The organism is Bowdeniella massiliensis (assembly GCF_023634005.1).
Lineage (GTDB): Bacteria > Actinomycetota > Actinomycetes > Actinomycetales > Actinomycetaceae > Bowdeniella > Bowdeniella massiliensis.
Genome location: NZ_JALIQR010000018.1, coordinates 1 through 55,538 on the forward strand (window position 1 = coordinate 1; position 55,538 = coordinate 55,538).

The 55,538-nt window shown below is 66.0% G+C and carries 50 protein-coding genes and 1 tRNA gene; 15 read left to right on the forward strand and 36 right to left on the reverse strand.

Features of this window, described 5'->3' with window-relative positions; genetic code table 11:
- On the reverse strand, nt 1-782 hold a 782-nt coding region (locus MUN85_RS11420), incomplete at its 3' end, for an IS256 family transposase (protein WP_250506853.1).
- 4 nt (nt 783-786) lie between these two features.
- On the opposite strand from MUN85_RS11420, the gene MUN85_RS11425 reads away from it, so the two are divergent.
- Nucleotides 787-1,836, forward strand: coding sequence for an HNH endonuclease signature motif containing protein (locus tag MUN85_RS11425; RefSeq protein WP_250506809.1), 1,050 nt, complete (start codon nt 787-789; stop codon nt 1,834-1,836).
- A gap of 411 nt (nt 1,837-2,247) precedes the next feature.
- Here the strand turns inward: MUN85_RS11425 and MUN85_RS11430 are convergent, their stop codons facing one another.
- From MUN85_RS11430 to MUN85_RS11485, 12 genes are all read right to left on the reverse strand, one after another.
- Nucleotides 2,248-3,228 carry a Ppx/GppA phosphatase family protein gene (locus MUN85_RS11430; RefSeq protein ID WP_250506810.1) on the reverse strand — a complete coding sequence of 327 codons (981 nt, stop codon included), beginning with the start codon at nt 3,226-3,228 and terminating at the stop codon, nt 2,248-2,250.
- Entirely contained in the window at nt 3,225-3,737 is a 513-nt protein-coding gene (locus MUN85_RS11435) for a DUF501 domain-containing protein (RefSeq protein WP_250506811.1), read from the reverse strand. Before MUN85_RS11435 ends, MUN85_RS11430 begins: the two co-directional genes overlap by 4 nt.
- Complete coding sequence (locus tag MUN85_RS12970; RefSeq protein WP_250506812.1) at nt 3,724-4,362, reverse strand: FtsB family cell division protein; 639 nt, start codon at nt 4,360-4,362, stop codon at nt 3,724-3,726. The genes MUN85_RS11435 and MUN85_RS12970 overlap by 14 nt, the downstream gene beginning before the upstream one ends.
- Before the next feature lie 180 nt (nt 4,363-4,542).
- Entirely contained in the window at nt 4,543-5,823 is a 1,281-nt protein-coding gene (eno, locus tag MUN85_RS11445) for a phosphopyruvate hydratase (protein ID WP_092563988.1), read from the reverse strand.
- A gap of 75 nt (nt 5,824-5,898) precedes the next feature.
- The gene (locus MUN85_RS11450) at nt 5,899-6,399 is read right to left on the reverse strand and encodes a hypothetical protein (protein WP_250506813.1); all 501 of its coding nucleotides are present in this window, start codon (nt 6,397-6,399) and stop codon (nt 5,899-5,901) included.
- 182 nt (nt 6,400-6,581) lie between these two features.
- A complete protein-coding gene (mfd, locus tag MUN85_RS11455; RefSeq protein WP_250506814.1) occupies nt 6,582-10,097 on the reverse strand; it encodes a transcription-repair coupling factor in 3,516 nt (1,171 codons plus the stop codon).
- Between the two features lie 9 nt (nt 10,098-10,106).
- A complete protein-coding gene (locus MUN85_RS11460; protein WP_250506815.1) occupies nt 10,107-12,014 on the reverse strand; it encodes an ABC transporter ATP-binding protein in 1,908 nt (635 codons plus the stop codon).
- A 20-nt stretch (nt 12,015-12,034) separates the two neighbouring features.
- On the reverse strand, nt 12,035-12,667 hold the full coding sequence (pth, locus tag MUN85_RS11465; RefSeq protein WP_250506816.1) for an aminoacyl-tRNA hydrolase: 633 nt from the start codon (nt 12,665-12,667) through the stop codon (nt 12,035-12,037).
- Nucleotides 12,668-12,754: 87 nt separating this feature from the next.
- The gene (locus tag MUN85_RS11470) at nt 12,755-13,408 is read right to left on the reverse strand and encodes a 50S ribosomal protein L25/general stress protein Ctc (protein WP_250506817.1); all 654 of its coding nucleotides are present in this window, start codon (nt 13,406-13,408) and stop codon (nt 12,755-12,757) included.
- A 214-nt stretch (nt 13,409-13,622) separates the two neighbouring features.
- Nucleotides 13,623-14,603 carry a ribose-phosphate diphosphokinase gene (locus MUN85_RS11475; RefSeq protein WP_250506818.1) on the reverse strand — a complete coding sequence of 327 codons (981 nt, stop codon included), beginning with the start codon at nt 14,601-14,603 and terminating at the stop codon, nt 13,623-13,625.
- A gap of 12 nt (nt 14,604-14,615) precedes the next feature.
- Nucleotides 14,616-15,731, reverse strand: a complete 1,116-nt coding sequence (locus MUN85_RS12975; RefSeq protein ID WP_250506819.1) for a bifunctional UDP-N-acetylglucosamine diphosphorylase/glucosamine-1-phosphate N-acetyltransferase GlmU — start codon at nt 15,729-15,731, stop codon at nt 14,616-14,618.
- A 92-nt stretch (nt 15,732-15,823) separates the two neighbouring features.
- Nucleotides 15,824-15,895: transfer RNA gene (locus tag MUN85_RS11485), tRNA-Gln, on the reverse strand.
- A gap of 74 nt (nt 15,896-15,969) precedes the next feature.
- Here MUN85_RS11485 and MUN85_RS11490 point away from each other — a divergent pair.
- The 6 genes from MUN85_RS11490 to MUN85_RS11515 all read left to right on the forward strand — a co-directional run bounded on the left by MUN85_RS11490 (nt 15,970) and on the right by MUN85_RS11515 (nt 21,144).
- Nucleotides 15,970-16,569 carry a TetR/AcrR family transcriptional regulator gene (locus MUN85_RS11490; RefSeq protein WP_250506854.1) on the forward strand — a complete coding sequence of 200 codons (600 nt, stop codon included), beginning with the start codon at nt 15,970-15,972 and terminating at the stop codon, nt 16,567-16,569.
- A gap of 107 nt (nt 16,570-16,676) precedes the next feature.
- Complete coding sequence (locus MUN85_RS11495) at nt 16,677-17,630, forward strand: ABC transporter ATP-binding protein (RefSeq protein WP_250506820.1); 954 nt, start codon at nt 16,677-16,679, stop codon at nt 17,628-17,630.
- Nucleotides 17,627-18,835 (forward strand): ABC transporter permease, encoded by a 1,209-nt coding sequence (locus tag MUN85_RS11500; protein WP_250506821.1) that lies wholly within the window; start codon nt 17,627-17,629, stop codon nt 18,833-18,835. The genes MUN85_RS11495 and MUN85_RS11500 overlap by 4 nt, the downstream gene beginning before the upstream one ends.
- A 118-nt stretch (nt 18,836-18,953) precedes the next feature.
- Complete coding sequence (locus MUN85_RS11505; RefSeq protein ID WP_250506822.1) at nt 18,954-19,496, forward strand: MarR family winged helix-turn-helix transcriptional regulator; 543 nt, start codon at nt 18,954-18,956, stop codon at nt 19,494-19,496.
- Nucleotides 19,497-19,556: 60 nt separating this feature from the next.
- Complete coding sequence (locus MUN85_RS11510; protein WP_250506823.1) at nt 19,557-20,246, forward strand: DUF6318 family protein; 690 nt, start codon at nt 19,557-19,559, stop codon at nt 20,244-20,246.
- A gap of 388 nt (nt 20,247-20,634) precedes the next feature.
- Nucleotides 20,635-21,144, forward strand: a complete 510-nt coding sequence (locus MUN85_RS11515) for a hypothetical protein (protein ID WP_250506824.1) — start codon at nt 20,635-20,637, stop codon at nt 21,142-21,144.
- Here the strand turns inward: MUN85_RS11515 and MUN85_RS11520 are convergent.
- The 9 genes from MUN85_RS11520 to rsmI form a co-directional block, all read right to left on the reverse strand.
- On the reverse strand, nt 21,141-23,021 hold the full coding sequence (locus MUN85_RS11520; RefSeq protein ID WP_250506825.1) for an ABC-F family ATP-binding cassette domain-containing protein: 1,881 nt from the start codon (nt 23,019-23,021) through the stop codon (nt 21,141-21,143). The two genes, MUN85_RS11515 and MUN85_RS11520, sit on opposite strands and share 4 nt — an antisense overlap.
- Before the next feature lie 19 nt (nt 23,022-23,040).
- Nucleotides 23,041-24,324: a 4-(cytidine 5'-diphospho)-2-C-methyl-D-erythritol kinase gene (locus tag MUN85_RS11525; RefSeq protein ID WP_250506826.1), complete on the reverse strand. Its 1,284-nt coding sequence runs from the start codon at nt 24,322-24,324 to the stop codon at nt 23,041-23,043.
- Between the two features lie 3 nt (nt 24,325-24,327).
- The gene (gene rsmA / locus MUN85_RS11530; RefSeq protein WP_250506827.1) at nt 24,328-25,428 is read right to left on the reverse strand and encodes a 16S rRNA (adenine(1518)-N(6)/adenine(1519)-N(6))-dimethyltransferase RsmA; all 1,101 of its coding nucleotides are present in this window, start codon (nt 25,426-25,428) and stop codon (nt 24,328-24,330) included.
- A 153-nt stretch (nt 25,429-25,581) separates the two neighbouring features.
- On the reverse strand, nt 25,582-26,850 hold the full coding sequence (locus MUN85_RS11535; protein ID WP_250506828.1) for a resuscitation-promoting factor: 1,269 nt from the start codon (nt 26,848-26,850) through the stop codon (nt 25,582-25,584).
- A 101-nt stretch (nt 26,851-26,951) separates the two neighbouring features.
- Entirely contained in the window at nt 26,952-28,061 is a 1,110-nt protein-coding gene (locus tag MUN85_RS11540; protein ID WP_250506829.1) for an aggregation-promoting factor C-terminal-like domain-containing protein, read from the reverse strand.
- A gap of 130 nt (nt 28,062-28,191) precedes the next feature.
- A complete protein-coding gene (locus MUN85_RS11545; protein WP_250506830.1) occupies nt 28,192-29,232 on the reverse strand; it encodes a TatD family hydrolase in 1,041 nt (346 codons plus the stop codon).
- Between the two features lie 96 nt (nt 29,233-29,328).
- Nucleotides 29,329-31,116, reverse strand: coding sequence for a methionine--tRNA ligase (gene metG, locus MUN85_RS11550; protein ID WP_250506831.1), 1,788 nt, complete (start codon nt 31,114-31,116; stop codon nt 29,329-29,331).
- 64 nt (nt 31,117-31,180) lie between these two features.
- The gene (locus tag MUN85_RS11555; protein WP_348647981.1) at nt 31,181-33,169 is read right to left on the reverse strand and encodes an acyltransferase family protein; all 1,989 of its coding nucleotides are present in this window, start codon (nt 33,167-33,169) and stop codon (nt 31,181-31,183) included.
- Between the two features lie 126 nt (nt 33,170-33,295).
- On the reverse strand, nt 33,296-34,192 hold the full coding sequence (gene rsmI, locus MUN85_RS11560; RefSeq protein ID WP_250506833.1) for a 16S rRNA (cytidine(1402)-2'-O)-methyltransferase: 897 nt from the start codon (nt 34,190-34,192) through the stop codon (nt 33,296-33,298).
- 65 nt (nt 34,193-34,257) lie between these two features.
- Between rsmI and MUN85_RS11565 the strand changes: the two genes are divergently transcribed.
- A complete protein-coding gene (locus MUN85_RS11565) occupies nt 34,258-36,174 on the forward strand; it encodes a dolichyl-phosphate-mannose--protein mannosyltransferase (protein ID WP_250506834.1) in 1,917 nt (638 codons plus the stop codon).
- A 27-nt stretch (nt 36,175-36,201) separates the two neighbouring features.
- On the opposite strand, the gene MUN85_RS11570 is transcribed toward MUN85_RS11565, so the two are convergent.
- Nucleotides 36,202-37,470, reverse strand: a complete 1,269-nt coding sequence (locus MUN85_RS11570) for an MFS transporter (RefSeq protein WP_250506835.1) — start codon at nt 37,468-37,470, stop codon at nt 36,202-36,204.
- Between the two features lie 403 nt (nt 37,471-37,873).
- On the opposite strand from MUN85_RS11570, the gene MUN85_RS11575 reads away from it, so the two are divergent.
- Entirely contained in the window at nt 37,874-38,980 is a 1,107-nt protein-coding gene (locus MUN85_RS11575; RefSeq protein WP_250506836.1) for a DUF6882 domain-containing protein, read from the forward strand.
- A gap of 75 nt (nt 38,981-39,055) precedes the next feature.
- Here the strand turns inward: MUN85_RS11575 and MUN85_RS11580 are convergent, their stop codons facing one another.
- Nucleotides 39,056-39,208, reverse strand: a complete 153-nt coding sequence (locus tag MUN85_RS11580) for a hypothetical protein (RefSeq protein ID WP_250506837.1) — start codon at nt 39,206-39,208, stop codon at nt 39,056-39,058.
- Nucleotides 39,209-39,360: 152 nt separating this feature from the next.
- Between MUN85_RS11580 and MUN85_RS11585 the strand changes: the two genes are divergently transcribed.
- The gene (locus MUN85_RS11585) at nt 39,361-40,317 is read left to right on the forward strand and encodes a DNA topoisomerase IB (RefSeq protein WP_250506838.1); all 957 of its coding nucleotides are present in this window, start codon (nt 39,361-39,363) and stop codon (nt 40,315-40,317) included.
- Here the strand turns inward: MUN85_RS11585 and MUN85_RS11590 are convergent.
- Nucleotides 40,314-40,832 carry a DMT family transporter gene (locus MUN85_RS11590; protein WP_250506839.1) on the reverse strand — a complete coding sequence of 173 codons (519 nt, stop codon included), beginning with the start codon at nt 40,830-40,832 and terminating at the stop codon, nt 40,314-40,316. The two genes, MUN85_RS11585 and MUN85_RS11590, sit on opposite strands and share 4 nt — an antisense overlap.
- Nucleotides 40,833-40,914: 82 nt before the next feature.
- On the opposite strand from MUN85_RS11590, the gene MUN85_RS11595 reads away from it, so the two are divergent.
- Nucleotides 40,915-42,111, forward strand: a complete 1,197-nt coding sequence (locus MUN85_RS11595) for a hypothetical protein (RefSeq protein ID WP_250506840.1) — start codon at nt 40,915-40,917, stop codon at nt 42,109-42,111.
- Between the two features lie 131 nt (nt 42,112-42,242).
- Here the strand turns inward: MUN85_RS11595 and MUN85_RS13085 are convergent, their stop codons facing one another.
- Both MUN85_RS13085 and MUN85_RS11600 read right to left on the reverse strand, forming a co-directional pair.
- Nucleotides 42,243-42,473, reverse strand: coding sequence for a GNAT family N-acetyltransferase (locus tag MUN85_RS13085; protein WP_431603562.1), 231 nt, complete (start codon nt 42,471-42,473; stop codon nt 42,243-42,245).
- Between the two features lie 270 nt (nt 42,474-42,743).
- Nucleotides 42,744-43,688, reverse strand: a complete 945-nt coding sequence (locus MUN85_RS11600; protein WP_250506841.1) for a cation diffusion facilitator family transporter — start codon at nt 43,686-43,688, stop codon at nt 42,744-42,746.
- Nucleotides 43,689-43,766: 78 nt separating this feature from the next.
- Here MUN85_RS11600 and MUN85_RS11605 point away from each other — a divergent pair, with 78 nt between their 5' ends.
- Nucleotides 43,767-44,171: an arsenate reductase ArsC gene (locus MUN85_RS11605; RefSeq protein WP_250506842.1), complete on the forward strand. Its 405-nt coding sequence runs from the start codon at nt 43,767-43,769 to the stop codon at nt 44,169-44,171.
- 15 nt (nt 44,172-44,186) lie between these two features.
- Here MUN85_RS11605 and MUN85_RS11610 read toward each other — a convergent pair whose 3' ends face one another.
- Together MUN85_RS11610 and MUN85_RS11615 are read right to left on the reverse strand one after the other, a co-directional pair.
- A complete protein-coding gene (locus MUN85_RS11610; protein WP_250506843.1) occupies nt 44,187-44,846 on the reverse strand; it encodes a GntR family transcriptional regulator in 660 nt (219 codons plus the stop codon).
- Between the two features lie 94 nt (nt 44,847-44,940).
- Nucleotides 44,941-45,456, reverse strand: coding sequence for a TIGR00366 family protein (locus MUN85_RS11615; protein ID WP_250506855.1), 516 nt, complete (start codon nt 45,454-45,456; stop codon nt 44,941-44,943).
- On the opposite strand from MUN85_RS11615, the gene MUN85_RS11620 reads away from it, so the two are divergent.
- Together MUN85_RS11620 and MUN85_RS11625 are read left to right on the forward strand one after the other, a co-directional pair.
- Nucleotides 45,350-45,667 carry a hypothetical protein gene (locus tag MUN85_RS11620; protein WP_250506856.1) on the forward strand — a complete coding sequence of 106 codons (318 nt, stop codon included), beginning with the start codon at nt 45,350-45,352 and terminating at the stop codon, nt 45,665-45,667. The two genes, MUN85_RS11615 and MUN85_RS11620, sit on opposite strands and share 107 nt — an antisense overlap.
- Nucleotides 45,668-45,940: 273 nt before the next feature.
- Nucleotides 45,941-46,969 carry a BadF/BadG/BcrA/BcrD ATPase family protein gene (locus MUN85_RS11625; protein WP_250506844.1) on the forward strand — a complete coding sequence of 343 codons (1,029 nt, stop codon included), beginning with the start codon at nt 45,941-45,943 and terminating at the stop codon, nt 46,967-46,969.
- Here MUN85_RS11625 and MUN85_RS11630 read toward each other — a convergent pair.
- Genes MUN85_RS11630 through MUN85_RS11660 form a run of 7 tightly spaced genes read right to left on the reverse strand, consistent with a single transcriptional unit; the run spans nt 46,921 to nt 54,293 of the window.
- Entirely contained in the window at nt 46,921-47,814 is an 894-nt protein-coding gene (locus MUN85_RS11630) for a MurR/RpiR family transcriptional regulator (RefSeq protein ID WP_250506845.1), read from the reverse strand. The genes MUN85_RS11625 and MUN85_RS11630 overlap by 49 nt on opposite strands.
- Nucleotides 47,815-47,818: 4 nt before the next feature.
- Complete coding sequence (locus MUN85_RS11635; RefSeq protein ID WP_250506846.1) at nt 47,819-48,760, reverse strand: N-acetylmuramic acid 6-phosphate etherase; 942 nt, start codon at nt 48,758-48,760, stop codon at nt 47,819-47,821.
- Nucleotides 48,757-49,944, reverse strand: a complete 1,188-nt coding sequence (locus MUN85_RS11640; protein WP_250506847.1) for an anhydro-N-acetylmuramic acid kinase — start codon at nt 49,942-49,944, stop codon at nt 48,757-48,759. Before MUN85_RS11640 ends, MUN85_RS11635 begins: the two co-directional genes overlap by 4 nt.
- A 5-nt stretch (nt 49,945-49,949) precedes the next feature.
- A complete protein-coding gene (locus MUN85_RS11645) occupies nt 49,950-51,383 on the reverse strand; it encodes a glycoside hydrolase family 3 N-terminal domain-containing protein (RefSeq protein WP_250506848.1) in 1,434 nt (477 codons plus the stop codon).
- A complete protein-coding gene (locus MUN85_RS11650; RefSeq protein WP_250506849.1) occupies nt 51,380-52,216 on the reverse strand; it encodes a carbohydrate ABC transporter permease in 837 nt (278 codons plus the stop codon). Before MUN85_RS11650 ends, MUN85_RS11645 begins: the two co-directional genes overlap by 4 nt.
- A complete protein-coding gene (locus tag MUN85_RS11655) occupies nt 52,213-53,112 on the reverse strand; it encodes a carbohydrate ABC transporter permease (RefSeq protein ID WP_250506850.1) in 900 nt (299 codons plus the stop codon). Before MUN85_RS11655 ends, MUN85_RS11650 begins: the two co-directional genes overlap by 4 nt.
- 26 nt (nt 53,113-53,138) lie before the next feature.
- Entirely contained in the window at nt 53,139-54,293 is a 1,155-nt protein-coding gene (locus MUN85_RS11660) for a sugar ABC transporter substrate-binding protein (RefSeq protein ID WP_250506851.1), read from the reverse strand.
- A gap of 332 nt (nt 54,294-54,625) precedes the next feature.
- Between MUN85_RS11660 and MUN85_RS11665 the strand changes: the two genes are divergently transcribed.
- Complete coding sequence (locus MUN85_RS11665; protein ID WP_250506852.1) at nt 54,626-55,354, forward strand: class I SAM-dependent methyltransferase; 729 nt, start codon at nt 54,626-54,628, stop codon at nt 55,352-55,354.
- Nucleotides 55,355-55,538 lie beyond the last annotated feature (184 nt).

The window sequence follows — 55,538 nt, forward strand, 5'->3', positions numbered from 1 at the left end:
GCTTCTGGCAGGCCTTGAAGCCCGTCACAGCACACGATCAGCACATCGGCCACGCCCCGGTTGGCCAGGTCCGCGCACACGTGGGCCCAGAATGCTGACCCTTCGGTGTCTTGGACCCAGATACCCAGCACGTGCTTGATACCCTCAAGGTCGACACCGACAGCGAGATAGGCCGCGCGGTTCAGGACCTGGCTGTTCTCCCGGATCTTGACCCGGATCGCGTCGAGGTAGATCACGGGATAGAACTCTTCGAGGGGCCGGGCCTGCCAGGCCATGACCTCCTGGCTGACAGCATCGGTGATGTTCGAGATCGTCTCATGAGACAGGTCCGTCCCGATCGTCGAGGCCAGGTGGTGTTGGATATCCCTGATCGTCATCCCGCCCGCGTAAAGGCTGATAATCATGTCATCCAGGCCGCCCAGACGCCGCTGACCCTTGGGCACCAGGCGCGGGCTAAAAGACCCATCCCGGTCCCTGGGTACGTCCAGCGTGATCGGCCCTACTTCGCTATGGACTGTTTTCGAAGTCGTACCGTTACGCGAATTCGCGTGCGCTGCCGCGTCAGCTGCGCCTTTCTCGTACCCCAGGTGGCTCGTCAGCTCCGCTTGCAGGCCACGTTCAAGAGCTGCTTTAACCAGGGCAGGCACGAAACCACCATCACCAGTCAGCTCCACCTCCCCCGCATCGATCTGAGCGAACAAGGCATCAAGCTGCCCCGAAGCTTTGAGCTGGTCAACCAGGTCCTGACCCGAAGGCCTACCCGGCAAAGATTTATCGAACATAGTCATGATAATCACCGTTCCTTCCGACACGGCTTACACAAACTATTTGACACCCCCGGCCGAAGCCATCGCCAGAGCCCAACGCCACAGCAAAACCCGCAAAGCCGCCGACCGTAAAACACGGCTACTGGATGCCTTGTTCACCACCATGACCGGCCACTACCCACCCCAACCAGACGACCTCACCCACCTCACCGGAAACGACACCGGGCGGGACCCGCATGACGGCCCCGGCCCCTACGGCGACAAAGGCCCCTCAGGTGAGGACGGCCCGTCTGGTCGTGGTGGTGGCGGGAGCCCGCGCCCGAATAACCCGGGTGGCAATGGAAGTCATGGAGCCCATATCGAGGGCCCGGAAGCGGACTCCTTTGAAGATGATGCCGAGCCGCTGACCGACCGCATCATGGCAGACGATGACTTCACCAATGGCGACACCCCACGTCCCAGCGCTGAGGTGTTGACTCCGGCGCCACCCGCCCCGCACACAGTGTCAGAAGACGATGCGCTACTTGCGTTCCCGGAGCGCACCCGCCACATCTGGGATACGTGCGAAGCAGACCGAGGACGAGAAACCCGCCTCGCCTCCAAAAAACTCCGCAAACTCCTTGCCCTCCGGGATGGGGGATGTGTCTTCCCCACGTGCACCGACCCACCCGAAGGATGCGTAGCCCACCACATTATTTCGTGGGAAAGCGGAGGCCCCACCAACCTCACCAACCTGGCCTTGGTGTGCTCACGGCATCATCCCCGAGTCGAAAAACCACCCGGCGACCCCAACAGCTGGACCATCATCATCGATGAGAACGGGATCCCCGCAGCTCGGCCACCCCGAAGAATCGATCCCGACCAGCATCCCGTCTACCACCCGCGCCTCACGTCGCCTGTCGTTGCCATCCCCAAACCAGGCACACCACCCGGTCCAGACGATCACCAACTGTCTACCACCGCGGCGGCCGATTCGGTCACGGCACCCGCGGGAACGCAGCCGCGCGGCTTCACCCTAGCCAACGACTGGCGCTTCGACGAAAACCTCAACGGACCACCACCCTTTTAAGGTCGAAAAACACCAACGCCCCTACCGGCAAAAACTGCAGGTAGGGGCGTTCTGCTGCCTGAGAGCAAAGACCCGGCCCCCTGAACGTCTGATGGCCGGGTCGTCGTATGTGGGTCGAGCCAGGGCACATTGGACTAAAACATGTCCCTGCTGGAAACGCTCGTCGGGACTGACGAGCCAGAAAGCTCGGTGGTCCCCAGGCCAGTCATAGCGAAGGCGAATCGCCACGCCTGACAGAATAAACGTCACGACGAGGGGAACGAAAAGCCACCACACACCGAATGTCTTGACCGCCAAAGGGATCGAGACGACGAGTAGGGAGCCGATGAGCGCAATCCCTAGGATCAGGACAACTTTTCTACGCACGAAACGGTTCTCATCATCCATGACATCCCCTTTTCCTGGATACGCCTATCCTAAAGCTCCTGCGGCGGACAGTGCGATGCCGTCGAGAATGTCGTGCTCGGAGGTGACGGCGCCAGCGATGGGGTGGCCCGCTTCGCGCGTGCGCGCGTGCACGCGCGCGACGATCCGGTCCCACACGAGCGCGCCGGCGCCGATGACATCGATGCGGCCCGGGTGCATGAAGCCGTAGGCGGCGCGCTGCTCCCGAGAATCGTGCAGCAGCTGAGCGCACGAGGCGTGGATCTGCTCGACGCTGAGGTTCGTGCCGTCGATCGCCGCCGAATCGTAGGCGAGAAGGCCGAGCGCGTGCGCGGTGATCGTCGTGACGGAGCCGGCAAGGCCAACCAGACGCCGAGCGGCAGCAAGATCAACGTGGCGTTCGGCTTCATCGAGCGCGGCGTCGATATCTGCGCTTGCGGCGGCGATCTGCTCGGCGGTCGGCGGATCGGAGTGCAGGTGGCGCTCGGTCATCCGCACGCAGCCGACGTTCATCGAGAACTGGGCTCGCGGCACGTCGGCGCCGAGGACGAGCTCGGAGGATCCCCCGCCGATATCGACGACGAGCGAATCTCCCTCACCGGGGCCGACGGATGACAGCGCGCCCGCAAAGCTCAGGGCCGCTTCTTCCTCGCCGGAGATGACTTCCGGGGCGACCCCGAGACGCTCCTTGATGCCCGCAACGAACACATCACGGTTGGTTGCATCGCGCGTCGCGGAGGTGGCGACGAAGCGGATCGTTTCGACGCCGTGGCGCTCGCACAGCTCGGCATAGTCGGCCGCGGCGGCAAAGGTCCGCTCCAGTGCCTCCGGCGCGAGCATCCCGGTGCGATCCACGCCCTGGCCCAGGCGTACGACGCGCATGAGCCGCTCGACATCGCTCAACGCTGCCGAGCCAGGGGCAGCGGCGCGATCGGGCGCCGCGGGAACGTCGGCGATAAGGAGGCGAATCGAGTTCGTGCCGCAGTCAATCGCGGCGACGCGACTCACGCGTCCTCACCTTCGTCCTCGCAGGAGCACACGTCTGGATCCCATAGCCCTTCGGCCCGCAGCATCTCGAGCGCGCGATCACCAAACGGGTTGACGCCGTCGCCCGCGGCCAGCGCATGACCGGCAAGTGCGTGCAGGCACTTGACGCGCGTTGGCATCCCCCCGGCGGAAATGCCCTCGATCTCTTCGACCTCGCCGAGCTCGGCGCGCGCCTCCAGGTAGGACTCGTGTGCGCCCTGGTAGGCGGCCGCGAGCTCCGAGTTGGCATGCAGCTCCTCGTTCATCTCGTGCATGACGCCGCGCGCCTCCAGCGTTGAAATCCCCTTCACGATCGCGGGATGCGTGAGGTAGAAGGTCGTCGGAAATGGCGTGCCATCATCGAGCCTCGGTGCCGTCACCACGACGAGCGGCCGTCCGCACGTGCAACGCGCCGCAATATCGACCGCGCCGCGCGGCACCCGCCCCAGCTGGTGGGCAAGGGTTTTGCGATCGGCGTCAGTTACCGGCATCGGGTGCCTCCTTCAGGCCCGCGGCAATCTCCACGGAATCAGCAATGGTCAGGTACCAGGGTTGGCGAATCTCGCGCTCGGGCACGCCGCGTCGCGGGTCATCCGACGGCTTCTCGCCGGTTACGGTGTGGGGATCGACGACGACGTAGGGCGTCTCGCCCGGCAGCACCCACCCGAGGCGGTCACGCGCCTGGCTAGCGACGAAGTCCGGGTTCTGCCAGCGAGCTTTTTCACGCTCGTACTTCGCGATGTCGGCTTGTAGTTCCGCGACCTCGGCCTGCAGCGCGCGGGCCTGCTCGCGCTGCTGCAGATAGTGCTGCAGCGGCGAGGCGACGATAGCCAGCGAAAATGCGAGCGTCACGAGCAACATGATGGCGCGCCACGAGATCGAATACGTCCCGCGCTTGGTGGTGAATTTCAGGCCGGTTGCTTTGTCTCGACGACGACGCATCGCGCCGCGATTGGCGCGTGTGGCAAGTTTCGGTGATCCCGGCTTAGTCGCCGACCCGCGCGGCTTGATGCCCGACGCGCTGGGCTTTGCCCCCGAGCCGCCCGGCTTCGCCGAGCTCGCGCCAGCACTGGGGCGGCGCACGCGGCGCGGGGAGGAGGGTCTGCGGGATTTCACGCCTCCCATTGTGCGCCTAAAGTCGCTCGCCCGGCATGACTACGCGCCGAATGTGAGCGAAGTCCGCCGCAGCGTCGCGCACACACGCACCACACTCTCCCGCACACACTTGCGCGCACGCGCGAGGACATAGCTGCGCCCCCGCCGGACGAAACCGAATCCGGCGGGGGCGGTAGCTGGTTAGCGCTTGGCGCGCGGGAAGGCGGAGTGCCCGGCGTAGACCGCCGCGTCCTCCAGCTCCTCCTCGATGCGCAGCAGCTGGTTGTACTTCGCGACGCGCTCCGAGCGAGCCGGCGCGCCGGTCTTGATCTGACCGGAGTTCGTCGCCACGGCGAGATCCGCGATCGTCGTATCCTCGGTCTCACCGGAGCGGTGCGAGGTCATCGTCTTGAAGCCCGCGCGGTGCGCGAGATCGATCGCGTCCAGCGTCTCGGAAAGCGAGCCAATCTGGTTGACCTTGACCAGCAGCGCGTTCGCGGTGTGGGTGTCGATGCCCTTCTTCAGCCGCTCGGGGTTCGTGACGAACAGGTCGTCGCCAACAATCTGCAGGCGATCGCCCAGGCGCTCGGTCATGAGCTTCCAGGCATCCCACTCGTCTTCGCTCAGCGGGTCCTCAATCGAGACCAGCGGGTACTTCTCGAGCAGACCCTCGTAGTAGTTGATCATGTACTCGGTGTCGCGGGCCTCGCCCTCGAACTGGTAGGCGCCATCGCTGAAGAACTCGGTGGCGGCGACGTCGAGCGCGAGCGCAATCTCCTCGCCCGGGCGGTAGCCGGCCTTCTCGATGGCTTCCATGATGAGGTCGAGCGCCGCAGCGTTCGATTCGAGCGACGGCGCGAAGCCGCCCTCGTCGCCGAGACCGGTGGACAGGCCCCGCTCCTTGATGACGGACTTCAGCGTGTGGTAGACCTCGGTGCCCCAGCGCAGGGCTTCCTTGAAGGTGGAGGCGCCGACGGGAGCGATCATGAACTCCTGGATGTCGACGTTGGTGTCGGCGTGCGAGCCGCCGTTCAGGATGTTCATCATCGGCACCGGCAGCACGTGCGCGTTCGGTCCGCCGAGGTAGCGGAACAGCGGCAGGCCAGCCGAATCGGCGGCGGCCTTCGCGACGGCGAGCGAGACGCCGAGGATCGCGTTGGCGCCGAGCTTACCCTTGTTCGTCGTGCCGTCCAGGTCGATGAGGACCTCGTCGATGACGCGCTGCTCGGAGGCGTCCAGCGTCAGGATCTCGGGAGCGATGACGTCGATGACGGCCTCGATGGCGCCCTGGACGCCCTTGCCGTCGTAGCGGGACTTGTCGCCGTCGCGACGTTCGACCGCTTCAAATGCACCTGTCGAGGCGCCGGAGGGAACGGCGGCGCGGGCGACCGTGCCGTCTTCCAAGTAGACCTCAACCTCGACGGTCGGGTTGCCCCGGGAGTCGAGGATCTCGCGTGCACCTACAGCTTCGATGCTAGCCACTATGGCTCCTTACGTGTTCGTGGGAACGTACGCTCTAAGCCTAGGGCCAAAACGGGCAAAAGGGCAGGACGAATGTCACTGCTGGGAGGTGAACCAAGCGGGCTTGGGCAGCGGCTGCCCGGCGGCCGTATCAATGCCGTAGCGCGGGTTAACCTCGGCGCTCGTGAGGATCTCGTTGACGCGCTCGCCAATCTCGGCCGCCTTCGGGGAGGCGGTGATTTGCTGGTTCAGCAGCGAAGCCGCGGCCACCTTCAGGGTCTCATCGCTCAGGCCCGACGCATCCATTCCGAGCTCGGCGAGCTTGGCGCGCACGTCATCGCTCGACATCGCCATACCGTTTTCCCCCGCGGCCTGCGTGATCGCGCCCGCAAGGACCAGGTTTGCCAGCGCGCTCGACTGCGATGCCCCCTGGCCCGTCACTCGCGGCAGTTCCGCGGCCACCGTGGAAACCGTCGTCTCCGAAATCCGCTCATTGCCGACGCGAGCGGCCTGGCCTGCCTGACAGCCGGCGAGGGCGGAGACTCCAAGGGCGAAAGCAGCGACGGCCGCGAGCGGGCGGCGGGGATGAATAAGCACGAAAACCTCCGAGTTGCACATACAGTCCGGCTCTATCCTACGCGCCAATCGCTTGCCGAATCTCATCGCGCGGTTGTGACACCAGCGAAGTGACGCCGCTCGTTGCAGGGAGAGCCGATGCCGCCATCGTGCTGTGGAAGTACTGTCGGCGCCGCTAGCAAGCCGAGTCGGGGGCCGCTACCTCAACCGCGAATAATCGAGGTCAACAGCGCGAACAGATCGCGAACCCACGCCAGCAGGTCATCGTCGGACATGGAACGCTCCCCCAGGCCCTTGGGCTTCGGGATCGGGATAAGGACCTGGCGCGTTGCAAGGCGAATATGCGTGCCGGGGTGCAACCGCTTCAGGCGCACCTGCTGGCTGTCCTTAAGCTGCAACGGCCCGACACGCAGCATCTGGCCCTGCACGATCGCCTCTTCCAACCCGATCGCGCGCGCGGATTCGCGCAGCTCGGCGACGGTGAAGAGGCGCTCGACGACGCGCGGGATCGGCCCGTAGCGGTCGGTCAGCTCGGCGGCGATCGCGTCGAGATCCTCGCGGGTGCGGGCGGCGGCGATCTTCGAATAGGCCTCCAGCCGCAGCCGCTCGTGACCGATGTAGTCCTCGGGCACGTGCGCATCGACGGGCAGTTCGAGCTTCACGTCCTTACTGCCGGAGTATTCGCCCTTGAAGGCGGCGACGGCCTCCGCGACCATGCGCACATACAAATCGAAGCCGACGCCCGCGATATGGCCGGACTGTTCGCCGCCGAGCAGGTTGCCCGCCCCACGGATCTCCAGGTCCTTCATCGCGACCTGCATACCGGCGCCGAGGTCGGTGTTGGCGGCGATTGTGCGCAGCCGCTCGTAGGCGGTTTCGGTCAGCGTCTTTTCGGGGTGGTAGAGGAAGTAGGCGTAGGCGCGGTCCCGGCCGCGGCCGACCCGCCCGCGCAGCTGGTGCAGCTGGGAGAGCCCGAAGGCGTCGGCGCGGTCGACGATAAGCGTGTTCGCGTTGGAGATATCGAGCCCGGTCTCCACGATCGTCGTGCACACGAGAACGTCGAACTCGCGGTTCCAAAAATCGACGATGACCTTTTCCAGCTGGGTCTCGTTCATCTTGCCGTGGCCGATCCCGATGCGGGCTTCGGGCACGAGCTCCTTCAGCCGCGCCGCGACCTTGTCGATCGATTCAACCCGGTTATGGATGAAAAACACCTGGCCATCGCGCAGTAGCTCGCGCCGGATGGCCGCGGCGATCTGCTTTTCCTCATACCGCCCGACGTAGGTCAGGACGGGGTGGCGCTCCTCCGGCGGCGTCGCGAGCGTCGACATCTCACGGATGCCGGTGACCGCCATTTCTAGGGTGCGTGGGATCGGGGTGGCGCTCATGGCGAGTACGTCGACGTTGGCGCGCAACTGCTTGAGCGCCTCCTTGTGCTCGACGCCGAAACGCTGCTCCTCGTCGACGATGACGAGGCCCAGGTCCTTGAAGTAGACCTCGCCGGTGATGAGGCGGTGGGTGCCGATGACGACGTCGATCGTGCCGGCCTTCAGCTCGTCCTTGATGCGCTTGGCCTCGGCGGCGCTTTGGAAGCGCGAGAGTGCGGCCACGCGCACCGGAAAACCGCCGTAGCGCTCGGAAAACGTCTCAAAATGCTGCTGGACGAGGAGCGTCGTCGGACATAGCACGGCCACCTGCTTGCCGTCTTGGACGGCCTTGAACGCGGCGCGCACCGCGATCTCCGTCTTGCCGTAGCCCACGTCGCCGCAGATGAGGCGGTCCATCGGCACCGCGCGCTCCATATCGGCCTTGACGTCCTCGATCGTGGCGAGCTGGTCGGGCGTTTCCATGTAGGGAAAGGCTTCCTCCAGCTCGCGCTGCCAGGGCGTATCGGGCGAGAATGCGTGGCCCTTGGCGCTCGTGCGCACCGCGTACAGGCGGATGAGCTCGGCCGCGATCTCGCGGATCGCCTTGCGCGCCTTCGATTTCGTCTTCGCCCAGTCGCTGCCGCCCAGCCGGTTGACACTGGGGGACTCCCCGCCGGTGTACTTCGTGACCTGGTCGAGCGAATCCGTGGGCACGAAGAGGCGGTCGGCTGGCCCGCCGCGGCGCGAGGGCGCGTATTCGATGACGACGTATTCGCGCATTCCCTTCTTCGCGCCCGCCCCCACCGAGCGCGTGATGAGTTCGACGAAGCGGCCGACGCCGTGCGTGTCGTGGACGACGTAGTCGCCGGGTTTGAGCGCAAGCGGATCGACGGTTTTGCGGCGCTTCGTCGGCATTTTTTGGCCCGTCGCGGCGGTATCACGGCGTCTGCCGGTTAGGTCCGCGTGGGCGAGGTGGACGACGCGCGCGCCCGGCGCGAGATACCCCTCCGTAAGCGCGCCGAGCGTCACGTGCACGGTGCCGGGATCGACCCCGTCGGCAAGCTCCGGCGAGAATTGCGCGGCAATGCCCGCCTGCCCGAGCTGTTCGGCGACGCGCCGGCCTGGCCCGGGTCCGTCCGTCGTGATGACGACGCGGCGCCCCTCGTGCAACCAGGTGCGAAGGTCATTGGCGAGCTCATCGATGCGCCCGCGGTAGCGGTGGGCGGCCTCCGCGTCGATCACGTGCTCCTCGCTCGCGCCGGAGGCCAGCGCCGAGACCTCCCACCAACCGAGCGAGCGGTTGATCGCCGCCGTGCGCGTCTCATCGAGCGTCAAAAACGACGCCTTGCGGACTGCCAGCGGCGCTGTGCCGCCCGCGGCCGCGCTCGTCCACGCTGCGGAGAGGAACTCCTCGGTCGTCGCAAGCAAATCATCGACGCGCCGCGCGAGCCGCTCCGGATCGAGGACGATCAGCAGGCTGTCCGGATCGAGGTTCGCCACGACGGAGTGCATATGGTCGACGAGGAGCCCGGCGAGTGACTCCATCCCCTCGACGGCGATACCGTCGGCGATCTTTTCCAGCATCTCGCGCGCGCCCGGGAAATCGGCAATGGCCTCGCGTGCCCGCGCGCGCACGCGCGAGGACAGCAGGATCTCGCGTGCCGGCGGCGCCCAAACAAACTCGCGGGCCTCAATCGAGCGCTGATCGGCGACGGAAAACACCCGAATCTCGTCGACTTCGTCGCCGAAAAACTCGATGCGCAGGGGGTGGGACTCCGTCGGCGGGAAGACGTCCAACAGGCCGCCGCGCACCGCGAACTCGCCGCGCCGCTCCACCATGTCCACCCGCGTGTAGGCGGCATCGGCGAGCTGGGTTGCGACCTCCTCCAAATCCGCTTCCTGGCCCACGGCAAGGCGCACCGGCGCAAGCTCGGCGGCGCCCGCGACGACGGGCTGGATGAGCGCGCGCACGGGAATGATGACGACGCGCAGCTCCCCCGCGGCGGGGATCGCCGGATCGGGGTGGGCCAGGCGTCGCAGCACGGCCAGGCGCCGCGCGACGGTATCGGGGCGCGGCGAGAGACGCTCGTGCGGCAGCGTCTCCCAGGCCGGCAGGACGGCGACGTCGTGCGGCTGCAGGTAGCCCGCAAGCGCCGCCTGCAGCTCATCGGCCTCCCGGCCCGTCGCGGTGACGATGGCCAGCGGGCGCACGCGCGCGAGCTCGGCGAGCAGCGCAGGGCGGATGCCCGGGGTGGCGACGATCTCGGCGATCCCCCGCCCGGCGGCGCGCTCGATGGGCGCGGCGAAGGAGGAATCGGCGGAAAGTAGCGGCAGGAGGGCGCGAAGATTCACGCACCCAGCCTAGGTGGGCTCGCCGCCAAGTGCGAACTGCGTGCGGTACAGGTGCGCGTACAGCCCGCCGGCGGCGAGCAGTTCGCGATGCGTGCCGCGTTCGGCGACGCGCCCGTCGTCGATCACCGCGATTTCGTCGGCCGCGAGCACGGTGGACAGGCGGTGCGCGATGACGACGGAGGTGCGCCCGCTCATCGCCTCATCGAGCGCGCGCTGGACGGCGGCTTCGGAGGCCGAATCCAGGTGGGCGGTGGCCTCATCGAGCACGACGACGCGGGGGCTGCGCAGCAGCAGGCGGGCGATCGCGACGCGCTGTTTTTCGCCGCCGGACAGGCGGTGGCCGCGGTCGCCGACGACGGTGTCCAGGCCCTTGGGCAGCGCGCGAATGACGTGCGCGACGTGCGCGGCGTCGAGCGCCTGCCACATGTCCTCATCGCTCGCGCGCGGCGCGGCGAAGGCTAGGTTATCGCGCACCGACTCGTGAAACAGGTGCGCATCTTGGGTGACGACGCCGAGCGCCGCGTGCAGGTCATCGGCGGCCAAGTCGCGCACGTCGATGCCGCCGAGGCGCACCGCGCCGTGCTGCGGGTCATACAGCCTCGCGATGAGCGCGGTCAGCGTCGTCTTGCCGGCGCCTGAGGGCCCGACGAGAGCCAGCATCTTGCCGGGTTCGACGGTCAGGCTGACGTCGCGGATGACGGGCGTTGCCTCGCCCTCATCGTCGCTGACGCGCGCCCCGGAATCGGCGGCGTGAGAGCTCATTAGCGAGAGGAGCGAGACCTCGGAGGCGCGCGGGTAGGCAAACGTCACCGAATCCAGCTCGACGCCGATCGGGCCGGTGGGCAGCGCGCGCGGGGTGGCCGGTTCGGCCACCTGCGGCGGGAGATCCAAAATCTCGAAGACGCGGTCGAAGCTCACGAGTGCGCTCATGATCTCGACCTGGACGTTCGACAGCGAGGTCAGCGGCCCGTACAGCCGCGTGAGCAGGGCGGCGAAGGCGACGAGCGTACCAACGGAGACGGCGCCGGTGATCGCCATGATGCCGCCGACCCCGTAGACGAGGGCGGTCGCGAGCGATCCCATGGCGGCGAGCGTCGCGAAGAACACCCGCGCCGTCATCGCCTGCTTGATGCCGATATCGCGCACCGCCGCGGCGCGGGCGCCGTATTCGGCGGCTTCCACGTCGGCCGAGCCGAAGAGCTTGACGAGCAGGGCGCCCGCGACGTTGAAGCGCTCGGTCATGCGATTGCCGAGGTCGGCGTTCAGCTCCATGCCGCGCCTGCGCAGCGTCGCGAGCCGCCGCCCCACGCTGCGCGCCGGCAGCAGCACGATCGGGACGAGGACGAGCGCGAGCAGCGTGATCTGCCAGCTCAGCGCGATCATCGTCGCCAGGACGACGACGAGCGTCACCGCGTTGGACACGGTGCCCGCGAGCGCCGAGGTGAAGGCCTGCTGGGCGCCCATGACGTCCGAGTTAAGCCGCGTCACGAGGTTGCCGGTGCGCGAGGCGGTGAAAAAGGACATGGACTGACGCTGCACGTGGGCGAAGACCTCGCGCCGCAGGTCGTAGATGAGCGATTCGCCAAGGCGCGCGGAAAACCACCGCGAGGCGATCGCGAGGCTCGCTTCGATGATCGCGACGCCCGCGACGGCCGAGGCCAGCAGCACGACGAGGCGCCGGTCGGCGGCGGGCACGGCGTCGTCGATGATCGCGCGCAACAACAGCGGAGTCGCGACGGCCGCCAGCGCATCGATCAGGAGCGTGGCGAGGAAGGCGGCGATGAGCCCACGGTAGGGCCGGGCGTAGGCGAGGATGCGCTTGGTCGTGCCCTTCGGCACGGACGCCCCGCGCACGGACTGGTCTTTTCGAAAACTCGACGCGTACCCGCCCGGGCCGCCCATTGAATGCATCGACATGCTCGCTCCGTTACCTCTCGCTAACCCGCGGTGTTCGCCTCGCCTTGCGCGCGCTCAAAGCCGCGCTGGGCAACGTCTTCGACGACGTCGGCGGCCTGCGTGATCGTCACGGCCCACTCGCCGCGGTCGGCCGCCGGGAAGTCCTGCAGCACGTAGGCGGCCGGATCCATCCGGCCGGGCGGGCGCCCCACCCCGATGCGTAGCCGGGCATAGTCGCGCGTACCAAGGTGCTGCGTGATCGATTTCAGGCCGTTATGCCCGCCCTCGCCGCCGCCGCGCTTGAGCCGCAGCGTGTGCTCCGGCAGGTCGAGCTCGTCGTGCACCACGAGCACCCGCTCGGGCGCAATCGAGAAGAAGTCGGCGAGCGCACGCACCGGCTGCCCGGAGACGTTCATATAGGTATCCGTGATCGCGAGGATCGCCCGCGGCCCGGGCACCCCGCCCGGCCCGATGCCGAGCCGCACCTCGGCCACTTTCGCACCCGAGCGGTGGCGCGCGAGCCGCCCGCCGCTGCGATGCAGCAGCTCGCCGATCACCATGTATCCGGCGTTGTGCCGGTTGTAGACGTATTTTTGCCCCGGGTTGCCGAGCCCCACGATGAGCCACGGCCCCGCAAGGCCCGCCGTCTCGCTGCCGCGCGTCGCATCCGCCATCTCGCCCTTACCTTTCTCGCCGCTCGAACCATACGCCAAGCGGCGCCCACGCATGAAGCGCAGACGCCGCCTGACACGTTCGCGGGATTAGCCCTCGTCGCCGTCCTCGGCGTCCTCGGAGCCTTCCTCGGCCGCGGCATCGCCCGCGTCCTCGCCCTCGGCGCCCTCGTCCTCAGCGGCGGGCGTCTCAAGGTCGGACTCGTCAATCCGCGGAATCTCCACGATGACGATCGGCTGATCGTCCTCGTAGTCGGCCTCGACGTCATCGGGCAGCGTAAGATCCTCAAACCGCACGACGGTGCCGTCCTCGAGCCCCTCGACGGAGACCTCGATGACCTCGGGAATGTCGATCACAGGTGCGGTGACCGTCATCGAGACCATCTCCACGAGCGTGATGGTGCCGGGCGCGGACTCGCCGGTGATCGTGACGGGCACGTCAACCTGGACCTTCTGGTCGCGCGTCACCATGACGAGGTCGATGTGCTCGATGGTGCGCTTGACGGCGTTGCGCTGAATGTCCTTGACCAGCGCGAGGGACTTGCCGCCGTCGTAGGTGACGTTGATGAGGGCGTTGACGTTGTCCTTGATGATGAGGAACGTGTCGTGCCCCGGCAGCGTCAGGTGGATCGGGTCATCGCCCTTGGCGTAAAGGACGGCGGGAATCAGATCGTCGCGGCGGATGCGGCGGGCAGCGCCCTTACCGAAATCCGTGCGGAGCTGAGCGTTGAGCTGTTCAGGCATGAGCTCTCCTAATGGTCGGGCGTGAGCATCTCACGCGGTTGTGCGGTGCAGCGCACCCACTCGGGCGCGCCGGCCTCTGGGGCGACCATGTCCCAGCGGAGCGCTAACAACCTGGCCGCGTCGATAACGGAGTGCGCTGCAGGCCGCGGCCCGCGCGCCTCCCTCGCCGAGGCAACGGCATCTATGCTAGCCGATCGCTCGCCCGCGCAACACCCTAGGCGTTGCCGTCAAACAGCGATGTGACGGACCCGTCGTCGAAGACCTCGCGGATCGCGCGCGCGAGCAGCGGCGCAATCGGCAGTACCGTCAGCTGCGGGAAGCGCTTTTCGGGCTCGATCGGCAGCGTGTCGGTCACGATGATCTCGCGCGCCCCGGATTCGGACAGCCGCTGGGCCGCCGGATCGGACAGCGCGCCGTGCGTGGCCGCAACGATGACGTCCTTCGCGCCTTCGTTCAGCAGTACCCGCACGGCCTCGGCGATCGTGCCGCCGGTGTCGATGAGGTCGTCGACGAGCACGCACGTGCGCCCCTCAACATCGCCGACGACGCGGTTGGCGACGGCCTGGTTCGGGCGCGAGACGTCGCGCGTCTTGTGCACGAAGGCGAGCGGTCCCCCGCCGAGTTTGGCGGCCCACATTTCGGCGACGCGGATGCGCCCGGCGTCCGGGGAGACGACGGTGCAGCTGTTCGTATCGATGCGGGTGCGAACGTAGTCCGTCAGGATCGGCATCGCCCACAGGTGGTCGACGGGCCCGTTGAAGAAGCCCTGCGTCTGCGCGGCGTGCAGGTCCACGCTCATGATGCGATCGGCGCCCGCGGTTTCGAACAGGTCGGCCACCAGCCGCGCGGAGATCGGTTCGCGCCCGCGGTGCTTTTTGTCCTGGCGCGCATACGGGTAGCACGGCGCCACGACGGTGATGCGCTTGGCCGAGGCGCGCTTCAGCGCGTCGACCATGATGAGCTGCTCCATGAGCCAGGTGTTGATCGGGGCCGTGTGCGACTGCAGGACGAACGCGTCCGCGCCGCGCACCGACTCGGAAAACCGCACGTAAATCTCGCCGTTAGCAAAGTCGTAGACCGTCGAGGGCAGGACTTCGATACCTAGCTCTTGCGCCACCTCGGTCGCGAGCTGCGGATGCGCCCGCCCGGAGATAAGAACGAGGTGCTTCTCGCCCTGCGTGTGGATACCGGTCATGATCCTTGGCTCCTAACCTTCGCGCGTTGCGGCGTCGATGCTGGTGATATCGGAAAACGGATGGATGCGTTCGCCATCAAGGACACGGGAGTCCGGCCCGAGGTGGACGAAGGGCCCGACGTGGGCGCCCGTACCTACCATGGCAAGATTTGCGTGCGTGCGAATCATTTTCGCCTCCGCACCGACCTCGCAGTTGGCGATCGTCGTGTCCGGGCCGATCTGCACGCCGTCGCCGATCGTCGTCGCTCCCAGCACCTGGCAGCCCGGATGGATGGTGACGTCCGTACCGAAGGAGACGTCGACGTCGATCCACGTGGAGCCCGGGTCGATGATCGTCACGCCCGCGCGCATCCACTTGGTCATCGTGCGCCGGTTGAGTTCGGCGCCGAGCTGCGCCAGCTGGGAGCGGTCATTCGCGCCCTCGGCCGTGGCGGGATCGGAGAGCACATGCGCCCCGACGCGCTTGCCGCGCGCCACCGCGATCGCGATGACGTCCGTCAAATACACCTCGCCCTGGGCGTTATCCTGACCGACGTCGGAAAGGGCATCGGCCAGCAGCTGGGAGTCAAAAACGTAGGTCGCCGTGTTGACCTCGTCGATCGCACGCTCGGCCTCGCTCGCGTCCTTTTCCTCGACGATGGCGCGCACCGCGCCAGCATCCGTGCGCACGATCCGGCCGTAGCCGCGCGGATTACGCACCCGGGCGGACAGCACCGTAATGTCGTTGCCGCTGGTCGCATGCGCCTCGGCCAGCCCGGCCAGTTCCTCGCCATCGAGCAGCGGCGTATCGCCCGCCGTCACGAGCACCGGCCCGCTCAGCTCACCGAGCGCCTCAAGCGCGCACTGCACCGCGCGCCCCGTGCCAGGAATATCGTCCTGATCGGCGATGACGAGCTCCGGATCCACGGCCAGCGCATGGTCGACGACAGCATCGCGCTGATGCCGCACGACGACGCAGACCCGCTGCGGATTGAGCGAGCGCGCGGCGCTGATGGCGTGCCCGAGCAGGCTCCTGCCCGCCACCGTATGCAGCACCTTCGGCGTGACAGATTTCATGCGGGTACCGGCCCCCGCGGCTAGGACAATGACGGCAGATAACGTCGTTGGGGTGGCCTCGTTCGCGCTCACGAGCTCTCGTGCTCCTTAGGGGTGCGACTGGCGATTTCTCGCCCTATTTCCTCACCAGGTTACCGCCCGATTGCGCCCCCCGGCAGGAAAAGCTCCGCCCCCAGGATTCGAACCCGGACTTCAAGGCACCAAAGGCCTGCGTGCTGCCATTACACAAGGGCGGAAAGAACCGTTTGCAGTCTACCTCAGGCATGATGGTGGTGTGGCAACCGAGAAAACCCCCGCACCCCGCGCCCGTATGACCGGCACCCAGCGCCGCGAGCAGCTCATCACCGTGGGGCGCAAGCTCTTTGCCAAGCGGGGTTTTGACGGCACGAGCGTCGAGGAGCTCGCCGCCGCCGCTAAGGTTTCCAAGCCCGTCATCTACGAGCACTTTGGCGGGAAAGAAGGAATGTACGCCGTCATCGTCGACCGCGAAGTCCAAAAGCTCACCTCCGCCATTTCCGATTCCCTGTCCGACGGCGGCCATCCGCGCGCGATCGTCGAACGCACCTCCCTCGCCCTGCTCGAGTACATCGAGTCGAATTCCGACGGCTTCCGCATCCTCGTGCGCGACTCGCCTGTGACCCAATCCACCGGGACGTTTTCCTCACTTATTGGCGACGTCGCCGTCCAGGTCGAACACCTTCTCGCCGCCCAGTTCAAGGCCCGCGGCCTCAACCCGTCCATGGCGCCGCTGTACGCCCAAATGCTCGTCGGCATGATCGCCCTGACCGGCCAGTGGTGGCTCGAGGCCCGCAAACCTAAGCGCACCGATGTCGCCGCCCACCTCATCAACCTCGCCTGGAACGGACTGCAGGGCCTGGAAAAGGACCCGACGCTCAGCCACTCGTCCTAACCGCCAGAGCGAGCCCGGCCGGGGCACCCACTGTCCTACAAGTGTCCATCGTTTACCCCGCAATGCGCTGTAGTGTGTTGCCCGTACACCAAACGTAGGAGGGCCTGATGACAGATCTTGTCATCTCCGGACTGAAGAAGAAGTTCGGGACTCTGCAAGCACTCGACGATATGTCGTTCACCGTCCACGGTGGCGAGATCTTTGGTTTCGTCGGATCAAACGGCGCCGGCAAGAGCACCACGATGCGCATTGCGCTAGGAGTGCTATCTGCCGACGAAGGTGAAGTCACGCTCGGCGGCAAGCCGCTCGATCTGGCCGCGCGCCGCCGGGTCGGCTACATGCCGGAAGAGCGCGGGCTCTATCCGAAAATGAAGGTCGGCGAGCAGCTCATCTATCTGGCGCGACTGCATGGCCTCAGCCAGGAAGAAGCCAAGGACGCGATGGAGCGCTGGACTGATCGTCTGGGAATCGCGGCTCGACGAGATGACGATGTGCAAAAGCTCTCCCTGGGTAATCAGCAGCGTGTGCAGCTCGCTGCGGCGCTCGTCCACGATCCCGAAGTTCTGATCCTCGACGAACCGTTCTCAGGCCTGGACCCCGTTGCCGTCAACGTCATGAGCTCCGTCCTCGTTGAACGAGCTAAGGCCGGCGTTCCGGTCGTCTTCTCCTCCCACCAGCTCGACCTCGTGGAGCGGCTGTGCGACCGCGTCGGAATCGTTCGCAACGGTCAAATGATCGCCGAGGGAACAATCGACGAGCTTCGTTCGACCCCTCGCACCCTGATCGATGTCACCGTCGCCGACGATTCGACAGGTTCGTGGGCGCTGCCCCTCAAGTCCCACCCGAGCGTCGAGATCGAAGGGCAAGAAGGGTTTACGACGCGAGTCTCAATCCCGACGGGCGATGCAAGTGCTCGCTCGGCCGTCGTTGACGCAGCAGCTCGCACCGGCAACCTCACCCAGTTCAGAGATCACCACCGCAGCCTGGCTGAACTTTTCCAGAACGTGGTGGCTACTGAGGACCCAGCTGAATCTGATGACGCAAAGGAGGCAGCAAAATGAGCGACATCATGCTTGTAGCTGCTCGTGAGTTCAAAACGAACATGCTGAAGAAGTCCTCCATCATCGCCATGATCGTGGTGGCGGCCCTTATCGCCGTCGGTATGTTCGTCGTCAACTACTTCGAAACCAAGGACGACGCCGCCCCGGCCTACACCGTCGGGGTTGCATCCGAAGTGCAACAGGTTGGGGACATTCTCAAGAGCGCCGGAGAACAATCAGGCCAAACGGTTGAGCTCAAAACTCTCGAGCGGGCGGAAGCCGAACAGCAAATCCGCGACGGCGACATCGACGGCTACCTCACGGGCAGCCCCGACGACATCGAGTTCCTCGTCGGAGATTCCCCACGGCTTGCATTGAACAGCATGGTCCAGGGCATCGCCGGCCAGCAGACACTAGCTACCGAGATCGCGAACCTCGGCGGGAATCCCGCTCAGGTGATGCAAAAGGTTGCGCAGTCCACTCCCACCATTACGAGCATCGATGGCACCGACTCGGAATCGAAGGGGAAGGCCTTCTTCGTTGCGATGATCGGTCTCTCGCTCGTAATGTTCGCCCTGATTTCTGGTGGCGCGATTCTGTCGATGGGCGTCGTTGAAGAAAAGACGAGCCGGGTGGTTGAGCTGTTGCTTGCCACGATTCGCCCGTCGCAGCTGCTTGCCGGAAAGGTCATCGGCATTGGAGCAACGATCCTTCTCCAGTTCCTTACATATATCGGTGTCTTCGCCGCTGTCGGCTACGTGACCGGGATGACGGACATCCTGCCCTCGTCTCCGATCCTGTTTGTCCTGCAGCTGTTGATGTGGACAATGTTCGGGTTCGTCCTGTACTCGGTGATCTGGGCGGCGCTGGCCTCAACGGTCTCGCGGCAGGAAGATGTTGGCGCGATTACGACGCCGATGACGTTCATCATTCTCGGCGGCTTCTACCTGGGAATGTTCCTAGTACCCAACTCGCCGGATTCGTCCACGACGTTTGCGTTGTCGCTCGTTCCGTTCTTCTCGCCGTTCATGATGCCCGTCCGTATGGCGTTGGGCGCAGTTCCGATGTGGCAGATCCTCCTTGCGCTTGCGCTCCTCATCGCTGCGATCTTCGTGGTGCTGTGGCTCGGCGGCAAGATGTACCAGCGCGCTGTGCTGCACACCGGCAGCCGGATGTCGCTGAAGGAAGCGCTGACCGGCCGCAACACAGTCCGTCGTAACGCATAGCCTGAGCGCTCCGCGCTAGGCGGCGAGAACGCCCCGCGAACTGACCCACCAGGGTTTGTCGCGGGGCGTTTTCTACATTCCCTCCCGAGGTCTCTTGATATCGAGTAATCTCGAAGGCGTGAAACCTGCACGTCTCGATGAAGTTGATCGGATCGTCGCTGCCTGGAACAGGGAGCGGCCAGATCTCGATGTTGCTCCTCTGCAGGTATTCTCGCGAGTCTCCCGTCTCGCCCGGCTCCTGGACCTGGCCCGCAAGGAAGCGTTCGCCCAGCACAAACTGCTTGGCTGGGAATTCGATGTCCTATCTGCGCTGCGCCGCGCAGGTGAGCCCTACGAGCTGACACCAGGAAAACTGATTGCGAGCACACTCGTCACCTCCGGAACGATGACGAACCGTATCGACCGAATGGTTGACCACGGTCTGGTGACCCGCCTTGCTGATCCGCAGGATCGCCGGATGGTCCGCGTCAGACTTACTCCCGAAGGTCTAAGATGTGTCGATTCCGCAATGGAAACCCTCGTGGAGTCCGAGTACACCGTCTTGGAAACCCTTTCTGCTGCTGATCGGGAGAGCCTGGCCTGCCTCCTGCGCGAGCTCCTACTTCCCTTCGACGGAAGTGATGAGATCGCGAGCAGCGATTCCACATCGGCGACGGCTTAGTTGTCCACAGTCTGAAGGAAATGGTTTCGCGATTGCGCCCATGTCGCTACTGTGAGCGTCATGACTTTAGTGCCGCGTTCCCTGGCTCGCACCGCTGCATTCGCGCTTGCTTCCGCTCTCGCGCTTTCTGCTTGCACTAGCCAGAACGAATCTGATCCGCCCGCATCCGGCTCATCAAACACGACGACGGACGCCGCGAGCCCGAGCCCAACCGAGTCCACTCCCGCACCTGGGCAGTGGACGCTCGATGACCTCACAGTTGGAGCGCAGGTCCCTAAGGAGGACCTCGAGCGCCTGTTCCCTGCGTGGGAAAAACCCACCCCGCCGGCAACACTCACCGAGGAAACCGAACAGGGCGCCAAAGACGCCGCCGTCTACTTCGAAGCAATGGCCGAATACGCCGTACAAACTGGGGATGCAGGAATTCTCAACGAAATTGATTCTGGTCTTTGTCAGAATTGTGATGACCTCCGCGATCTCGTTCAGAGAAACCAACACTTAAAGTTCTTCCGTTCGCAGCCCACGTATCGACCTGTCAGTTTGGCGGCAGACCCCGAGGGCTACGCTCTAGATGAAGTAGGGGTTCGAACTGAAGTAAGAAAGTCCATTGAGTTGGTAGCACCTGGAGGTGTTATCAAGAATGTAGAAACAGATACCACCGCAGACAGATTTACCACAGTCGGATTCCAAGAATCACGATGGGTACCGGTCTACTTGAAACTGAGCGAAGGGCGCTGGGGGGATGAGTAGGACCGCATTGTTGGTAGCAACTCTGTTAACTACCCTCTGGCTTCCAGTGGCTCCCCAAGATGGCAAGAAAAACCACGGTTGCACTCTGATTTCAGATATGTCGGAGTGCCATCTCTCAATCACATCCCAGACCGCTGGTGATACCAAAGTTCGAGCGGCAATAGGAAAGAGACCAAGAGTCAAAGATAAGTCTAAAGGGTCGGCCATTGCACCAAGCTCCCGCGAGAATCAGCTGACGATCATTCCCGCGAAATCGTGGATTGCGATCTGCCCAGACCCTCAGGATCCAACACAGGAGGTCGAATGCTCCACTCTCCCTCCTGAGGCGGCCACACCGGTGCGGGTTGCGGCGCGGCCGGTGGGGCAGTCGGCGGTGCCTCCGAGGCCGTTGTCGATTGAGGAGTTTAAGGACTTCCCGGTGGCCAAGGGCGAGCTGCTCATCCAGCCCGATCAGGGCCGCCACACCGTGAACATGCCGGTCATTGTCGCCACCACCGCACGTCAACACGTCGTATCCGGAGACCTGCTCGGCTTCGCCTTCCATGTCCGCTTCACACCCGTCTCTCATACCTTCACTTACGACGATGGCAGCGCTCCGTATGTCACGGGGGATCCGAACACTCCGTATCCGAACCAGCGGTTTTGGCATGAGTGGTGGACGATCGGGGATAAGACGATCTCGGTGACCACCACGTGGTCGGGCGCCTACCAGGTGGCAGGCTCGGCGTGGGTTGAAGTGCCCGGCACCCTTGAGACCACGGTTTCTTCCGAACCGCAGCGTGTGGATGAGTACCATATTTTGCTCACCGATCCCGATAAAGCCACCGGCGGCAAACACCACGACACCGACTACGACTGGCTCAAAGGCACCCCACTAGACCCACACAATCAGCCCTAGCCAATCTCCTCGGTGAGTTCGAGCCAGCGATCTTCGAGCTCGGCAGTCTCGGCATCGAATGCGTTCAGGCGTCGCGTCAAGACCTGCAAGCCTTCGTAATCGCTTTGATCGTGTTCCGCCATTTCCTGGTGGACGCGCTCCACCTCGGTGCCGATCTTGGCAAGACGACGCTCGATTGAGGCCACCTCCTTTTGCGCTGCGTGGATCGCGGCGCCCGAGAGCGTCGTCGCAGCTGGGATGGAGCCGGCGCTCGGGCTAGCTGGGGATGCGGGGGCGCTGGCTCCGCCGTGCTGCTTGGCGCTACGGAGGCGAAGGTACTCCTCGACGCCGCCGGGCAGGTGGCGCAGGCGTCCGTCGAGAATCGCGTACTGCTGATCCGTCACGCGCTCCATCAGGTAGCGGTCGTGGGAAACGACGAGGAGCGTGCCCGGCCAGGAGTCCAGGAGGTCTTCCAGGGCCGCGAGCATATCGGCGTCGACATCGTTGGTGGGCTCGTCGAGGATGATGACGTTCGGTTCGGCGAGCAGCAGGAGCAGCAGCTGGAGGCGGCGTTTTTGCCCGCCGGAGAGTTCGCCGACGCGGGCTGAGAGGTGCTCACGGGCGAAGCCGAGGCGCTCCAGGAGCTGGGCCGGGGTTAGGTCCTTGCCGTCGACGGTAAAGGACGCCTTGGTGCGGGCGAGGACTTCGCGCACGCGGTCGGTGGCAATGGCGGCGAGTTGCGAGAATTGCTGGTCGAGGTGGCCGATGCGTACCGTCGTTCCGGTGCGGATGCGGCCTGCGGTGGGGCTGAGGCTGCCGGCGATCAGGTTCAGCAGCGTTGTTTTGCCCGAGCCGTTAGCGCCGAGGATGCCGGTGCGCTCCCCCGGTGCGATGTGCCAGGTGACGTCGCGCAGCACGGGCGCGGCGGAGCTCGAGTCGGCATCCGAGCTCGAGTCGGCGGCGGTGCTGCCCGTGGGGCTGGCGGCGGTCTCGGCGGGGCCGGCGTCGAAGCTGAAGGACACGTCGTCGAGGTCGATCACGCGTTTGCCGAGGCGGGAGACGGCCAGGCGCTTGAGCTCGAGCGGGTTGCGGATGGGTGGGACGTCCTCGATGAGCTGATTGGCGGCGTCGATCCGGAATTTAGGTTTTGAAGTGCGGGCGGGCGCGCCGCGGCGCAGCCAGGCTAGTTCCTTGCGCAGCAGGTTTTGCCGTTTGGCTTCGGTCGCGGCCTTGATGCGGTCGCGCTCCACGCGCTGCAGGACGTAGGCCGCGTAGCCGCCCTCGAAGGGCTCAACGATGCCGTCGTGCACCTCCCACGTTTCGGTGCAGACTTCGTCGAGGAACCAGCGATCGTGGGTGATGACGAGGAGTGCGCCGGTGCCCGCGGGCCAGCGGCGCTTGAGGTGGCCGGCGAGCCAGGCGATGCCTTCGACGTCCAGGTGGTTTGTGGGTTCGTCCAGGGCGAGGACGTCGTAGTCTCCGACGAGCAGGGCGGCAAGCGCCACGCGGCGGCGCTGACCGCCGGAGAGGTTCGCGACGGGGGCGTCGAAGGCAAGATCCGCGACGAGGCCCGCGAGGACGTCGCGGATGGCGGGGTCGGCGGCCCATTCGTGCTCGGGGGCATCGCCCACGATCGCCGTGCGGACGGTGGCGCCCTCCGGCAGGGGGTCCGCTTGGGTGAGGTGGCCGACGCGGGTGCCGCCGCGCCGGGTGACGCGCCCGCCGTGGGGCGAAAGGGCGCCCGTCAGCATGTTGAGGAGGGAGGATTTGCCGTCGCCGTTGCGTCCGACGATGCCGATGCGATCGCCTTCTTCGACGCCGAGGGTGACGTCGTCAAAGACGGTGCGGGTCGGGTAATCGAGGTGCAGGGACTCGCCGACGATCAAAGGGATAGCCACGTGAGGCTATGTTACGCGGTTACGAGTCCTTATCCGGGGTGATGTTCGCGTCGTCGCTGGCGGTGGCGGTGTTTGCGTCGTCGTCGGGATCCTCGATCACTCGCAGCAACGGGCGAACGCCGGGGCGGGAGGAGGGGTGGCGCGAGATGGATTCGTCCAGGTCCTCGCTGGTGGGCTCATCGAACAGCGTGGGGAGGTCCTCGGTGGGCGGCAGCGGGCCGTCCGAGTCGATCGGATCGTCGAAGGGGTAGCTGTCGATCGGATCGTAGGCGTTCGGGCCGTCGTCGTTCAGACCGTCGTCGTCGATTGGATCGTGAACGGTTGGATCGTCGTCGTTCGGGCCGTCGTCGTTCGGATGGTCCTTGCCGAGCGGGGAGTTGGACGCGGCGCGCCGCGAGGTGCGCACGAGCTCGATGCCGGGGACGGGGCCGTAGGCAACGAAGGCGTCGGCGACGTGGGGCCAGGTGGCGAGGCGTTCGGCGAGGACCTGGCCGCGTTCGAAGGAGTCGACCTGGGCGATGAGGGTCGGCCCGGAGCCGGAGACCATGACCGTGAGCGAATGATTGCAGAAAAACTCGATCACGTGGCGGGCGCCGCGGTGCAGGTTGAGCGCAGGCGTCATGAGGTCGTTGCGGAAGGCGTAGGCGACGAGTGCCGTATCGCCCTGGGCGAGGGCGTGCAGCAGCGTCGGGGAGACCTCGGGCGCGGGCTGTGGGTTGGGGTTCAGCGCGTCGAATTCGCGGAAAACGTCGGGGGTGGACAGGCCGTCGATCATTGTCGTGATGAGATAGCAGTGTTGGCCGCGCGCGAGGACGGGGCTGAGGACTTCGCCGCGGCCGTAGCCGATCGCGGTGCCGCCCATGAGGCAGAAGGGCACATCGGAGCCGAGCTCGGCGGCGATATCCATGAGGGCGTGGGGGGCGAGGGGTTTGCGCCACAGCTCGTTGAGGGCGACGAGGGTGCCGGCCGCGTCCGCGCTGCCGCCGGCCATGCCGCCCGCGACGGGGATGTGCTTGTCGATGCTCAGGCGGACGCCGTGCTCGCGTAGGTCGACGTTGGCGCGCTCGGCAATGAGGCGGGCGGCCTGCACGGCGAGGTTGCGATCGTCGGTGGGCAGGTCCTCCCCCAGGTGGGACATTGTGAGGCTGATGCCGGCCGGGGCAGCGGACGCGGTGATGGTGTCGTAGACGCCGATGGCTTGGAAGACGGTGGCTAGATCGTGGAAGCCGTCGGGGCGCTTGGGACCGACGGCAAGGAACAAATTAACCTTGCCGGGGGCGCGCACAGTGACGGACTCTGCCATGGTTTACATCGTGCCATCTTCTGGCGCTGCGCTCGCGTTGAGTTCGTTTTTCGCGCGGGCGATGGCGATGAAATCGGTGATGCGTAGTTGTTCGCCGCGGGTTTTTGGGTCGATTTCGGCGCTTGTCAGGATGGCTTCCGCAGTGGCGGGGCTGCCCGCCCAAGAGGCGAGCGCGGCGCGCAGGGTTTTGCGGCGCTGGGCGAAGGCGGCGTCGATGACGCGGAAGATCTCCTCGCGCGCGGGCGGGCACGCGGGCGGGCGCGCGTGCGCGCGGGCGGGCGCAGGCTGGCTCGAGTTGTATTCCTTTTCGGCCGCCTGGTGGGCCTTGCTGTGGGGCCTCAGGAAGCCGTCGGCCGTCGCGAAGATCCGCACCGGGCCCGAGCCGGTCGTGATGCCGGGGGCTGTTTCGTCGGGAGTGATCGGGACGGGGTGGCGGTCGATGCGCACGATGGCGGAGTCGACGTTCGGCACGGGCCAAAAGACGGTGCGGCCGATGGTGCGCGTGCGGCGGGCGGTGCCGTAGAACTGTGTTTTGACGGAGGGGACGCCGTAGATGCGGGAGCCGGGTTCCGCGGCGATGCGGTCGGCGACTTCGGCTTGGACCATGATGACGACGGTTGTCAGGCTCGGCAGGGCCGCGAGCAGCGTCAAGAGGATGGGGACCGCGACGTTATAGGGCAGGTTTGCGACGAGTGCGGTGGGAGTGAAGGCGCTTGCCGGGGGCTCGGCGCTCGCGAAGGATTCTGGGATGGCGAGGTCGCTCGCGTCGGCGATGGTGAGGGCGTCGCGGCAGGTGACGGCGAAGTTCGCGGCGGCCTCGGGCGCGAAGGTGGCGATGGTCTCCGGGAGGGCGCCGGCGAGGATCGGGTCGATTTCGACGGCCGAGACGCGGGCCCCGGTTTCTAGCAGCGCGAGTGTGAGCGAGCCGAGGCCGGGGCCGATTTCTAGGACGTTATCGCCGGGGCCAATGCCCGCGCTCGCGGCGATCGCGCGCACGGTTCCGGCATCGTGCACGAAGTTTTGGCCCAGCTGCTTAGTGGGGCGGATGTTCAGGCGCTCGGCAAGGGCGCGGATGTCCGGGGGCGTCAGGAGGCGAACGGTCACGCCTTCAGCCTAGCGGGCGAAGCGGTGCTCGCTGCCGCGCGGCGGATTGATCGCTAGATACGGCTCACCGGCCGGACAGAACGGATGGATCTGTCCGGCCGGTGAGGCTCGTACTGGCGTGCGCTGAAGGTGGAGGGTCAGCGCAGGCAGGGTCTAGCGCAGGCCGAGCTTGGCGGAGCAGGCAGGCCACTGGCCCCAGCCCGCACGCTGCTGCAGGATCTGGGCACGCTTGGTCTGCTCGGCAGGCGAGGCCTGGCTCGGCAGGCCGGATCCGCCCACGGAGCGCCATGTCGCTACCGAGAACTGGTAGAGGCCGTGATAGGTGCCAGAGGCCGAGACCGCGCGGGGGTTACCGCCGGATTCACACTGGGCGAGGCGGGCCCACACGCCGGAGGTCGGGGCGGCGCCACCGGTCGAGCCGGCGGAGCTGGAACCGCCGGAGCTGGCGGCCGTCGAACGCTTCGCGGGTGCGGCCTTGGCCGGCGCGGGCTTCGGCGCGGGACGCTTCTTCGTCCCGATCGCGACGACCTTGGCCGTCGGCTCGGTGCGCTGCTCGTCCTTCAGCTTGGCGCTCGTTTCCTTACCGTTGACGCTCACGGTTTCGTAGATGCGCGTGATGACGCCCGCCTTGCCGGCGGTGATGACCTTGGACTCGCCGACGAACAGATCGCCGGACTTCTGCTCCGTCGTCGCAAAGGGCAGGTCTTCGGTTTCGGTGCGCTCGCCCAGCTCGACGCGGTCGATCGTCACGATGACGGTGTTGTTGTCCGCGGGCGTGATCTTGACGTCGTCGTGCTCGCCGAGCTTGACCTCGGCCTTGAGAAGCAGACCCTCGAGGGTGGTTTCGCCCTCCACGTCGATCTCGCGCTCTTCGCCGGCGACGATGAGCTTGACCTTGCCGTCGGTGATGAGCGGCAGACTGAGTTCCTGGCGCTCGGTGGAACGGGAGGCGGCGACGATGGAGGCGGAGCGGCCGGAGGCGGCGAGCTCGGCCAGGGCGCCGGCGGTATCATCGGCCGTCGTCCAGATCGTGTGCTTCGCGCCGTCGATCATGACCTCGATGGGCTTGGCGGTGCGCACGACGATGGTGGCGCCTTCGGTGAGGGCGGAGTCCGGATCGGGGCTGACGACGTCATGCTCACCGAGGGTCACGCCCTGCTTGGCGAGGACGCCCTGCACGGAGCCGGCGAACGTCGAGACCTGCTCGACCTGGCCGTCGACGTCGAGCGCGACGGACTTGTGGGCGTGGGCCACGCCAGCGCCGGAGGCCACGAGGGCCGGGACGGCGATCGCGGCGACGATGGCGGCGCGCTTGCGCCAGCTCGGCTTGGTTGCCGGGGTGTTCGTGTCGGTCGTTTCGGCGTCGGCTGCGGGGGCAGCGTCGGCGTCAATCTGGCTGTTTTCGGAGGGAAATTCAGTCACAAGCGTCGACCGTAATCGAATTGTTACCTGGTCGTCCAGTGCCCGTGCGGTACTTCACATGTCACCGAACAGGGGGTGCGGGCTGTTTTTCGCCCGATTTGTTAGTACCAGCCGCGGGCGTAGGAGTGGTTCAGCGCGGCGCACGGCGAGCCGTAGCGCCCCTGGATGTAGGTCAGGCCCCAGCGGATCTGCGTGGCCGGATTGGTGCGCCAATCCGCGCCGGCGGTGGCCATCTTGTGGCCCGGCAGCGCCTGCGGGATGCCGTAGGCGCCCGAGGAGGGGTTGCGCGCGAGGTGGTTCCAGCCCGACTCGCGGTGCCACAGCGTCGACAGGCAGGACATTTGATCCCCGCCCCAGCCGAAGGAGCCCAGCATGCCGCGGGCAATGTCCTGCGCGCTGCCCGCGGGCACGGGCGCGGCGGGCGGCGCGGCGGGGGCTTGCTGGCGGCTCGTCGTCGATCCGGAATCGCGCGGGGCGGCGGCCACGACGGGCTGCGGCTTCGGCTTATCCTTGGTGCCGACAAGGACGACGCGGTCCTGCTTTTCCTGCACCACGACGGTGGCGAGCGCGGTGCGGCCCGTTTCTTCGCCCTCGTTCAGCTCGACGCGGTAGGTGGTGCGGGTGATGCCGTTTTGACCCTCGGATTCGACCTTCGTCTCGCCCTTGAAGAGGTTCGGATCCTGCTTTTCGATCGTCTCGAACTCGGTGACGTCCTCGTCGGAGGCCATGCCCGAGTTGCCGCGGGTGATGACGACATCCATTCCCTCGGCGGCGGTCTGTGACAGCGGGATGTTGACGGTGTCGAACATGCCGACGACGATGCCGGCGTCGGCGAGGGCTTCGGCAAGGGAGAGGGCGGGGACGTTGTGCGTCGCGGTTTCGCCGTCGGCGGTGACGGTGATGTCGACGCGCTCGATGGCGTCCAGGGACAGGCGCTCCAGATCGCGGGAGGCGGCGATGGCATCGCGGCCGTCGACGACGGCAGCGGCGGAGGGCGCTGCGGCGGGTTCGTCGGTAGTGAACAGGCCCGTCTGGGTCGCGGCGAAGGCGCCGGAGCCGGCGATGAGGGTGGCGACGGAGGCGACCGTGAGGACCTTGCGGCGGAAGGTGGCGGCGGCCGGGTGGTGCCCGGTGGCGCGGAACTGATATGTCCGTTCCTTCAGGCGCGCGGCGAGGGTGGGCTTGGCAGCGTGGCGACCGGATTTAGTCAAGACTTCATCCTTTGTGGAGGGTTTCCTGGCGGCGGCGCGGGGGCACCGTCGCAGTCACGATTTCCACTCTACGATGCTCGCGCGGCGCCCACAAGAGACGCGTTCCACCAAAACTGGAAGATTTCAAGGCTTAGGCCGGGATGGCGTAGACGTCGCGGGTGGTGGCAAGGATGCGGGCGGCGAGGTCCGCCGCGGGCAGGCCGCGAACCTCGGCCATGCGCTGAAGCGTGAGGCCGGCGAGGAAGGCGGCGTTCGGGCGGCCGCGGAACGGCGCGGGCGTGAGGTAGGGCGCGTCGGTTTCCACGAGCAGGAGGGCCTCGTCGGCGGCGGCGACGGCGGCGCGCAGCTCGTCGTTCGCGGGATAGGTGACGGGTCCGGCGAACGACATGTACCAGCCGTGGCGATTGCAGATGGCCGCGAGTTCGGCGTCGCCGGAAAAGCAGTGGAAGATGGTGCGCTCGGGGGCGCCTTCGGCGAGCAGGACATCGACGACGTCGCGGTGGGCGTCGCGGTCGTGGATCTGCATCGGCAGGCCGAGCTCCTTGGCGAGCGCGATGTGGGCGGCGAAGGCCTCGCGCTGGGCGGGGCGCCCGCCCTCGCCGGTGCGGAAGTAATCCAGCCCGGTTTCGCCGATGGCGACGACGCGACCGGGGTGAGCGCGGGCGACGCGCTCGACCAGGGCGAGGGTTTCCTCTGGGGCGAGGGCGTGGAAGTTCTTGACGTGCGGGGTGAGGCCGTCCGGGCTCTTATCGCGGTAGCCGGCGTGGACGGCTGCCTCGTTGGGGTGGATCGCGACGGCCCAGTAGACGGCTGCTTCCTCGCGCGCGGGCGCGGGCGTGCGCGCGGGCGCGGGCGTGCGCGCGGGCGCGGGCGTTCGCGCGGGCGCGCGCGAGGCGTCGGTGGCCGATGCGGCGTCGGCGTTGAGTTCGGCGCCCGCAGTGAGTTCGGCGTCGGCCGCGCGGATGTCTACCACGTCGCAGGCAGAGGAGATGACCGCGACAACGCCGGCCTCGTAGGCTCGGGCGAGCTGTTCGGCGCGCGGCATCGCAAAGCCCGTCGAGTCCCGCGGGATCTCACGCTCCGACATCGGCAGGTGCGTGTGATTGTCGATCAGCTCGAAACCGTAGGGCTCCTCGAGCGTTGGCCACAGGCGCGGCTTTTTCTTCGACATCGTTACTCCTATCGACGGTGCCAGCTGAGCATCCCGCGCGACGAGTGCGCTCTGCAAACTGCGGGCTGCTGGCTGCGGGCTGCTAACTGGGACCTGCTAGTTGGCGGCGCGGCTCAGTTCCTCGTCGATGATGGCGTCGTCGAGCTTGGTGAAGATCGGCGTTGGCTTGGAAATCGGCGCGCCGATCGTCACCGGGCGCGGGCCCCAGGCCGGAACCTGGGTGTAGTCGCCCGTGATGATCGGATAGTCCGGTCCCCCGTCGAGGTCACTCACCTCTTCGATGCGTGGCAGGGGCGCGACGTTGCCGTCGCCACCGATCGCGGCGTCGACCTCATTGGCGGCATGCGGCAGGAACGGGCTCAGCATGATGTTGAGGTCCGAGACCGCCTGGGCGAGGGTGTGCAGGATCGTGGCGAGGCGCTCGCGCTCCTCGGGGGCCTTGAGTTTGAAGGGCTGGGTGTCCGCGACGTACTTGTTGGCTTCGCCCACGAGCTTCATGATCTCGGCGATGGCGGCCTTTTGGTGGTGGTGGCGGATGAGGTCTCCGACGCGCGTAAAGCCGTCGGCGATCTGGTTGACGAGGGCAGTATCGACCTCGGTCAGCTCGCCGGGGCTAGGGATTTCGCCGAAGTTCTTCGCGATCATGGCGGCGGTGCGGTTGACGAGATTGCCCCAGCCGGCGACGAGTTCGGTGTTGGTGCGGCGCACGAATTCGGCCCAGGTGAAATCGGCGTCCTGGGTTTCGGGGCCCGCGGCCGAGATGAAGTAGCGCAGCGCGTCCGGCTGGTAGCGCGAGAGCATGTCGCGAACGTAGATGACGATCCCGCGCGAGGAGGCGAACTTCTTGCCCTCCATCGTGAGGAACTCGCTGGAGACGACCTCCGTCGGCGAATTCAGGCGGCCGAGATCGCCGGGGCTGCCGCCGCGCTCGCCCTCGCCGTTGTAGCCGAGGAGTTCGGCGGGCCAAATCTGGCTGTGGAACGTGATGTTGTCCTTGCCCATGAAGTAATAGGACAGCGCGTCCTCATCGTTCCACCAGCGGCGCCAGGCCTCCGGATCGCCGGAGCGGCGCGCCCACTCGATGGACGCCGACAAGTAGCCGACGACCGCGTCGAACCAGACGTACAGGCGCTTGGTTTTCTGGTCCTCCCAGCCGGGTACGGGGATGCCCCAGTCGATGTCGCGCGTCATGGCGCGGGGGCGGATGTCCTCGAGGATGTTTTGGGAGAACTTGATGACGTTGGGGCGCCAGGTGCCGGAGGCTTCGCGCTCGTCGAGCCAGGTGGACAGTGCGCCCGCGAGCGCCGGCAGGTCGAGGAAGTAGTGATCGGTTTCGACGAAGGCGGGCGTCTCGCCGTTGATGCGCGAGACCGGGTCGATGAGATCGGTCGGATCGAGCTGGTTGCCGCAGTTATCGCACTGATCGCCGCGGGCGCCGGCCGCGCCGCAGATGGGGCAGGTGCCCTCGATGTAGCGATCGGGCAGGGTGCGGCCCGTCGACGGGGAGATTGCGCCGTGGGTGGTTTCTACGCTCATGTAGCCGTTGTCCCGCACCTGGGAGAACATGGCGCGCACGACCTCGTAATGGTTGACCGTCGTCGTGCGAGTGAACAAGTCATAGGACAGGCCGAGCTGGACGAGGTCCTCGACGATGATGCGGTTGTTTTTGTCTGCGAGTTCGCGCGCGGTGACGCCGGCGGCGTCCGCGGCGACGAGGATGGGGGTGCCGTGCTCGTCGGTACCGGAGACCATGAGGACGTCCTCGCCGGCCATTCGCATGTACCGGCTGAAGACATCGGAGGGGATTCCAAAACCTGCGACATGGCCGATGTGGCGGGGGCCGTTGGCATAGGGCCACGCGACGGCGGATAGCACTGCACTCATGGCTTTAAGCCTACCTGCGGCGCGTTGTCCGGGCTAAATACGCCCGGCGTGAGTTTGGCAGCGGTTAATGGCCATCGAGAGAGGCTGCTGCCTCGTTGATGGCGCTATGCAGGGTCTTGACATACAGGTCAATACCGGCCTTGCGAGGGTGGGTCTGGTCCGAGGCGAGCAGGTCCTGGTGGTCGGCGGCGACAGTGTGCCAGTTCGCGACAAAGACGCGGTCTGGATGTTGCCTTGCGGCGTTATCGATCGCGGCGTTCGCGTCGATCACCCACCGGGCCTTCGGGCGGGAGTAACCATTGACCAGCACCAGACGGCGATCGGCGCCGATGGCATGTAGCACCCCCTCGATCTGATCGTCGCGGATCGTGCCGTTTGTAGCGAGCCCAACGATAACGACATCGCCGAGGGAGTCAGCGGCCAATTGCCGGGAGATGAGATGATCGATGCTCGGCATCGCGCGCGAGACCTCCGCGTCGACGAGGGCTTTGGGCCAACGTGCAGTAATCGCGGGAGAGGCAGCAAGCATGACGGAGTCACCGATGAAGGAAAGCGAGACATTTCCGGTCTTGTCCTCATCCGTCGCGGGCGGTTTCTTATCCGACGGTGGAGTCGACGGTTCAGTGGGTTTAGGACTTGTTGTACCTTGCGGGGCCGCACCGTTTCTGCGGGCATCATTGTGTTGATCCAGCTGGGCGCGCGCAGCATCGATCTGCATTTGCAGCGTGGTTTTGGTCGGCGCGACGGCCAACCCCACGGACGCTAAGACGACAGCGGCGGCAGTTACCGTTGTCATGGCGAGCGTGACGATCCGTCTACCCACGCTGAGGTGACGGAAAGTCATCGTCGAGCTATCTCCTTCCAGCCGGTGCGGGCCGCGCCGGAAGGAAGCGACGACGCTCGCTCCCCAGGCCCGCAGGGTTGCGAAAATGCCCGCTCGGCGCATCGGGTCTTCTACATAGCGCAGTGAAATCTCTGCTAGCGCGAGTGACAGCGCGGCGACGCAGGCGCCCACGAGATAGGGAGAGGCTGATGGCCACTGATAGTTCGCGAGCACGAGCAATGGCCAATGCCACAGATATAAGCCGTAACTGCGTGCACCGATCCAGACCAGAACCGGATGCTCCAGGATCGCGCACAGACCGCGCGCCATTGCCGAAGCCACGGTGACGTCGGGCATGACCGCGCGGATGATGATTGCACTCGCGAGCGAAGCGACAGGCAACCCCCAGATATACAAGCCGCGGTCGTCGTCGTAGATCTGCGTACCGATCGCGGCAAGGACAGCGACGGCGAGCCAACCTGCGGGCCCCCATAGGCCAACGAGGCGCACGAGACGTGGCGAGCTGGGACGAGGCGCCCGCCCAGAGATAATCATCGCGAGGATTGCACCGATCATGAGGCCGAACAAGTGCGTGTCGGTGCCATAGTAGGCGCGCGAGAGATTCGTACCGGAGATGATCGCCATGCTGGTCGCCGAAGCGATCGCGAGCAGTCCGGGCACGATGGCTCGGCCTCGCCAGCGTACGATGACCAGCAGGACCAGGGGCCAGACAATGTAGAACTGCTGCTCGATGGCGAGCGACCACACATTGGTCAGCAGCAGGGGGTCACTCGCGGCGAAATAGTCACTGCCCGTCGCGATCTGCGCCCAGTTGTAGGTGTAGGTCAGCGCGGTGATCGTCTGCAGTCGTGCCTTGACCAGCGCATCGCCACCGACGAGGGCCGCGAGTGCTACGCACACCAGCACCATGAAGGCGAGCGCCGGGAAAAGCCGCCGAAGGCGACGCAGCCAGAACGCCTTCAGCTCAATCCGGGAGTTCCGCTCGTACTCGTTGATGAGTAGGCGGGTAATGAGGTAACCGGAGATTACGAAGAAAACGTCAACTCCAATAAGGCCCGCGGGAGCAGCACCTGGAATGAGGTGGTAGACCAAGACGATGGCTGCGGCTAGCGCGCGCATCCCATCCAATCCGGGGTAGCGGACTGAGGGACGCGATGAGCGGACTGAGGGACGCGATGAGCGGACTGGACTGGTTGAGGACGTCGACACACATACACTTCAGCAGGATTCGGGCCCGAGACCTAGTAACCACGGGATGATTTACCCATTCGAAACTAATTCCTCGGTGGGACGCCACGGGGCGGACCGATATACCGCGAGGTGACGGCGCTGGCGTCAGGAATCAGCGACGGCCAAGTTGAAGAGTTCTCTCGCGTTGATGCCTTCACGGGTCGCGACGTGACGCGCCGCGATCTTCATTCTCAGCCCTAGTTCCGCCAGTCGGCGCACCTCTGCAACGAATCGGGGATCGGGCTCGGCTGGTTCATCTCCGAGCGGTCCGGGGGACGTAATGCCGGGATCCCCAACTCCGGGTGCGCTGGAGCACGGCGCAATCACGATGACGATCTCGCCTCGCACGCCCTGGCGCGCCCACTGCTCGAGCTCGATCAGGCTACCGCGGCGTACCTCTTCGTGGATCTTCGTCAACTCGCGGGCGATAGCCGCCTCACGTTCTGGTCCGCATGCAGCGGCGAGCTCCGCCAGCGTCGCGGCCAGCCGGTGCGGGGATTCAAAAATGATCGATGTGCGCGGCTCGGCCGCGAGGCGAGTGAGCGCGGCTGCCCGGCGGCGACCCTTACGCGGCAGAAAGCCGTCGAAACAAAACGAGTCCGTCGCGATTCCTGACAGCGCAAGCGCCGTGACGACAGCGGATGGACCCGGTAACACCGTGAGCGGGAGATCGCGTTCATGTGCCCGCGCGGCGAGGCGGAAGCCCGGATCGGAAATCGTCGGCATCCCCGCATCGCTCACGACCAGGACGGCCTGACCAGCGGCCGCAAGATCGAGCAGTTCATCCGCTCGCGCCTCCTCGTTGTGATCGTGAAAAGCAATGATGCGACCAGATAGCGTTACGCCGAGGCCAGCAGCGAGCTGGCGAACTCGCCGCGTATCCTCGGCCGCGATGACGTCGGCCTGACCGAGGGCGGCGACGAGCCGATGCGAAGCGTCAGCAAGATTACCGATGGGAGTCGCGGCCAGGGTGAGGCCAGCACTCAGCTGTGGCGTTCGCATTGGTCGGCCTCCAGTTGGCAGCGGATCTGTCGTTGTTTCATCGTCTCAGACATAGACTGCGATGTGTGAATGAGGATCCCACACGCGAAGCCGAGACCGAGCACAGCCACTCCTCCTATGACGAGATTGGTGTGGCCGTCGGCGACGATAAGCGGGTGCCAAGCAAATCCCAAGTGGCGAGCACTGCGATGGCGACCGCGACGCACATCGCGCTCGATAAGCTCTCCACCGTTCGCGCGCGGGAGGCCTTCCTGCGAGATCGGCTCCGCCTGCCGCATCCCACGCCCACTCCCCCGATGCTGTGGGTCGGGCTCGCCGTCGTCACCATATTTGCCGCCGTTGCGCGGCTCTGGCGGCTCGGGCACCCGACGTCGCTCGTCTTCGATGAGACCTATTACGTCAAGGACGCCTACTCGCTGCTGCATCAGGGTTATGCGGGCACGTGGAACGAGAATCCGAACGACGCGTTTGCCGCCGGAGATACCTCCTTCCTGCAAGAAAAGGCCGCCTTCGTCGTCCATCCCGACGTCGGCAAATGGCTGATTGCGATCGGGATCCGGCTCTTTGGGGTGGACTCCTCCTTCGGGTGGCGCATCACCATCGCGATTGCCGGCATTATCTCGGTGTGGCTCATCGGGCGGATTGCGGCCCGGTTGTTCCGCTCGACGACGGTGGCGATCACCGCCGCGGCGCTGCTCGCCATGGATGGCATTCACATCGTCGAGACGCGCATCGCGCTGCTCGACGGCTTCCTCATGCTCTTTGCGCTCTTCGGGTTCTGGGCGCTGCTGCGCGATCGCGATGATTCGCGGGCGCGGCTCGCCCGGCGGATCGCCGAGGATCCCTCGCGGCTCAATGACCCGTGGGGTCCGGCGCTGTGGTGGCGGCCGTGGCTCGTCGTCGCCGGCGTGTTTTTCGGGCTCGCGACGGGCGTGAAATGGTCCGGGCTGTACATGCTTGCGGCCGCGGGCCTGGCGGCGCTCGCGTGGGATATCGCGGCGCGGCGGGCCGTCGGGGCGCGATTGTGGATCGGCGCCGGCGTGTTTCGCGGCGGGCTACCGGCCTTCGTCAACCTCGTGCCGGTTGCGGGGCTCGTGTATCTCGCGTCGTGGTTTTCCTGGTTTGCCTCCTCGTCGGGCTACTACCGGACGTGGGCACAGGGGCTGCGCGATGGCGGCAATGACGTGCCGCGCGGCTGGCTACCGGATGTGCTGAACAACCTGTGGGAGTACCACGCGGCGATGTACCGCTTCCACGTCTCGCTGCATTCCGATCACACCTATCAGTCCAACCCGTTCGGGTGGCTGATCCAGCTGCGGCCGACGTCATTTTTCTGGGAGACGAGCCCGGGGGCTAATTGCGGGCTGAGCTCGGGCGAGTGCGCGCAGGCGATTACGGCACTCGGCAACCCCGCGATTTGGTGGCCGGCCGCGCTCGGGTTGCTCGTGGTGTTGTGGGCCGCGATCGCGCGTCGGGATTGGCGGGCGTGGGCGATTCTCGTCGGGTATTTCGGGCTGTACGTGCCGTGGTTGATCTTCTCCGATCGCACGATCTTCACCTTCTACACGATCGCCTTCGTGCCGTTCGTGTGCCTCACGTGGGTCTTCGCGCTCGGCTATCTCACCGGGCACGTGCGACATTTGCCACCGCTGCCCTATGCGCGCGAGGACGGCACGATCGTGCAGCCGTGGGCGCCCGGCGTCATCACGCCGAGCTACGCGATTCCCGAGCTCGCGGGCCCCGTCGTGCTGGAGGAGATCGAGCGCGAGGAGGCCGCCGAAATCGATGGGATCGCGCCCGGCGAGCGGCCCTATGACGAGCCGCTGCCACGGCGATTGACGCGCTCGGCCCGAATCACCTGGGGCGTTGCCGTCGGGATCGTCGGCCTCGTGTTCGTCTTCTTCTACCCCATCTGGACGGCGATGGAAGTGCCGAAATGGTTCTGGCGCGCGCACATGTGGCTCGGCTCGATGTGGATCTAGCCGCTGTGGCAGGGGCCGGCTGGCGACCTAGCTGAGCTCGGAGCGGCGGCGGACGAGCTGAGCCGCGACGATGTGCGCGACGATGACGGCGAGCAGCGCGCCCGTGACGGTGACGGCATAGGCGGGCGTGTAGCCGCCGATGACCTCGCCGTTGATGGTGGCGGTGCGGCCCCAGTCGGCTAGGCGGCCGGCCGTCGAGGATCCGACGGCATAGCCCAGTCCCGTCACCGAGGCGAGCATCGTCATGACGACGCCGAGGCGCGTCGGGGGCGTGACCATTTCGACGACCGAGAAGTTCGTGATCATCAGCGGGGCGATGCCAAAGCCCATGATGGCAAGGACGAGCGTCAGCCAGCCGAGCGAGTGCACGAACAGCAGCGGGATTGACAGCACGAGCAGCGAGATGGAAAACACGCGCACGCGGCGGTCGAAGGTATAGGTGGCGGGGATCGCCGCGATCGCGATGCCGGCGACGACGGAACCGATGCCGAGCACGCCGTGCAGCAGCCCGGCCATGCCGTCCTGACCGGCGGCGCGCGCGAGGACCGTCGTGCCGGTTTGGACCGATCCAAACATTGTGCCGACGAGGAATTGGCTCGCCATCATGAGGGCGGCAATCGTGGTGATGGCGCTGCCGATGCGCAGGGCGTGCGTGCGCGAGCCGGCCACGAGGCGAGAGGTCGGGTGCAGCCCGAACCAGGTGCCGAAGACGATGACGAGGACGGCGGCCGTCGTGACGGCGAACTGCGCGTTGATGATCGCGGTGAGGATGCCGACCGTCGCGGGGCCAAGGACGAAGCTCGCTTCGTCGCCGGCACCCTCCCAGGAAAATGCGGTGTTGAGGCGCTCGCGGTTGGGGCCGGTCTTATCGGAGACGAGTTCGCGCCAGCGGATGCGCGCGAGGGTGCCGATCTGGGGCAGGAAGAAGCCGGCGGCCGCGGCGGCGAGCGCGAGGATCGGCCAGGAAAGGCCCGCGTTCGTGAGGAACACGAGGGCGAGCAGGCCGAGGCCGGAGACGATCGACTGGACGATGACGACGGGTTTTTGGCCGATGCGGTCGGTCAGGCCGCCCGCGATCGGAGAGCCGATGGCGTTAGCAACGGCGAGGGCGCCGGCACACGTGCCTCCGGCGGTATAGGAATCTGTGGCCGCGGTGACCATGAGCAGCGTCCCCATTTGTGCCATGGCGAGCGGGACGCGACCAATGAAGGCGACGACAATAAACACCCACCCGGATAGGGCGAACAGATCACGGTAGGCCGCGGCCAGCGAGCGAGCCTGGGCACGCGCTGACATAGCGGAGACCTCCAACGTGGTGAGTGCGGGCAACGGCCCGCAAGAGCCGTCCAATCATGCCGCGCTGGCGCGCCCGGATGCAAGCGGATGTGAGGAACAAACTGCCAGGTGGCTCCCCAGGCGCTTTCAGGTTCCTTTCAGGTAGGCCCGTCATTGTTATAGACATCAGGCCAGATGAGACATGGCATTGGCCTGAATCGCATGGATAGGCCGTCTGACTGAGGGGAAAGACGACCGGGACGCGATTCCGCTTCACTCCGCGGATCCCGTCCAGACTGGTGAATGACGCCCCGACCTGCCTCCCTGGGTCGGGGCGTCAGCCATGTTCGGGGGTCCCGCGGCGCGGCACGGATCTAGCCGCGGGCGCGCTGCACGCCGGGGTCGGCAGCTCTAGACTTCAGATATGGCTTATGAACTATCGGAGCTCGTCAATCGCGCGGCGTTCATGTCCACCGAGGCACAGATCGTCTTGGAGGATCTCGTCGAGGATCTGCCGTGGCAGGCAGAACTCGGCTCGGACAACCCGAGCCTGACGTGGGGCGAGGGCGATGATGCCATCGTGACGCGTCCCTCCCTGCTCGGCACGGTTGCTGTCCAGGACATGACGTGGCACTGGGCGTGGGACAACATCAACGGTTTTCCCGCCGCCGTCGTGCGGCGAGCCGAGGAGGTCAAGGCGCGCGCGGATGGCACGCACGCGCTGACCGAGGTCGAGCTGCCGATTGAGGCCAACCGGAATCTGCCGCTGGAGCTGACGCTCGCGGCGAAGGCCCTGACAGGCGTGTGGACGCATTACGCGGCCTCGGCGGGTCCGGGTACGGACGTATGGTTCCTGCTGGAAAGCCCGAAGCTCGCGCTCGGTGAGCCCTCGGTAGTGCGCATCGGGCGAGTGATCGCGCAGGCGCTGATGTCGATCACCGTCTCCGATCACCGCGCCGCGCTGCTGGAATACGCCAAGCTGCGCGGGATCTCGCACCGTGAGGGCGAAGATACCGTGACGCTGCTGGCGGCCGATGGTAGCGCGACCGTCGTGTTTTCTGCGGGGCGGATCGTCAACGTTGAAGCGACGAGCCGCACCGACGACGAGGCGGAGCCGGCACGCGAGGTGCCGCCGATGGCGAGCGAGGATCGCGCGGCGGAGGTCTCCGGACTGGAGGTCGCGCCCGACGAGCCGGTGACTGAGGAGCGTCCGGTGGCTGCGGAGCGTAAGGACGTCGAGGACGCGGAGGTCGTCGGCGCCGAGGTCTTCGAAGAGGATGCCGAGGTTGCCGACTCGGAGGCGTCGGCGGATTCCTCGCTCGAGCGTGGTCCGCAGGAGGAGGGAGTAGCCGAGGCGCAATCGCACGCCGCGCGCGAGACCGACCGCCAGGACGTTGAAGAGCCCGCCGAGCGCCTGGCGCCCGAAGCGCTCGTGCGCGAGGAGTCGGCTCGCGAGGAGCGGGTGCGCGAAGAGGAGGACAAGCCCGAAAAGAAGAAGGGCTTCTTCTCCCGCCTCTTTGGTGGTCGCTAGGGAGTAACTGCTGCCAGGAGACACGACAGCGCACCGGGAATGAACCCGGCGCGCTGTTGTCGTCTTCAGCGAGTATTAGCCGCGGAAGATGCGGGAGGCGGCCTGCCGTGCACGATCCTTCGTGCGCTTCGTCTTCAGCGAAGACGGAGCCTCGCGAGTCGCGCTGTAGGCAGGGTGGCCCGTCGGCTTCAATGTGTTGAACAGGAATTCGTTCACTTTCTTGATCACGTGTGCCCTCCTTACAGCCGTGTGGTCGAGCTTTGTGCCGTATACCTTAACATCAAGATATTGCCGCATCAATGATCTGCGGTGGCGTGTCGTTCCCTGGGCGCGCGCATCGGGCCGCGCGCTGTCATGCTGGCGTCTATGGAGCAACGCGCATGACGGTACGACGAGTTGAGCAGGGCTCGGGCGGTTTCACGCGCCGTCGCGCCGGTAAGGGGTTCACCTACTGGGGCGCGAACGGCAAGCGCGTGACCAACAACAAGCAGCTGCAGCGCATCAAAGACCTCGTCATTCCCCCGGCCTGGGACGACGTGTGGATCGCCGCGAGCGCCGATGACCATATCCAAGCGACCGGCGTCGACGACGCAGGCCGGCTCCAATACATCTACCATCCCGAGTGGCGCGCCCAGCAAGACGATGAAAAGTTCATCCGATCCCTCGCCTTCGCCGACGCACTGCCCGCGGTTCGACGCCGCGTGACGAAGGATCTGAAAGGCAGCGATGAGCGCGCCCGGGCGCTCGCTGCGGCCGTGCGGATGATCGACACGATGGGGCTGCGGGTCGGCGGCAGCCAATACGCGAAAGAGAACGAGTCCTTTGGCGCCTCGACCTTGCAACGCCGCCACGTCGAGGTGACCAAGTCGATCGTGCACCTGACGTTTCGGGGCAAGTCGGGCGGCGAATGGGATGTGCGAGTGAAGGATGCGGCTCTCGCGAAGTTCTTTGACTCGCGACCCAAGACCCCGCGCTCAGCTCCGGCGGTGTGTTGGCCGGAGCAGCAGGGCCGACGCCGAACCTGGCACGGGGTGAGCGCAGCGGATATCAACGCCTATTTGGCAGAGGCCTCGGGCGGGCATTTCACGGCGAAGGATTTTCGCACCTGGCAGGGCACCGTCGTCGCGGCGCAAGCCCTCTCCCGCGCGGCCAAGGCAGGCGATACCTCCCCCGAGGCCGTGACGGCGGCGATCAAGACGACGGCCGAGTGGCTGCACAATACGCCCGCGATCGCGCGCGATTCCTATATCAACCCGCGGGTAATCGAGCTGTTTGAAAAGGGCACGGTCATCTCCGGTAAGGCGACGGACGCGAAGGTGCGTGCGCTGCTGACCTAATCCGTCTCGGGCCAAAGCGTCTCCGGCGAGACATCGCGGGCGGCGAAGCGTTCGGAGCCGATTCCGGCGGCGACGACGAGGATAATGCCAAGGATCTGGATCGGTAGCGGGATCTGGGCGAGTACGATCGCGCCGATCACGACCCCCATCGCGGGTTCGAGTGCCATGAGCGTGCCGAAGGTGGCGGGACCCATGCCGCGCAGTGCCACGATCTCCAGGACGAGCGGGATGACGGGCATCAGTAGCGCAAGCCCGAATGCGGTCGCGATGATCGGTGCCGAGATGTGCGGCAGGGCCTGCGGTAGCCCGATCGGTACGAAAGCAATCGCGTCGATTGGGATCGTGAACGCGAGCGCGGTGACGAGGAGCCAGGCCGCACCGTGGGTTCCCACTTCGTCGATCAGCCCGACCGCGAACGCGCCAGAGAGTTGGACAGAGAACATCGCGGCGGCGGCGAGCATCCAGGGAGGGATCAGTGCAGCGCGGCTGCGCTGTTTCTCCCGCCAAAGACTCACGCGGCTAGGTTACGCCCCTTGTCGTCCCGGGCCGCGTGCGAGAATGAGACTCACAATTCGGATCGGGCCGGAAGGACGCAGGGTGGCCGCATCGTCAGTACAGCTACTGGCCAATGAGGAGGCTTGGCTCCGCACCAATGGGCTTCCCCTCGTCGTCCCGCCCCGCCGCCGCCTCGTCGGCCCCATCACCCGCACCGTCCCGCTGTTGCTGACGTCCGCGTTCTTCGCGACCTCGCTCCTCGTCGCCGATGCCGCGATCGCGGCAGAGCAGACGATTGACCTGGAGGAACCCCAGAGCTATCCCGGCATCGTGAACGCGATGCTCATCAGCCTCCCGATCGCAGTGATCGCGATCCCGGTCGGGCTCGGCTACGCACGCATTCAGCGGCGCTTTAGCGTCCGTACGCGCGTGATCGTCGGGCTGGTGGTGATCTTCTTGTGGGTTGCGGGGTTCTCGATCGCCTCGAGTTTCGTCGAGACCACGGGCCTGTTACACCTAGGTTTCTTCGAACGGCTCGGCTTGCTCGTCCTCGCGGCGGTCTTGAGCTTTGTGGAGCTCGACCGGATCCTCACGTGGGCTGGCAGGCGCTCCCTACGCGAGCTCACCGCCGCGATCCCCGCGGTCGCCCGCATCCTGCCCCTGCTGCTCCTAACCGTCCTGCTGGTTTTCTTCACCACCGAGCTCTGGCAGCTGTCGGCCAACATGAACCACCGTCAAATGGTGTGGCTGTGCACGTTCCTGCTCATCATGCTGATCGTCATCATCGTGCCAGCTGTCATCGACATGCTCGATGAGCAGGACACCGAGGACGATAGCGAACATCTCCTTCAGGCCACCCCATTTTGCGGCGTGGAGCCGTCACGCTCGAAATTCTCCATCGGCGAGTGGATCAACCTTACGGTCGTGGCCGCCGCGGTCCAGCTTGCGCAGGCGGCGATCTTCATCGTCGCGACCTTCGCGATCTTCACGATCTTCGGCAAGATCGCCCTCACCCCGCAGTTGATAAAAACCTGGACTGGCAAGGATCCGCGGGCCATGCAATGGGTGGGGGTCAACCTTCCGCTCGATGCCGCGATGTTCCGGGTGTGCTTGATACTCGCGCTGTTCTCCGGGATCTCGTTTGCCGCCTCCACGCTGTCGGACAGCATGTACCGCTCGCTCTTCCTTGGCCGGATCGCCGACGAGATGCGCCGCAATATCGCGGCCCGGCACCGCTACCGCTCGACCCTGCGCTCCTGCGGCAAACTCCCGCACCGTTGGCGCGACATCGTCGCCTAGACATGGCGACGCCCCGACCCAAGGGAGGATGGATCGGGGCATCTCACCAGTTGCGGCTCGTCTTTCCCCTCAGTCCGACGGCCTATCCATGCGGCGGAAGCGATGCCATATCTCATCGCTTCCGGCTATGTCTAATACTTTGCAGGCCGAAGCTGGGCAAAGCCTGAAGCCGAGTACACAAGCGCCTGCGAGTTTCGCCGTGGACTATTCGCGGTATCGCAGCCAGACGGCGTCCAAGCCTCCCCAGGGGTCGCCTCCATCAATCGTTGACCGACCCCGGCACGCTGAAACTCCGGAAGCACGTAGAGCTTCCACAGGACGAGATCTGACTCGAGGTGGCTACCTGGTTGATGCAGACGCACCTGCCGTCGATCACGGCGATGTCGTCGAGCGTTGCCTGTCAGATGTCGATCTGCATGTCAGGAACCTACCGGCGGAGACAGCTCGGCGCCCCGACCCAGGGAGATAGGGTCGGGGCGCCTATCACCAGTCGGTCGTCTTTCCCCTCAGTCAGACGGCCTATCCATACGGAGCAATCGATGCCATGTCTTCATCTCTTGCTCGATGACTATTACTTTGCTGCCCGAACCTGAAAACAACCTGAAACTCGCTGTATAGGTTCCTGTCTATTCTCAGCCCGCCGGATCGACTTCGCAGCGGTCGTGCGCAGCGATGGCGGGGGGCTCGAGCTGGAACGTCGAGTGTTTAATCGAGACGTCGAAGTGCTCGGCCACGCACGTGCGTACCTGGAGCAGGATTTCAGCCGCGTGCCCGTCTGTGAAGCACTCTTCGCTCAGCACGATGTGAGCGGTGAGCCGCGGGAGCCCGGTCGCAACGGTCGAGGCGTGCATGTCATGGACCTCCAGCACGTGCTCCAGGTCTTCGATGTGGCGGCGCACCTCATCCAGGTCCAGGCCCTCGGGTGTGAATTCCATGAGGACCGCGAGGGTCTCTCGGATCAGGCGCAGGGCTCGCGGCACGATCAGCAGGGCGATGAGCAGCGCCGCGAGCGCATCCGCCCGGTAGAACCCGGTCGTGGCGATCAGGATTGCGGCCACGATGATTCCGAGTGAGCCCAACGCATCGTTCAAGACTTCGAGGAACGCTGCCCGCATGTTGAAGTTCGCACCCCGCGATGAGGCGAGCACTCCGATGGCGCACAGGTTCGCGACGAGGCCAAGGATACCGATGATGAGCAGTTCATTCGCGGGGACTTCGGGTGGATGGAAGAGTCGCCGTACACCCTCGATAGCGGCGTAGGTGCCGACAACGAGCAGGAGCGTTGCCTGTCCGAGCGCGGCGATGACCTCGATCCGTCGGAAGCCCCAGGTGCGGCGAGAGTCGGCCGGGCGATGCATGAGGTGAGCGGCGATCAGCGCGACGAGCAGACCGGACGCATCGGTGATGGCGTGAGCGGTATCGGTGAGGAGTGCGAGCGATCCCGTGATCCATGCGCCGACCGCTTGGATGATGACGATCGAGAACGTGATCGCAAACGCGATCGCCAGCCGAATGCGCAAGCCCTTTGATTGAGCTGCCTCGTTAGCTCCATGCCCGTGATCGTGCCCGGCACCCACGTGTGCCCTCCGTTCTCTCTAGTCATCACCCTACGCTTTTTGGTGTTGTCCTTCAAACTCTGGCCGTAGCCTTGAACTATGGAGAAGCCATCGGTTCTTTTCGTGTGCGTCCACAATGCCGGGCGTTCCCAAATGGCAGCGGCCTACGCCACTCACCTGTCCGGCGGCCAGGGGGAGGTCCGGTCGGCCGGTTCTGCCCCGGCGATGGAGATCAACCCGGCCGTGCGCGAAGCCATGGCCGAGGTCGGGATCGCTATTTCTGCCGAGCAGCCGAAGATACTCACCACCGATGCCGTCCAACTCTCGGATGTCGTCATCACCATGGGGTGCGGCGACACGTGCCCGTTCTTCCCCGGAAAACGCTACGAAGACTGGAAGCTCGACGATCCCGCAAGGCAGAGTGTCGAGGCCGTCCGCCCGATCCGCGACGAGATCAAGTCCCGCACGATCGAACTCCTTGAAGGTCTTAGGGTTGAGTTTTAGTTCGCCGGCGAAAGCCTAGTTCTGCCAGCGCGCTTTGACGAAGATCTGACTCTCCTGCAACTGCGTCGCAATGCGATCTCGTGCGCCCAAAATATGCTTGCGGATCGCGTGGGCCGCCCGTTTCGAATCGTGCTCGGAGCAGGCAGCGAGGATCTCCGCGTGTTCTACCGCGCTCTGGTCGTGGTTGACATCGATATCCGGGGCGGCAAAAAGATACCGTTCAGCGTTTTGCCACGCCGGTTCGATTCCCCGCACCAGCCACTCTGATCCTGCGCCGGTGTAAAGAGAAAAGTGGAACTGCCGATGGGCTACGCGGGCATCGTCGACCTGTCCTGCTTCAACGGCAGCATTGTGTTGCTGAAGGAAACTGTTTGCTTGAGCCAGCTCGTCTTCAGTTATTCTCTCAGCAGCTAGTTCTATCGCCGCGGACTCCAAGGCTGCCCGGGCTTCATAGGTCGCGTGTAGGTCAGCAAGCGATAGCTCGAGGACCCGCGCACCGCGGTGCGGCAAAATCTCCACCAGTCCGAGCGCCTCTAGCTGTCGCAATGCGTCGCGGATCGGCATCGGACTCGTCGAGAATCGTTCGGCGAGATCTCTAATCCGGAGCGCGCTCCCACCTGCGTACTCGCCCCTAAGGATGGCTCCATGCAGCTCGCCAGCAACCTGGTCAGCCATGGTCCTTTGCAGCTTCACTCGGTCTCCCAGTGATCGGGTCGGATAGCTCAATGGTAGGCGCGATCTATCTCGACCGCGCCTACCGGGTGGCTCGTTACAGGATCATCGGCAAAATGCCGAGTAGCAACGAGGCGACAATTCCTCCGGCGACCAGGATGATGAGGCAATAGCCCATGATGTCGCGAATTCCTAGCCGAGCAATGGCGAGCAGCGGGAGCGCCCAGAACGGCTGCAGGAGATTCGTCCAGTTCGCTCCCTGAGCCATCGCCACCGTGATGAGACCAGGGTCGGTTCCGAGGTTCTTGGCGAGGTCGTAGAAGATCGGACCTTGCAGTACCAGATGGCCACCATCGGCCGGGACAAAGACATTGATCAGGCCCGCGGTTAGGAACGTGATCACGGGCAGGGTGCCACTTGTCGCGAAGTTCGCGAAGGCGTTCGTGATGATCTCACCCAGACCCGAGCCGGTAATCATGGTTGAAACTGCGGAGTAGAGCGGATAAATGATGACAATTGGAATGATCGAGCTTCCAGCCGCCTTCGACGATCCGGCCGCGATTGCGGAGCGCGTCAATGGCCACCTCGCGCAATGGCTCGCCTCGGGCGCCAAGGTAAGGGTCGAGGCGGACAGCGCCGCGCTGTCGGGGCGGCGGCAGTGGGTGTGCGAGCTGCCCGAAGGAGAAGTGAGCCTGCCCTGCGGCGGCACGCACCTGACGTCGCTGTCCCAGCTGAGCGCAGCCGTCGTGGATTTTGACGTGTCGGGCGAGGGAAATACTCGTGAGGTCCTCATGATGACGAGGGTTACCGTCGCCGAGTCATGAGCGCGGACATGGTTCGGCGCCCCGACCCGGGAGGATGGGTCGGGGCGCCTTTCACCAGTCTGAGCGAGCCCGCGGAGTGAAACGGGAACTCGCCCCGGTCGTCTTTCCCCTCAGTCAGACGGCCTATCCATGCGACGGAGCCAATGTCCATGTCATTCATCAGCTCCTGGTGACTTAGATACTGCAAGCCCAACCTGAAAAGAGCCTGAGACGGGGGCCAGAAGACGCTGTCAGTTTTGCGGGGGCGTCCGGGGCGCGGCATACGATGAGGACATGACTTTCGCGATCATTGGCGATATCGGCGGCACCTCCATGAAACTCGCATTGCTCGATGCGTCGGGGGCGATCCGTGCTCGCCACGACGGGCCGGGAGCAAACCTCCGCTCGGCGATCACGCCCGCGGAGTTTGCTGCGGCGCTCGGTGCCGGGATTGACGCGCTGCTGGCGGGCGAGGACGCCGCCGCGGTGGAGCTGGTTTACCTCGCCGTGACGGGTGCCGGCGGGGCGGGCCGGGCGAAGGTGCAGGAGGCGGCCGAGGCGGGGCTTGCGCGCAGCGTCCTGGCTCGCGGCGCGGGAGGCGCTGGCGGCGACGGCGCGGCTGCGGGGACGGTCCCGCTGATGCTGACGGACGATATTGCGGCGGCGTTCCTCGCCAACGAGGCGGGGCACACCACCGGGGTGCTGGCGCTTGCGGGCACGGGTGCGATCCAGGCGGCGATATGCGATTCGCAGCTCGTGCGGCGCACCGACGGGCTGGGGTGGGTGCTCGGCGATGTGGGCTCCGGGACGTGGCTCGGCCAGCAGGTGCTGCGGGCGGTTGCGGCGGACCTGGATGGCACTGGTGAGGCAACCGAGCTGACGCCGCGGCTGCTGGCGATGCTCGAGATTGCGGCCGATACGCAGGCGCTCATTGCGAGCATCGATTCGCTGCCGCCAGCCAGCTGGGGGCGCTTCGCCCGCATCTGGAGCGAGGTCCTCGCGGCAGACACGGGCGGCGAGGATGGCGTTGCGGGGCGGATCCTCCACCAGGCTTCGGACCGCATTGCGCGCGGGATTACGCTGTGCGCACGGGAGCTACGGGAGCGCGGGGTGGTGGGGCTGCTCCCCCTCGTGTGGGCCGGTGGCGTCGCGACGCGGTGCGCGCCCCTGCGTGCCGCGGTCATCGAGCGCGTCGAGCGCGGCGGCGGCGAAGGCCCTGGGCGCGGCGGTATCGGCAGCGTCGAGCTGATTGAGGTAGCCGCGCGCGAGCCGCTCTACGGGGTCGCGGGTTTGGCGGCCGCGGAGTTGCGTCGGCGCGACTGAATCGCGTCAAAGGTGAGTTCGAGGGCCCGCTGGGATTCGTCGAGGGTCTGCTGCGCGGCGGCGATGAAGAGGCAGTCGACGACCGTCAGCTGCGCCAGGCGCGAGCCCGTCGCCCCGGCGCGGAAGGACGTCTCGTAGGCGGCGGTGAACAGCACGTCGTCGGCCAGTCGCGCGAGCTCCGAGGAGCGATCGTTCGTCACGGCAAGGACGCCGCAGCCGCGCTCGCGGGCGATGTGGGCGACGTCGAGGACCTCCGGGGTCGCACCCGAGTGGGAGAAGCCGATGACAAGGTCGCCGGGGCGCAGCAGCGCGGCCATGGTGAGCGCGGTGTGGATCTCGCCCGGGCTGTGCGCGGGCAGCGAGATACGCAGGAGTTTTTGGTGCAGATCGCTCGCGACGATGTGGGAGGCGCCGACGCCGAAGATGAGGATGCGGCGGGCGCTCACAAGGCGTTCGGTGACGCGCGCGAGGACGTCGAGATCGATGGAGCGCGCGGTGGAGGCGACGGATTCCGTATCGAGGTAGGCGATTTTTTTGACGACGGAGGCCAGGTCGTCGTCGGCGGAGATGTCCGAGGAGGCCTCGTCCTCGCGGGAGGCGTAGGAGCGGATCGCCCAGTTGGCCGCGAGGGCGGAGCGGAAGGCGCCGAAGGAGTCGTAGCCCGCCATGCGCGCCAGGCGCGTCAGAGTGGAGGGCGCGACGGAGGTGGCGGCGGCGACCTCGTTGATCGTGAGCTTCGGGGCGGAGGCGGGGTTGTCGAGGTAGAAGGTGACGACGCGGTGCAGTTTCGTTGGTAGCGAGGGCAGCATGCCGCGCAATACCGAGGTAACGTCGCTCGTACTCATGTCTCTAACCTAGCGCGGTGAGGGCGCTGCGGATCCCCGACGGGTCCCCCGCGCGATGCGGATCCGGCGGGAAGGCGGCAAGCGCGGCTTTCGCGGCGGTGAGGTCGACGCCGGCGAGGGCCATGACGAGTGCGGGGGCGATGTGCCCGCCGGCTTCGGTGAGGTTGGTGCGGGCTTCCTCGGGGCTGATGCCCGAGGCCTGGACGATCATGCGCACGGTGCGGGCGCGCAGTTTTTCGTTGGTGGCGCGCACGTCGATCATGAGGTTGTCGAAGGTTTTGCCGCAGCGAACCATGAGCGCGGTGGAAAACGTGTTGAGGACGATTTTTTGCGCGGTCGCGGCGTTCATCCGGGTGGAGCCGGTGATGACCTCAGGGCCGGTGTCGGGCAGGATCGCGATATCGGCGAGGGCGGCGAGCTCCGCGGCCGGATTGGAGGCGAGCAGGATCGTCGTCGCGCCGCGCGAGCGGGCCCCGGAAAGGGCGCCCGCTACGAACGGGGTGCGGCCCGAGGCGGTAACTCCGAACATGAGATCGGTGGGCACGAGGCTCGAGCCGAGCTCCTCACCCGCGGCGCGATCGTCTTCGGCGCCCTCGACGGCGTGCATCATCGCGGCCGCCCCGCCCGCGAGGTGGGCCCGCACGCGGTCCTCGCCGACACCGTAGGTGGGCAGGAGTTCGACGGCGTCCAGGACGGCGAGACGCCCGGAGGTGCCGGCGCCGGCGTAGTGGATGACGCCGCCCGCGACCCAGCTGATGAGGGCGGCCTCGACGGCGGCGCTGAGCTGGGCGGATTGGGCGGCGACGGCGCGGTGGATGGTGGCGTTGGCGTCAATGAGGCGGCTCACGAGCTCGCCGGTGGCGAGGCGATCGATGCCGAGGGTGGACTCGTTGCGCTGTTCAGTGGGCACGTCATGGCCGATGAGGTAGTCGAACTGTGGGGTCATGACGGGTCCTTCCGGTGGGTGAGGATGAGCGGGGTGGGCCAGGCGGCCGCAAAGACCGGGGGCGGGGCAGCAAGCAGCGCGGCGAGCGCGCCCGCGTCAGCCGTGGGTGGGAGCGCAATGGCGCCCGGCACCGCGGGGCGGGTGGCACCCGTGTCGGTGACGGTGGCCGGCAGGCCGGCTAGCGCCGCGAAGCCGAGGACGGCCATGAGGACGGCCTCCTTCAGGTCCGCGCTGATGCCAAGCTCGCCCATGGGGCGAATATCGAGGCCCGCTGCGGTGAGCGCGGCCAGCAGGCTCGCATTGTGCGCTCCCCCGCCCGCGATATAGGTGCGCGTCGCCCCGGCCGCGAGGCAGGCCTCGGCAATCGTGCGCGCGGTCAGCGCCGTCAGGGTCGCGACGATATCGGGATCGGGGCCGCCGCCGGATGGGGTGAGGCCGGCGCGCGCCAGGGTGGCCTCGGCCCACTGAAGCGTGAAGTACTCCCGCCCGGTGGACTTCGGCGGCGCGGCCGCGAAGTAGGGATCGGCGAGCAGCTCGGCGAGCGCGCCCTCGTGCACGGTGCCGCGGGCGGCGATGGCGCCCCCATCGTCGAAATTGAGCTGTCCGCCGCTCGTCGCGCTCAGGTAGGCGTCGATGAGGCAGTTGCCGGGGCCGGTATCGAAGGCCGTGACGCCCACGCTCGTGATCGCGGTGAGGTTCGCGAGGCCGCCGATGTTCACGAGCGCGACGGGCGCGAGGTGCTGGGCGAGCATAACGTCGAGCAGCGGCGCGAAGGGCGCACCCGCGCCGCCGAGCGCGATGTCGTTATCGCGCACGTTGTGGATGACGGGCAGGCCGGTGGCGGCGGCGACACAGGCTGCATCCCCCACCTGCAGGGAGGCGATCGTGCGACCCTCCCGCACGAGGTGGTTCAGGGTTTGGCCGTGCAGGCAGATGGCGTCGGCGCTCGCGACCGCGAGGATGTCCCGCGCGAGATCGGCGTGCGCGTTGCCGATCCGGGCGTGCAGCTCGGCGATGTCGTTGGCGGTGGTTCGGCTCGGGTCTTGCGCGCGCACGATCGCCTCGCGCAGCTCGCTCGGATAGGCGCGCAGCTCGCTGGCACCCACGCTCGCGGCAAGGCTCGTGCCGGTGATGGTGAAGTCGAGCAGGGCCGCGTCGATCCCGTCGGCGCTTGTGCCGCTCATCATGCCTAGGATCCGCACGTTGCCTCCCCGCGCAGCAGGAGATCGGCAGCGGCGAGGTGCGCGCGCGAGACACCCTGGATGGCAAGGACGTGGCGGGCCTCGGGTGCAGCGGCCGCCAGCCCCGTGTGCAGGACGAGGGCGTCGCTCCGCTCGGCGAGCGCCGCGTCGAGCCGGTCGCGTTCGGCGGCGTCGGTCGCGGGATTGCGCGTGATGATGATGAGGTCGCGGTCTGCGGGAACGGCTGCGAGCTCGAGGTGGATGCGGGCATCGCGGCTCGCGGCGAAGTCGGCGATCGCGGGCGCCGTCGTCGCTGCCGCATAGGCCGGTCGGCTGCGTACGTCGAGCAGGTCGAATGCGGCGGTGCGCACCACGTCTCCGGTGGCCCGGGCATGCGCCACCACGCACGAGGTCCCAAATTCGAGCGCGGCTGCCTCATCGAAGCGGGCTCGGGTGGCGGGCCGCCGCAGCGTCGCGATGCGCGCGGCGCGCTGCGCGAGCCCGGCCCGGTCGATCGCGCCGTCGGCGAGCGCCGCCTGAACGGCCTCGTAGCCGCGGGTGAAGATCTCGTGTTCGCGCGGCGGCGCGCCCAGGCAGAGCAGGTCGGCGCCGGCCACGAGCGCCCGATAGGCGCGACTCGCGATTGGCGTCAGCCCGCGCTCGGTGAGCGCCGGGTCCTCCCCCGCGCCCGCCATATCGAGGGCGTCGGTCAGGATCGGCCCGGCAAAACCGAGCGAGCGGATGAGCTCGTAGGCCCAGGGCGACAGGCTCGCCACTCCCTCGCCGAACGCTGGCACCTCGATGTGCCCCGTCATGATGGCGTCGGCGCTTCCCGCGAGCGCCGCAAACGGCGCGAGGTGCGTGGCCTCAATGGCCTCGCGATCGCCCAGCACGCGCGGCGTCGCGGCGTGCGAATCGGTGCGTGTATCGCCGTGGCCGGGAAAGTGTTTCAAGCAGCTTGCTCGGCCGCGCTCGGCGAGTCCGGCGATGGTTTCGGCCCCCGCCCGGGTGACGGTTTCGGGATCGGAACCGAAGGATCGCACCCCGACGGCGGGGTTCGCGGCCTCGGTTGCCACGTCGACGACGGGTGCGAGGTTGAGGTCGATGTCGCAGGCGGCCAGCAGGTCACCGAGGTATCGCCCGCGCTCGCGCGCCTGCGCCACCCCGGTCGCGCACGCATTGGGCAAGGCGGAGCCGTCTTCGGCCTGCAGCCGCGTAACGTCGCCGCCCTCCTCGTCGATCGCGACAATGATGTGGGGTTGGCGTTGGCGTAGATGGTCGACGAGGCGCTCGGTCTCCCGCAGCCCGCCAACGGTGTTCGTGGCGAACAGGCACACGGCTCCGAGCCCACGATCCAGCGCGTCCGTGAACCACCGCGGCCATGGCTCGGGTGGCACGGCGGCCATAAGGACGCCGAGGATATCGCGATCGCAGTTCGTCATCCCTTCGTCGCTCCCGTCATGAGTCCGGAGGACAGTTTCGACTGGATGATGAGGAAGAAGATCAGCACCGGCAGCGTGATGAGGGTGGAGGCCGCCATGATCGGACCCCAGTCATTCGTGTTCTGCCCGAAGAAGGTTCGCAGCCCTACCCCGACGGTGTACTTCGCGGAGTCCGACATGAAGGTCAGGGCGAAGATGAACTCATTCCACGCGGTAATGAACGCGAAGATCGAGGTCGAGACGAGGCCCGGGGCGACGAGCGGAAAGAGTACCCGCCAAAACATCTGCCACCAGGAACAGCCATCGAGGTAGGCGGCTTCTTCGAGTTCCTTGGGCACGGCCGCGACGAAGCCGCGCAGCGTCCACACGGCAAACGGCAGGGAGAACGCCAGATAGACGAGGATTAGCCCGTAGTAGGTATTGAGCATGCCAAGAGTTTTGGCCTGCAAGAACAGCGGGATGACGAGCGCTTCGAGCGGAATCATCTGGACGATGAGGATCATGATGAGCATCGATTTGCGCAGCGAGAAGTTAAACCGCGCGACCGCCACGGACGCAAAGAGCGCCACGGCCCCGGAGATCAGCACGGTCGCAACGGCCACGATGATCGAGTTTTGTAAGAAGGTGGTGAACCCGCCGCGGGTAAGGACCGTATGGAAGTGATCGAAGGTTAGCCCGGAGGGTAGGACGTGTGCGCCGCGGGCATTGGGCCGAGTATCGAGCGCGGTGGAGATCATCCAGTAGGCCGGAAACAGGCTGTAGATGAGCAGCGCAATAATCGCGACGATCTTGCCGATGGAGCGGATCGGGTGGGAGGAGCGAATCGAACTCATTGCAGCGAGTCATCCTCCTTAAACAGGGTGCGCATATAGATCACGGTGATGACGAGCAGAATCAGCGTCAGCAGCACCGCGATCGCGGCACCGAAGCCGTAGCGGCCTTGGCCAAAGGACTCGACGTAGGACCACACGCCCAGGTTGTAGACGTCCTTATTGGCGCCATCGCCGCCCGGCATGAGATAGATCTGATTGAAGACCTTGAAGTCCCAAATGGTTGACAGGATCGCGCACACCGCAAAGACGGGCTTAAGCATCGGCACGGTGATGCGCCAAAACCGCTGCCAGGAGGTCGCGCCATCGATCTCGGCGGCCTCGTAGAGTTCCTTCGGCACGGACATCAGTCCGGCAAGGACGGTGATCGCGATGAAGGGGAAGCCGTGGTAGACGACGTTGGCCGCCGCGATCATGAAGAACGTGATGCGTCCGGTGAACCAGTTGATTGATCCGGCGTCGATGAGACCGACCTGGGATAGGAAGGTCGAGACGAGGCCGTTGAGCGGTTCGAACAGCCAGACGAAGACGTAGGTGCCGGTGACGGACGGGATAGCCCAGGCGACCATGATCGCCATCGCGCATACCGTCCGCCATAGCGGCGAGAGGTTATTCAGGAGCAGGGCAACGATGGTCCCGAGGATCATCGTTAAGACAACACAGACCAGAGCGAAGACGACGGTATTCGGGAGCACGGTCGTCCAGATGAAGGAGTCGCCGAGGATCGCCTTGTAGTTGGCGAGTCCGACGTAGTTGGTCTCGCCCTTCAGCAGTTGCTTCAGTCCGTAGTCCTGCAGCGAGAGGTTGACGACCCGGATGATCGGCCAGAACAGTAGGACTGCAAAGACCGTGAGCATCGGGGCGAGCAACAGCCACGGGAGCCATCGTTGCCGAGTCATGGGAGCCTTCCTTGATGGGGAGGGTACTACTTGCGTTGCAGGGTCGAGTTCATGGCCTCGGCCGCGGTCTTGGCCGCATCCTCGGCACTTGCCTTACCGGTCAGGACCGACTGCAGCAACGTCGGGATGATCTGTTCACCTTCGACCGCGCCCCAGTTCGGGGTGACGGGAACCGAGTCGCCGCCGTCCTTCATTTGGGTGGCAAAGACCTTGACGAGTTCGTCATCGCTTCCCAGGTATTCGTCGAGGAGCTTGGCGTCCCCGGGGAAGAAGTTGGACTCTTCGGCCCACTGCTGGGCGAGTTCACCGGTGGACATGAGCTTGATGAGCTCCCAGGCGAGATCCTTATTCTCGGAGTCCTCGAACATCGCGAGGTGTGAGCCTCCGACGAACGACTTGGCGATGCCGCCGTCCTTGGAGGGAATCGGGAAGGCGCCGACCTTTTCTAGGAAGTCGGGGCTTTCCTGCTTGATCGTGGCCGGCACCCAGGAACCGGAGATGATCATGCCGATCTTGCCGTCCTGGAACTGAGCGAGCGAGTCAGTTTCCTTCCACGTCGCCGCAGCCGGGGTGGAAGCACCCTTCTCGAGCGCAAGGTCCGTGTAGTACTTGATGCCTTCGATCGCCTCGGGTGAATCGAGTGCGGAGGTGAAGGTGCCATCGGATTCGGTGGCCAGTTCACCGCCCGCTCCCCAGATGAAGGGGATGAACCCGTACTGCGAGCCACCCGCGATGGGGAACGGGATGACGCCGTCGAGCTCCTTCAGCTTGGCGATAGCGTCATCAAGCTCGGCCCAGGAGGTCGGGGCCTTGTCGATGCCCGCCTGCTCGAAGAGTTCCTTGTTGTACAGGAAGCTGCGGATCCCCGCGTACCACGGCATGCCGTAGAGCTTGTCGTCGAGCGTTCCCGCGGTCACGAGCCCTTCGACGAGGTCGAGGTTTTCACCCTCGACGCGTTCGGTGAGATCGGCCAGCGCCCCAAGGTCTGCGAACTCGGGGGTCCACGTTGTGCCTACCTCGGCGACATCGGGGGCAGTGCCGCCCGCGATGGAGGTGACGAATTTGTCGTGGGCGCCGGCCCACGGCTGGAGCTGGACGTTGAGGTCGGCCCCGGTCTTTTCCTTGAACTTCTCTGTCAGCTTCGTGATGTAGGCATCAGAGGAGGCGTTCGTGCCTTCCATGATCCACAGGGTCAGGGTTTTGCCTTCGCCGTCGCCCGGACCGACGCTACCGCCGGTATCCGAGCCACCCCCGCCCAATGAACATGCCGCTAGCGATACCGCACATAGCGCGGCAGCTGCGCCTTTGAGTATTGACCGACGCTTCATGTTGTGTCCCTTCGTATGCACCATTGCCCGGAGCTTTGTCGTCGTTACCAACTGAACGAGAAAACGAATCTATTTCGATTTCCACGTCCTTGCTATCGAACTTATCACCATTGATCACCAGCCGCTACCCCCTCGAAGCAATCGAGGTCTAGTGAGAATGGTTCCCATGTGGGTAGAGTCGGTCCATGAACGATGACGCTTACACTCCCAATGCCGAGTGGTATGCCGCGCTGACCGCCGCCTGGATGCCCGAGACCACGACAGCATTGCGCGACCTACTTCCACCGCTATCGAATAGTTGCGCGATCGACATTGCCTCCGGCATCGGCTCGCAGACCCCGACCCTGAGAGAGTTAGGCGCCGACCGCATATACGCGGTCGAGCCGTCGGCCGCCATGCGGGTGGGACTCATGACAACGGTCGCGAGCGATCCCGACCTGCTTCGGCACACCACGATCGTTCCGCTGCCCTTCCCGGCGGCACTCCCGCACCTACCGGATACTTGGCGCGCGGCAATCATGCTTAACGCTATTGGCCACCTGAGCGACGAGGATCGGCTCGCCCTGTGGCACGCAGCCGCCGCACGACTAGAGCCCGGCGGACGCCTCATCATTTCCGTGCAGCCACCCGAAGACGTCACCACGATCGACTGGACGGACTTCGGCACGGTGAAGGTCGGCACTCACCGCCTGCACACTCGCGGCCGAGCCGATCCACTCGATCACCAGCACGTCGAGTGGACCATAGAATGGACCCTGCTCGATGCGGACAGCGAGCCACTTGAGACGCGGCGCGCTCACCACGCCTGGCGCGTCGTCACGCAAGCAGAACTGAGGCGCGAAGCTATCGCAGCAGGACTACAGCCCGTCGAGCACACCTCGGCCCCTTCTTATCTTGCCTTCGAGCGGCCATAGTTCTTCGAGGGACTGTCAGATAAACGGTGTGTGGGTCCGGCCTGATCCGAAAGGAGATGGCCGTGACTGACACGACCGATGCCGTCATCGCTAATGACGAGATGATTGATCCCGTGACCGGAGAGATCATCAATCAGAAAGACCTCGCCGAGCGCCTGCTGGCGGAGGCGAAGGAGCAGGGCGT

What these genes read in the sequence shown, in the direction of transcription:
- MUN85_RS11425 (WP_250506809.1), top strand. Translation starts at nt 787, where the DNA reads ATGATAATCACCGTTCCTTCCGACACGGCTTACACAAACTATTTGACA.
- MUN85_RS11435 (WP_250506811.1), bottom strand. Translation starts at nt 3,737, where the DNA reads ATGCCGGTAACTGACGCCGATCGCAAAACCCTTGCCCACCAGCTGGGG.
- MUN85_RS11460 (WP_250506815.1), bottom strand. Translation starts at nt 12,014, where the DNA reads ATGTCGATGCATTCAATGGGCGGCCCGGGCGGGTACGCGTCGAGTTTT.
- pth (WP_250506816.1), bottom strand. Translation starts at nt 12,667, where the DNA reads ATGGCGGATGCGACGCGCGGCAGCGAGACGGCGGGCCTTGCGGGGCCG.
- MUN85_RS11470 (WP_250506817.1), bottom strand. Translation starts at nt 13,408, where the DNA reads ATGCCTGAACAGCTCAACGCTCAGCTCCGCACGGATTTCGGTAAGGGC.
- MUN85_RS11475 (WP_250506818.1), bottom strand. Translation starts at nt 14,603, where the DNA reads ATGACCGGTATCCACACGCAGGGCGAGAAGCACCTCGTTCTTATCTCC.
- MUN85_RS11490 (WP_250506854.1), top strand. Translation starts at nt 15,970, where the DNA reads ATGACCGGCACCCAGCGCCGCGAGCAGCTCATCACCGTGGGGCGCAAG.
- MUN85_RS11495 (WP_250506820.1), top strand. Translation starts at nt 16,677, where the DNA reads ATGACAGATCTTGTCATCTCCGGACTGAAGAAGAAGTTCGGGACTCTG.
- MUN85_RS11500 (WP_250506821.1), top strand. Translation starts at nt 17,627, where the DNA reads ATGAGCGACATCATGCTTGTAGCTGCTCGTGAGTTCAAAACGAACATG.
- MUN85_RS11510 (WP_250506823.1), top strand. Translation starts at nt 19,557, where the DNA reads ATGACTTTAGTGCCGCGTTCCCTGGCTCGCACCGCTGCATTCGCGCTT.
- MUN85_RS11525 (WP_250506826.1), bottom strand. Translation starts at nt 24,324, where the DNA reads ATGGCAGAGTCCGTCACTGTGCGCGCCCCCGGCAAGGTTAATTTGTTC.
- MUN85_RS11545 (WP_250506830.1), bottom strand. Translation starts at nt 29,232, where the DNA reads ATGTCGAAGAAAAAGCCGCGCCTGTGGCCAACGCTCGAGGAGCCCTAC.
- metG (WP_250506831.1), bottom strand. Translation starts at nt 31,116, where the DNA reads ATGAGTGCAGTGCTATCCGCCGTCGCGTGGCCCTATGCCAACGGCCCC.
- rsmI (WP_250506833.1), bottom strand. Translation starts at nt 34,192, where the DNA reads ATGCGAACGCCACAGCTGAGTGCTGGCCTCACCCTGGCCGCGACTCCC.
- MUN85_RS11570 (WP_250506835.1), bottom strand. Translation starts at nt 37,470, where the DNA reads ATGTCAGCGCGTGCCCAGGCTCGCTCGCTGGCCGCGGCCTACCGTGAT.
- MUN85_RS11575 (WP_250506836.1), top strand. Translation starts at nt 37,874, where the DNA reads ATGGCTTATGAACTATCGGAGCTCGTCAATCGCGCGGCGTTCATGTCC.
- MUN85_RS11585 (WP_250506838.1), top strand. Translation starts at nt 39,361, where the DNA reads ATGACGGTACGACGAGTTGAGCAGGGCTCGGGCGGTTTCACGCGCCGT.
- MUN85_RS11605 (WP_250506842.1), top strand. Translation starts at nt 43,767, where the DNA reads ATGGAGAAGCCATCGGTTCTTTTCGTGTGCGTCCACAATGCCGGGCGT.
- MUN85_RS11610 (WP_250506843.1), bottom strand. Translation starts at nt 44,846, where the DNA reads ATGGCTGACCAGGTTGCTGGCGAGCTGCATGGAGCCATCCTTAGGGGC.
- MUN85_RS11620 (WP_250506856.1), top strand. Translation starts at nt 45,350, where the DNA reads ATGATGACAATTGGAATGATCGAGCTTCCAGCCGCCTTCGACGATCCG.
- MUN85_RS11625 (WP_250506844.1), top strand. Translation starts at nt 45,941, where the DNA reads ATGACTTTCGCGATCATTGGCGATATCGGCGGCACCTCCATGAAACTC.
- MUN85_RS11630 (WP_250506845.1), bottom strand. Translation starts at nt 47,814, where the DNA reads ATGAGTACGAGCGACGTTACCTCGGTATTGCGCGGCATGCTGCCCTCG.
- MUN85_RS11635 (WP_250506846.1), bottom strand. Translation starts at nt 48,760, where the DNA reads ATGACCCCACAGTTCGACTACCTCATCGGCCATGACGTGCCCACTGAA.
- MUN85_RS11640 (WP_250506847.1), bottom strand. Translation starts at nt 49,944, where the DNA reads ATGAGCGGCACAAGCGCCGACGGGATCGACGCGGCCCTGCTCGACTTC.
- MUN85_RS11645 (WP_250506848.1), bottom strand. Translation starts at nt 51,383, where the DNA reads ATGACGAACTGCGATCGCGATATCCTCGGCGTCCTTATGGCCGCCGTG.
- MUN85_RS11650 (WP_250506849.1), bottom strand. Translation starts at nt 52,216, where the DNA reads ATGAGTTCGATTCGCTCCTCCCACCCGATCCGCTCCATCGGCAAGATC.
- MUN85_RS11655 (WP_250506850.1), bottom strand. Translation starts at nt 53,112, where the DNA reads ATGACTCGGCAACGATGGCTCCCGTGGCTGTTGCTCGCCCCGATGCTC.
- MUN85_RS11660 (WP_250506851.1), bottom strand. Translation starts at nt 54,293, where the DNA reads ATGGAAGGCACGAACGCCTCCTCTGATGCCTACATCACGAAGCTGACA.
- MUN85_RS11665 (WP_250506852.1), top strand. Translation starts at nt 54,626, where the DNA reads ATGAACGATGACGCTTACACTCCCAATGCCGAGTGGTATGCCGCGCTG.